The organism is Caldanaerobacter sp., from assembly GCF_049701115.1.
GTDB lineage: Bacteria > Bacillota > Thermoanaerobacteria > Thermoanaerobacterales > Thermoanaerobacteraceae > Thermoanaerobacter.
The window spans coordinates 172,821-229,098 of record NZ_JBNATX010000001.1 but is presented as its reverse complement, the minus strand read 5'-3'; the positions used below and the strand labels follow the sequence as shown (position 1 = coordinate 229,098).

The following is a 56,278-nucleotide window of genomic DNA, read 5'->3' as shown; positions in this document are numbered from 1 at the left end:
AAGAGACGGGAGCGGTAATAGCAGGTCCAGACATTATTTCTCGTGGATTTGTGTATGTTAGAGAATCCGAGGATTTGATGGAAGAGTCAAAGAATGTTGTGCGGGAAGTTTTGGCAAAATGCGAAAAAGAAGAGATAAACGAATGGGCTACTATAAAATCCATGATAAAGGATAATTTAAGCAATTTCCTGTATGAGAAAACTAAAAGAAATCCAATGATACTGCCTATTATAATGGAAATTTAACACAAAGAATGGAGAGAGGGAAATGGGTAAAATCGATGTAAGATACATTGTAAAGGCGGGGGTTATTGCAGCAATTTATTTTGCAGTGACTTTTTTGCTCGGCAGTGTCTCCTATGGCCCTATTCAGTTTAGGCTTTCAGAGGCTTTAGTGGTTTTGCCGATGATAGAACCGGCTGCCATCTGGGGGGTTTTCATTGGATGTCTTTTGGCGAATATAGGGAGTCCCTTTGGCATTATAGATATTTTAGGAGGGAGTTTTGTAACTCTTATAGCTGCGTACCTTACATCAAAAGCAAAAAAGTTTTATCAGGCTATTTTGCCCCCTATCATTTTGAATGCTTTGTTTGTTTCGATATGGGTGAGCTATTTTCTAAAAATGCCTTATTACATTGTTGCAATCGACATTGCATTGAGTGAGGCGATTGTGACGGGTGTATTTGGTTACGCTGTTCTAGTCGCTTATAAAAGGATAAAAGATAGATATTCTCTCTGACAAGTAAGCTTTTTAGGCTTACTTGTTTTTATTTTTGATTAATTATATAATTTATGTATACCCCTGTAAGGAGAGAAATAAGATGAATAAAGTCGAAACAAAAGGCAAAAGTAAATTTTTTATACTTATAGCTGCTTTAATTTTCCTTTTTGTTTCTGCTTCTTTTTATTATCAAAGCCTTTTTAAGCCAGTGTCTATAAGGGCATCAGAGGAAGTGGTTGTTAATATACCTAGTGGTTATTCTGCTCACCAGATAGCAAAGCTTTTAAAGGAAAAAAATTTGATTAAAAATGAGTGGTTTTTTGTTTGGAGGGCAAAAATATTAAAAGCAGATGGCAAGCTTAAGGCTGGGAAATATTTGTTAAGTCAGAATATGACGGTTGATCAGATTATTGAAAAAATAGCAGCAGGAAAATCCGAAATGGATGTTTTTAAAGTCACAATTCCCGAAGGGTATACTGTTAAAGATATAGCAAAAAAATTGGCTCAAACAGGGCTTGTCGATGAGAAAAAGTTTTTAGAAGTAGCGCAGAATGGAGATTTTGAGTATTCTTTCTTAAAAAATATCCCAAAGGATAGGCCAAATAGGTTAGAAGGATATCTTTTCCCTGACACTTATTTTATCCCTGTGAATTATAATGAAAAAGAGATAATAGATATGATGCTAAAAAGATTTAATGAGGTTTATGAGAGTGTGATTAAGGATAAAGCTCAAAAAGTTGGAATGACTCCCGATGAGGTTGTCATCGTGGCTTCTATCGTAGAGAAAGAGGCAGTGGTGGATAAGGAAAGGCCTATTATCGCAGGGGTTATTTATAACAGGTTGAAGAAAAAAATGAAACTGGAACTTTGTCCTACAGTTGAATATGCCCTGGGAACTCATAAGGAAGTGCTTTCATACCAAGATTTAAAAGTTGATTCTCCTTATAATACCTATGAACATTACGGACTTCCGATTGGGCCCATTTGTAATCCTGGTTTAAAATCCATTGAGGCTGCTTTAAACCCTTCTGAGCATGATTATTATTATTTTGTGGCCAAGGGAGATGGTACGCATATTTTTACTAAAACTTATGAAGACCATCTAAAAGCCCAAAGAGAAATTGAACAAGAGAAAAACAGGAAATGAAGGGTTGAGGCGATGGAGATAACCTATCATGATATACAGTTTATAAGGTCTTTTCACGAGGAGTTGTATGAAGACTTAAAGCCACTGAGAAAATTTGCAGAAGAAAATTACATTCCTATAGCAAAGCCTGAAGTGGCTGCTTTTTTGAGCTTTATGGTGAGGCTTAAAAAACCTCTTAATATACTGGAGATAGGAACAGCCATAGGATATTCCACCATAATAATGGCAAGGTCCTATCAAAAGTCTAAAATTGTTACAATTGAAAGGGATATAAACCTTGCTGAGATTGCAAAGAAAAACTTTAAAATAGCTGATCTAGAGGAAAGGATTGATTTAATCTGCGGACAAGCAGAAGAGGTACTGGAGAATCTGACAAAAAAATATGATTTTATTTTTGTAGATGCAGCAAAGGGCCAGTATTTTGAGTTTTACAAAAAGATAAGAGAATTTATTCCACAAGATGGGATTGTCCTCTGGGATAACATCCTTTATAAAGGGTATGTGGTTGGAGAAAAACACGTGAAGCACAAGAGAAGGACGATTGTGTACAGGATGAGAGAATTTATAGAAGTGTTAAAAAAAGATAAGCATTTTTACACGGTTATTTTGCCTTTAGGAGATGGATTGGCTTTAAGCATTAGGGAGGAGTGATTTATGTTAGAGCTTTTGGCGCCAGTTGGGGATTTGGAAAGGCTAAAGGTCGCCGTAAAATATGGGGCAGACGCTGTCTACTTTGGTGGTCAAAATTACAGTTTAAGGGCTTATGTGGGACTCACTCTTGATGAAATAAAGGAAGGAATAAAAATTCTTAAGAAAAGCAATAAAAAAGCTTATATAACCATAAATATATACCCTCGTAATGAGGATTTAGAAGAACTTCCAGATTATATAAAAAAGGTTGCAGACCTCGGAGTAGATGCTTTTATTGTCTCTGATTTAGGAGTTTTTTCTATAGTTAAAGAAATTGCTCCTGAGATAGATGTACACATAAGCACACAAGCTAATACTGTAAATTATTTGACTGCAAACTTCTGGCACAAATTAGGAGCAAAGAGGATAATCTTAGCAAGAGAGCTCTCTTTAAAGGAAATAAGAGAAATAAGGGATAAGACACCTCCTTCTTTAGAATTGGAGGCTTTTGTGCACGGTGCTATGTGCATATCCTATTCAGGGCGATGCCTTTTGAGCAATTACCTGACGGGAAGAGACGCTAATAAAGGGGAATGTGCGCAGCCCTGCCGGTGGAAATATTACCTGATGGAGGAAAAAAGGCCGGGCGAATATTTTCCTATTGAGGAGGACGGGCGAGGTACCTACATTTTGAATTCAAAAGACCTGTGCATGATAGAGTACATTCCTCAATTGGTAGAAGCTGGAGTTACAAGTTTTAAAATTGAGGGGAGAAACAAGAGTGCATATTATGTTGCGGTAGTTACACGGGCTTATAGGAAGGCAATTGACGATTACCTTGAAAAAGGGAAGGATTACGTTTTTGACAGGAGCCTTCTTGAGGAAGTGGGGAAGGCAAGCCACAGAGGATTTACCACAGGTTTTTATTTTGGCAGGCCAGGAGCGGATGCTCAAAATTATGAGTCTTCTAAATACATCCGCACCCATGACTTTGTGGGCATTGTCAAGAGATATGACCCTGAGGCGAGGATAGCGGTTGTAGAGCAGAGGAACAGGATGTTTGTTGGAGACGAAGTGGAAATTATAGGACCTAAAGTTCAATTTAAGCAGAAGATTGAAAAGATGTGGGATGAGGAAGGAAAAAAGATAGAGGTAGCTCCCCATCCGCAGATGATAGTGAAAATTCCGGTTATTAATCCTGTTGAAGAGCTTTATATTTTAAGAAGAGAAGCTAAAAGCAATGTTTAAAAAAGCTCCTTTTGGGAATAATGGTTCCTGAAAGGAGCTATTTTTATGGGGAAAAGGATAGTGTTTCTGCGAGCGGTTATGGCTTTTCTGATTTTTGCATTGGTTGCGAGACTTTTTTATATACAGATTATAAATTACAACTTTTACTCTTCAAAAGCTATGGAGCAAAGGATTAAGAGTTTCAAATTATTGAATAGAAGAGGAGAAATCTACGATAGACACATGATTCCCTTTACAGATAGGGACTACAGGAGATATGTATTTGCCATACCAAAGATGATGGAGGATAAAGGGAAAGCCATAGAGATTATCAGCAAAATTACAGAACTTCCTCTAGAAAAAATTAAAGAAGATTTTAAAAAAAATAAAGATTACCTTAAATATGAGGTTAAAAAGGATTTAAATTTGAACCTGCCTGTAGGGATTTTTACACTTGAACTTCCTCAAAGATATTCTTCAAATTCTCTCGCAAGACATGTCATAGGATACATTGGAGATAAAAAAATGGGGCTTGAGGAGACTTTCGATAAAGTTTTGACTACGGATGCCAGCGACAGCATCGCGGTTTTTACTGATGGCAGCAGAAGTGATTATATAAAAGGGTTGGGAGTGAAAATACAAACTGCTCAAGAGAAAGTTTTTGGCATAAAGACTACCCTTGACTACCATATACAGAAAGTAGTAGAAGACGTACTTGATAGGCATGGTATAGAAGGAGCGGCAGTTGTGTTAGAAGTGACGACAGGTGATATACTGGCAATGGCTAGTAGACCCAATTTTGATCAGAACAGGATAGAAGATTATCTGGAAAGCACTAATGAAGAGTTTATAAATAAAGCCGTATCTGGCTATCCTCCTGGATCTATTTTTAAAATCATAGTTGCTGCAGCAGCTTTAGAATCTGGGAAAGTCAGCTTAGAAGATACCTTTTACTGCAGTGGAAGCTATGATATAAATGGAGTTATTTTTCACGATTTTAGAGGAGAGAGTCATGGCTTTATAAACATAGTCAAAGGTTTTGCTGTGTCCTGCAATACAACTTTCATAAGGATAGGTGAGATAACAGGTGCAAATGCTATTTTGGAGATGGCAAGAAAGTTTGGTATAGAAAAAGATGATGGACTTCCAATACCCGAACATGTAGGAAGGCTTCCAAAGCTTTCTGACACGTACGGTGCTGGCATTGGAAATCTTTCGATAGGTCAGGGAGAGGTACTTATGACTCCGCTTCAGGCTGCCGATATAGTAGCTACTATTGCAAATGGGGGTGTAAGAAACATTCCCCGACTCGTGGAGGCAATAGTAGATGACGATGGAAAAGAAATCAAGAGATTTTTACCCCGTGAACCCTATAGGGTTTTGAAAAGCGATACGGCTCAAATTTTGAGGTATATGATGAGGCAAGTGGTGGTTGACCCGGAAGGGACAGGGAAAAGAGCAGAGACTTTTTGCAAAAGTGCTGGGAAAACAGGTTCTGCAGAGGTCAACAAAGAATTAAATATATATCATGCTTGGTTTGTGGGCTTTGTGCCTTATGAAAATCCAAAGTATTCTATTGCTGTATTTGTTAAAAACGGAGATACAGGAGGAGTAAAGGCTGCCCCTATTTTTAAAGAAATAGCCGAGGAAATAATTAAATACTGATGTACAGGCACCTTTTTCAGGCAAAACCATATAATAAAATGTGTAATTTATAAAAAAAGAGGTGGCGGCCATGTGGGAAGTCGTTGCTGCACTTTTAGGGGCAGTTGTAAGAGAGATAATAAATTTGGGTTACTTAAGCAATACAAATTCCTTTCCTAATCCTCTGACTCCAGAAGAAGAAAAAAAATATTTGGAAGCCTATAAGAACGGAGATGAAGAGGCAAGAAACGTGCTGATTGAAAGAAATTTGAGGCTTGTGGCACATGTAGTGAAAAAGTACAGTGGGACGGGGAGAGATTTAGATGACCTTATCTCTATAGGGACAATCGGACTAATTAAGGCCATAGATACTTACGACTTTGAAAAGGGTACTCACCTTGCCACATATGCTGCCAAGTGTATAGAAAATGAAATTCTCATGTCTATAAGGGCCGAAAAGAAGATGAGGGGAGAGGTTTTTCTTCAAGACCCAATAGGGGTAGATAAGGAAGGCAATGAGATTTCACTTATGGATGTACTTGGAACAGAAGAGGATGAAATATCTGATCAGGTGGAAAAAAAGATACAGATTAAAAAGCTTTACAATAAATTAAATAGCGTTTTGAAAAACAGAGAGCGCATTATAATAGAGATGAGGTACGGACTTTACAATGGTAAGGTAAGGACCCAGAGGGAAATTGCAAAAATGCTTGGGATTTCTCGTTCTTATGTCTCAAGGATTGAGAAGAAAGCGCTGACTAAACTTTATAAAGAGCTTTCAATGTGAACTGTCTTATTGACAGTCTATTTTTTTGTAGTATATAATTTTAACTAAATGAGGTGGGCTTATGTACAAAAAACTAATTCCTGACATGATTGTAGAAAGTGTACATAAAATCGACTTGAATTTTTTGAAAAATAAAGGCATTACAAGCCTTATATTGGATATAGACAACACCCTTTTGCCCAAAAAAGAAAAATTTCTTGATAAATACACTGTTGAATGGCTGGAAATAGCAAAGAAGGAAGGTTTTAAAATCTGTCTGGTTTCAAATAATACGAGAAAAAGGGTTAATCAACTTAAAGAAAAAACTGGTATACCAGGTATTGCCTGGGCAATCAAACCGAGAAAAGGTGCTTTTAAAAAGGCTTTAAAGCTTTTGGACGCAAAGCCCCACGAGACGGCTATTATTGGAGACCAGATATTCACAGATATTTTAGGTGGGAAAAGAGTAGGGCTTTTTACTATTTTAGTAAAGCCTTTGTCTGATGATGAGCTTGCCTGGACAAAAATCGTGAGAAGGGCGGAAAGAATCATTTTGAAAAGGATTGAGGAATATGAAAATTGATAGCACCACAGCGATTTTTGGACTAATTGGGCATCCAGTAAGACATAGCCTTTCTCCTTTGATACACAACTCCTCCTTTGAAAAGCTCAATTTCAATGGAGTGTACGTGGTTTTTGATGTAGCCCCTGAGTTATTAGAAAATGCTGTAAAAGGACTAAAAGCTTTAGGTATAAAAGGATTTAATGTGACTGTCCCTCATAAAGAGAGCGTAATGAATTATTTGGATTTTGTAACGGAAGAGGCAGAAAAAATTGGAGCTGTGAATACAGTTGTCAATGAAAATGGGATTTTAAAAGGCTACAATACAGACGTACAGGGATTTATAGATTCCTTAAAAGAGTTGAAAGAGGATGTGAGAGGAAGAAAAGCCTTTGTACTGGGAGCAGGAGGAGCATCAAAAGCTATATGTTTTGCCCTTGCAAGGGAAGGAGTAGAATCAATTGTAATAGCCAATAGGACTTTAAATAAAGCGAAAGCGCTGGCAGAATACATAAGGGAAGAATTTAAGGTGAAATGCGATTACTGCAGTATAGAAGAAGTAGAAAAATTTAACGAAATTGATATTCTCATAAACACAACTTCTGTGGGTATGCACCCTGAAGTGAATAACTCTCCAGTCTCTGAGGCGGTAGTGGCAAAGGCTAATTTTGTGTATGATTTAATATACAATCCCTCTGAGACGCTTTTTTTAAAGTACGCAAGAAAAAACGGTGTAAAAAGTGCAAATGGCCTCTCAATGCTTGTGAATCAGGCTAACTATGCCTTCTACCTCTGGACAGGAGAGTTTTTTGACAAAGACTTTGTGTATGAGAAAATAAGGGGAGAAATGTAGAGGGAAGAGGTTATTTTTATGGCCAAGAAAAAACTCGGGGAACTTCTAGTGGAAGTGGGGCTTATCACGGAACAACAACTGAAACATGCCATGGAAGTGCAGAGCAAAACAGGGGAAAAATTGGGGAAAGTCCTTACAAAGCTCGGGTATGTGACAGAAAATCAGATATTAGAAGCTCTTGAATTTCAGCTCGGAATACCCCATGTGGACCTTCATAAATACTACATTGACCCTGAGGTTGCAAAGCTTGTTCCTGAATCTGTGGCCAAAAGGCATATACTCATTCCTGTTAAAAAAGCCGAAGACGGCCTTTATGTAGCAATGGCAGACCCCCTCAATATTTTTGCCTTGGACGATGTGAGAATTATAACTAAACAAAATGTAAAACCTTTGATTGCATCTGAAAGCAGCATTCTAAAAGCTATAGATAGAATCTATGGCAAAGAACAGGCAGAAAAAGCAGCTCAGGAATTTAAAAAGGAATTTAAAGAAGAGGAAAGCCTACCTCAAGAAGTGCTGGAAGAAATCCAAAATGCTCCTGCTGTGCGATTTGTCAATTCTATAATTGAGCAGGCTGTGAAAAGCAGGGCCTCAGATATACACATTGAGCCGACAGAAAAGGACTTAAGGATTCGCTTCAGAGTAGATGGGCAACTTACAGAAGCCATGAGGACTATAAAAAGCACGCATGCTCCTGTTGTGACTAGAATAAAGATAATGGCCAATATGAATATCGCCGAAAGAAGGCTTCCACAAGACGGAAGATTTGATTTCACAGTGTCAGGCAGAACCGTAGATGTAAGGGTTTCTTCCCTTCCTACTGTGTTTGGCGAAAAGATAGTTTTAAGGCTTCTTGACAAGGAAAACTTTGTGATGACAAAAGAACAACTTGGATTTGATGAGGAGGATTTGCCTCTTTTTGATAAACTGATAAAAAGACCCAATGGAATCGTGCTTTTAACAGGTCCTACGGGAAGTGGTAAAACTACTACTCTTTATGCAATGCTAAGAGAGCTCAATAAGCCCAATGTGAACATAATAACAGTAGAAGATCCTGTTGAATATTCGCTGGAGGGCATAAATCAAGTGCAGGTGAATGAAAAAGCAGGGCTTACATTTGCTACTGCACTAAAGTCTATCTTAAGGCAGGATCCTGATATAATAATGATTGGGGAGATAAGAGATACAGAGACAGCTGAAATCGCCATAAGAGCAGCGATAACAGGCCATCTGGTGCTTTCGACGCTTCACACCAATAACGCTGCAGGTGCGATAACGAGACTGATAGATATGGGGATTGAGCCTTATTTGGTGGCTTCTTCTGTAGTGGGAGTAATAGCTCAAAGGCTTGCTAGAAAGGTGTGCGACAATTGCAAGGTTCCCTATAAGGCTTCAAAGGAAGAAAAGGAGATTTTGGGGATTCCGGAAGATGAAGAGGTCACACTTTTCAAGGGCAAAGGCTGTCCTGTCTGCAATAGAACAGGCTACAGGGGGCGTATCCCTATATACGAGATAATGCCCGTGACTTCTGACATAAGAGAACTCATAAATGCAAAGGTTTCCTCAGATGTGATTGAAGAAAAAGCTATAAAAAATGGCATGAAGACTTTGAGAGAAAGCGCGAAAAAACTTATTTTACAGGGCAAAACTACTATCGAAGAGATGGTGAGACTAACTTATGAGGAATGATGATGATGGAGACTATTGAACTTTTGAAATTGGTTGTGGAGAAAAAAGCTTCAGATTTGCATATCACAGTGGGAGTTCCGCCTGTTGTAAGAATTAACGGTTCTCTCCAGAAATTGGAAGGGGAGCCTTTTACACCTAAAGATACAGAGGAGATAGTGAAAGACCTGCTTACAAGCGAGCAGCTAAAAAAGCTGGAGGAAAATGGCGACATTGACCTTTCCTATTCTGTGACAGGTTTGGGAAGGTTTAGAATAAATGTGTACAAGCAGAGAGGAAGTTATAGCCTTGCCATCAGGTCTGTTGCCTTGAGAATACCTACTATAGAGGAGCTGGGACTTCCACTCATACTTAAAGATTTGGCTTTGAAAACAAGGGGATTGATACTTGTTACAGGACCTACAGGAAGTGGAAAGTCCACCACACTGGCGGCTATGGTGGACTGGATAAATTCTAAAAGGACTTGTCACATTCTTACATTGGAAGACCCCATAGAGTATTTGCACAAGCACAATAAAAGTATAGTAAATCAAAGAGAAATTGGGCACGATGCTACATCCTTTGCATCGGCTTTAAGGGCTGCATTAAGAGAAGACCCGGATGTGATACTTGTCGGTGAGATGAGGGATTTGGAGACTATACAGATCGCAATAACTGCTGCCGAGACAGGCCATCTTGTTCTTTCCACTCTTCACACGATAGGAGCTGTAAAGACGATTGATAGGATTATTGATGTGTTTCCACCTCATCAGCAACAGCAAATAAGGATACAGCTTTCCAACGTATTAGAAGGGATTATATCTCAGCAGCTTATTCCTAAAAAAGATGGAAGCGGAAGAGTTGTTGCCACGGAAGTTATGATTGCAACCCCTGCTATAAGAAATCTCATAAGGGAAGGGAAGACTTACCAAATACAGTCGGCAGTTCAAACAGGTAGTAAATTTGGAATGATTACTATGGACATGTCCATTTTGCACCTTTTAAAATCAGGGGTTATCTCTTTGGAAGACGCCTTAACTTACTGCGTTGACCAGGAGAGCTTTTCACGCATGATATAGGGGTGATTTTATGCCTTTGTACTTTTACAAAGCAAGGGACATGGGGGGCAACTTAATTACAGGGACTCTGGAGGTAGATTCAAAGTCCCAGTGCATAGACATATTGAAGGGGAGAAATTATTACATAATCGACATAAAAGAAGAAGTAGTGAAAAAAGACATCCTGGATTTTAGCTCTTTTAGAAGGGTGAAAGTCAAAGACATTGCAGTTTTTTGCCGCCAGTTTGCTACTTTGATAAATGCAGGAATTCCTATTCTGACTTCTCTTTCGACAGTGAAAGAACAGGTTAGTAATAAAAAGCTCAAAACGGCTTTATCAGAAGTGTACGAAGAAGTGCAGAAAGGACGTACCCTTTCTGATGCTATGAGGAAGAGAGAAGACGTCTTTCCAATGCTTTTGTATAACATGGTGGAGGCGGGAGAAGTCAGTGGTACTCTTGACAGGATAATGAATGAGATGGCAGACCACTATGAAAAGGAAAATGACCTCAATCAGAAAGTAAAATCGGCACTGACATATCCCGCAATTGTGAGCATTGTGGCAGTTTTTGTCGTAGTGTTTTTATTGACAAATGTGCTTCCAATATTTATAGCGATGTTTGAGAATGCAGGAGTCGAGCTACCTCTCCCTACGAGAATTTTGCTCTTAATTGCTAGTTCAATATCCAACTATTGGTATGTTTACATAGGATTTATCTTCATTTTAACTTATGTCCTATATAGATTTTCAAAGACTTCTCAGGGAAGGCGAATTTTTGACAGAATGCTTCTTGAAATGCCTATTTTTGGAGTACTTAATAGAAAGATAATAACATCAAGGTTTGCAAGGACTTTAGGGACTTTGATTGGAGCGGGCATCCCGCTTGTCAAAGCACTGGAGGTAGTAGAGAAGGTAGTGGGCAATGCAGTAGTCGCAGAGGGCATAAAAAGGGCACAGGAAGATGTGAAAAAGGGACTACCTTTATCTGAACCCTTGAGAAGAATTGGAATTTTCCCTCCCATGGTGATTCAGATGATAAGTGTTGGAGAAAGCTCTGGCGCTTTGGATACAATACTTGAGAAGACGGCAAATTTTTTTGACAGAGAAGTTGACACAGCAGTATCACAGATGACAACTTTGTTAGAGCCAATTATAATTCTAATGCTTGCAACAGTGGTAGGCTTCATAGTCGTCTCAATAATAATGCCACTGTTTGAGTTATACAATTTCATTGGAAGGTAAATTCAAGGGGAAAGGGGGTGAAAAAGGAGTATGGAATGGTTTGTAAAGGCACTCAATAAGGATGAAAGAGGTTTTACACTAATTGAGTTGATTGTTGTAATTGCAATATTAGGAATATTAGCAGCAATTGCTGTGCCGAGATTTGCGGGAACTCTCTCTTCTGCTAAAGAAAAAGCTGATAAAGCTTCAGCACAAATTATAGCTGAAGCAGCTGCAAGATATGTAATGGATAAAGGAAGTGTACCAACAAGTTTAGATGTTGGAACCCTGAAAAGTGAAGGTTATCTAGCTGATGAATATAAACCGCAATCTAAAGAGAATGCTTCTTTTAAAATTAAATTTGATACTACTAACAATAAAGTAGAAGTATATATTGATGAGGGCAGTGTATTAGCTACTGCTACATACGAAATAATCAAATAAAGGGCACATTTTTGTGCCCTCCTTAATATTTTTTAGGAGGAAGTTTTCATGAAAATGCTAATTTACATACTCATATTTTTATTCGGCACAGTTATAGGAAGTTTTTTAAATGTGGTCATATATAGAGTTCCCAGAAAAGAGTCCATAATATACCCTCCTTCCCATTGTCCCAGATGTGGCCATGAATTAAATGGTATTGATTTAATACCAATATTGAGTTATATTTTACTTAAAGGAAGATGCAGGTACTGTGGAGAAAAAATTTCAATAAGATACCCTGTTGTGGAGCTGCTTACAGGAATTGCATTTGTAATAATTTACTCTAAATTTGGGCTGGATGTAAAGGCTTTTTCTTACATGTTTCTTTCTTCTGTGCTGATTTCAGCAAGTTTTATAGATTCGGAACACAAAATCATACCCAATAGCATAATAATAACTGGATTTATAGGTGCTTTAATTTTTAGACTACTCATGTATAGTTATGGCTTTTTAGACTACATTCTGGGGCTTTTACTGGGTGGGGGCATACTCCTTCTCATCTCTTTTCTCTCAGGAGGGGAAATGGGGGGAGGAGATGTAAAATTAATGGCTCTTATAGGCTTTTTTATAGGATGGAAGCTTGTGCTTTTAAATTTGTTGCTGGGTGTTGTGTTGGGAGCTTTGGCAGGTGTTTTACTTGTACTTTTTAAGATAAAGAGCAGAAAGGACTACATACCTTTTGCACCTTATCTATCTTTAGGATGGCTTATTTCAATCTTATACGGATATGAGATTTTAAATTACTATTTAAAACTCATAAGGGGCTAAGCTTATGAAGGGGGAAGAGGGGTTAACTTTAATAGAGCTCATATCGACTTTAGCTATTTTGTTTTTAATTTTTTTACTAGTTATCCCTTCTACGAGTTTTCTTGACGCTTCTAAATCCAATTTAAGTCTTAAAGTGCTGGCAGAAGAAGTTGTAAAAGATTTAAGGTATATACAGCAGAAGAGCATTTTTGAAAGAGAGATTCTTTATTTTGATGTTGCGGAGGGTGGAAGGGGATATTATTTAATTGCTTATAATGACAATAGAATTATTAAGGAACGAAAATTTCCTCAGGGCGTGACAATAGAGAAAAATATATCAAAAGAGATAAGTTTCAAGGAAACAGGGGTACCTTCCAGCGGGGGTTGCACTATTACTTTAAAAAATGAAAATAAGAAAATAGAAATAACTATTCTTCCGGCGACAGGGCGTATTATGATGAAAGGAATTTACTGAGGGTGATATTATGGGGTGTTGAATAGCGAAAAAGGCATGACATTAATAGAAGTTTTGGTCTCTATTGCAATCTTTGCAGTAGTGGCGGTTCCTTTACTGGGGATTTTCAGTCAATCAGCTATAACTTCGGCAGATTCGAGGATAAAAACAAAGGAAGTAGCTATTGCTCGAACAGTGGCAGAAAATATAAAAGCAGGAAATGTAAAAAACGAGGCTGATTTAAAGAGAATACTGGAAGATTACGAAAAAGAGGGTTTTCTGCCTTATATTGAAAAGATAGAAAAGAATGGGATAACGCAATACAAAATATCGGTTGGGAAAATAGGTTCTGATTCTTTGTATTCTTTCTACATAGTAGGGCCTCAAACGAGTATTACTAATTACACTCCTGTTGTAGTACCTTCTACTCCTGGTGGAGGAGACAATCTATTTTATAAAATACTTAACTATGTTTTAAATCTTATAACCATAATACTTGTTGCTGTTTGGAGCGTGCTTTTTATCTTATTTGTTATCATTCCAGCTTTTGGATGGGAATCTATTGTAAAAGGGCCGCAATTTGTTACTTACGTTATTGAAGCCATAAATTCTGGTTACAGAAGATTAAAAGACATTGCTACAACGGCTGCCAATAGGATTGGACTTGCTATCCCAGGGTGGTTAAGATGGTGGTGAAAAAAGAAGGCGGTTTTACTCTGATAGAACTCATAGTTACTCTTGCCATACTGGGGATAGTGCTTTCTGTCTACTCTTCTCTCTATTATTCGGGTTATAAGTCTTTTGAAAGCACTGAAAGCAGTGTGGAAGTTGAACAGAACGTAAGATTTGCTATGAACTATATAATGTCTCAATTAAACAAAGGCCCAGATGAAGTTGTAATTTTAAACGGGGGAAAGGGTTTGCAGATAAACTGGAAGGATAGTAGTGCCAATACTGTAAAATCGGTTATTATAAAATTGGATGAGAAGAAACATACCCTTTATCTTGATGATAATAAAGGACATGAGCTGGCCACTAAAATTTACGATTTTAAAGTTACTCAAAAAGGACCTTCTATGATAAATATCTATATAAAAGGTCAGAGGAATGATAGGGGACTTAATGAGTTTTCTCTTTCTAACGATTTCTTTTTGAGAAAGAGTGATGTAAGTGTTAAATGAGAAGGGATCAGCCTTAATCTTTACATTGTTGGTCATTTTGGTACTCACTGTGCTGGCAACTGCTGTTTTGGAGGTTACAATTACAAATTATAGAGTTTCTAAAGCCTATGCTGATTCATCTTCTGCTGCATATGCTTCTGAAGCAGGTCTGGAGATTGCGAAGAGTGAATTTAACGAAGCTTTACTCTCAGATATAGCTCAAAGGGCTCAGTTGATCATATACAATGCTGATCCAAAAGTGCCTAAGGATTTTTTGTATAAAAGTGTTTACTATTTTGTTCAAAATTACCTCGATAATGCTGTTTTTAGTAAATATCCAAAAACCGGATACTTAGGAGATGTGGGACAGAAGTATACGGTAAACATGTATATGGACAGTGGGTATCAACGACTTATATATACCATTCACATTTATTCTGAAGGGGAGTATAAAAACATTAAAAGAGAAGGATATGCAAAGCTTATTCTAAATCTTGAATCAGCAAATCCTTTGACAGTTGCTGAGTGGGAAATAAAATGATGAGGAGAGGTTTTTATGCAACTTAAAAATTACATGGAAGATGCGGTTGAACAGATGATGGACAGGGTTTTGAAGGACATTGACGTTTGTAAATGCGAAAGGTGCAGGATGGACATAAAAGCTTTAGCTTTAAATAATTTGCCTCCTAAGTATGTCGTTACAGAGGAAGGAGAGCTTTATGTGAAGACTAATGAACTTGTGAGGCAGTTTGAAGTGGACATAATAAAAGCTATAACTATGGCTGCTATGAAAGTGAAAGAAAATCCTCGCCATTAGGGGTGCAAAGATGCTGGGAATTGAGATAGGGAATGCCAATATAAAGATAGTTTTAAAAGATAGGAAAAATAAACTTTTAGGAAGTACATATCTTGTGAAGACCCCTTCTAATGTTATAACCGATGGCAAAATAATGGACATAAACACGGTCGCTGAAGCAATCAGAGAGGTTTTAAGGGAAAACAATATAAGAGAAAAAAGGGTATGCTTTTCTATTTCAAGTTCACAGAACATTTTAAGAGAAATTACGCTGCCCAAGATGAAAGAAGAAGAAGTTGAAAAGGCACTGGAGTATGAAATAGAACAGTATATTCCTGATACGTATAATTATGTAATTGACTTTAAATTTTTACCCCCTTTAGAAGGCAATGGAGAAAAATTGAGAGTACTTGTAGCTTCTTCCCCAAAGGAAATAGTCGAAAAATATGTAAAGCTTTCAGAAGCTTTGAAGTTGTACTTGGAAGCCATTGATATTTACGCAAATTCTTTATACAAAGCTTTTAAAAAAATCGGAGAAAAAGATGGCACAGTTGCGATAATAGATTTTGGCTCTTCTATCACAAATGTGACTATTATATCTCATGGAAATTTTGTTCTCAATAAGCTTTTGGAGTTTGGTGGCAAAAAATTGACACGAGCAATCGCAGGTTCTTTTAATTTGGACTTTGATACAGCGGAAGAGTATAAAGAGACAAGGGAAATTGAAAATATTGAGGGGATTCTTAGGGAAAATTTTTCCGAAGAGTTTCAAATGGTAAGCCGAATATTTGACTTTTTCTATGCTACATACCACAAAACTGTAGATAAGATTTTATTGATAGGTGGAAATGCAAAATTGAAGGGTTTAAAAGAGTATGTGAAGGACTATTTTAAGGTTGAAGTTATTGTTCCAGAGGATGAAAGATATCTATACTTCTTGCCTGCCTATGGCTGCCTTTTAAGGGGGGAATAAGTTGAAGGACATAAACCTCATACCGCCAGAATTAAAAGAAGAAAGGCAAAAGAAGAAAAAAGTGGCTTTAAAACTTTTTTCCGCCGCCTTTCTTTTAGGCTTTATATCCCTCTTAATAGCTTTGCCTTTAGCCTATATGAACAGGCTTTATGGGGAGCTTAAAATTGTCAACGAAGAGCTCAATAAATACAGGAATGTATCAGAGCTTCAGCAGAATATAAAGGACATATCTTTATATTTAGAAAAGAAAAAAAGCATAATTGATAAGGTAAATAAGAAGAAAATTGATTTAGTCAAGCTTTCTGAAGATGTCGCTTCTAATCTTCCTCAAGATGTTTCGGTAACTCATTTGAAATATGACAACGAGGTGCTTGAAATTGAAGGGGAAGCCCTTCATGAAGGCGATATTGCAGTTTTTATGCTAAATTTAAGAAGCATAAATTATGTCGAAGATGTAAAAGTGCTTTCAGTAGAGCTTAATGAAAAAAATGTATATAAATATGTGGTTCAAGTAAAGGTCAGGGTGGTATCATAGATGAAACTTACAAAGAGAGAAAAATTTTTAATCTATTTTGCTCTGGTTTTTGCATTTTTTGCGATTTACTATCAGTTTTACCTGATTCCAAAGCTTTCAGAGATAGACAATTTATCACAAGAGATAAAGCTTAAAAGGCAAATTCTTTCACAGCTCTCTTCTTTAAAAGGAGAAAATTTACAAAAAAGTCTGGCGAAGTGGGAAAAAGAAGTCGAAGAATTGGACACAATACTTCCAGATGAAAAAGACGTTGAATTTGCAATTCTTGATTTACAAAGAATAGCAAATGATTCCGGCGTAAAAATAAGAAGTATTAATTTTGAAAATGCAAGTCAAGAGGAAAAAAATAAAGAACAGAAAGAAGAATTTACAGTGACTCCCATATCAGTTACAGCTTTTGGAACCTATGATGGTCTTATTTCCTTCATGAAATCTTTACAGGAGTCTAGGAGGCTTCTAACTATTCAGTCTTTTGAAATGCAGAAAGACCCGAATTCCGAAAATTTGTTTTTAAATGTATTGCTTTTTGCCTATTCCATGAAAGACAGCGGAGCAAAAAAGGCTGAGATAAATGCACCAAAAGGGAAAGCCAATCCTTTTCAACCATTGGAGGGAAAAGCTAGTGAGGAAAGTATCACTGAAAGTCCCCCTCCAGTAGATGTGAACAAGGTAATATCTGATACTTTAGAAAAAATTTTAAAAGAGGCTATACCTTCCAAACCATAAAAGGGGGATGGTGAATGAAAAACATAGTTTTGACAGGATTCATGGGAACAGGAAAAACTACTGTAGGGAAAAAAGTAGCAACTACTCTTCATTTTAGTTTTATTGACACTGACAAGCTGGTTGAGAAAATGGCAGGCATGAGTGTGGCGGAAATATTTGAAAAGCATGGGGAAGAATACTTTAGAAAGTTGGAAAAAGCGGCTGTCATAAAAGCCTCTCGCCTAAAAAATCACGTAATAGCTACAGGAGGCGGGGTTGTATTAAACCCTTCAAATATTGTACAATTAAGAAAAAATGGAGTGGTTATTCTCTTAAAAGCAAGGCCGGAAGTAATTTTAAGGAATATATCCAAAACAAAAGATAGGCCTCTTCTTGCGGTGGAAGACCCTGAAAAGAGGATAAGAGAACTTTTAGAGGAAAGAGAACCTTTTTACAGATTTGCAGATTATACCATAGACGTCTCTGACAAGACAATAGAGGAAGTTGCTGAAGAAGTCATAAGAGCATATATAAAGCTCAAGGGGAGATGATAAAAGTTGGGGATTAAGTTTGGACCCTCTGGGATCTCACAGAGCTTTTACGACGAGGGACATAAGTCTTCCGCTGAGATGCCAGAATGGCTTCATAAAATGGGACTTGAGGCTTATGAATACTCTTTTTCTAGAGGGGTGAGAATAAGCGAAAAATTGGCTTTGCAGCTCAAAGAGAATGCAGAAAAATTTAATATTACAATTACAATTCATGCTCCTTATTACATAAACCTTGCCGCAGAAGAAGAGGAAAAGATAAAAAACTCTAAAAGGTACATAATTGAAAGTTTGACCGCAGGAAATTTAATGGGGGCAAAAAGAGTTACGTTTCACCCCGGTTCTGCATCTTTAGACAGAAGAGAAGCACTTGATAGAGCAAAAAAGGTTTTGAAGGAGGTTATAAAAGAAGCTGATGACTTGGGACTGGGTCATATAACCTTGTGTCCCGAGACGATGGGCAAGAAAAATCAGCTGGGCACTTTGGAGGAAGTCTTGGAACTCTGTCAGCTAGATGAAAGACTTCTTCCTACCGTGGATTTTGCTCATTTGCATGCAAGAGACAATGGAAGGTTTAAATCTATGGAAGATTATGAAGAAGTTTTAAACACGATAGAAAAGTATCTAGGAAAAGATAGGGCAAAAATTATACACGTTCATTTTAGCAGAATTGAATTTACAGAGCAGGGGGAGAAGAGGCACTGGACATTGCTTGATAAAGAATACGGGCCCGAATTTGAGCCACTGGCTCAGCTTTTTTATGAAAGGAATATGGAGCCTATAGTTATCTGTGAATCTCGCGAGAGAATGGCGGAAGACGCATTGGAACTTAAGAGAATATATCAAGAGGTGGCAAAAAGGGTGTCAAAAACATGAGGATTGTGGTTAAGGTTGGGACTAGCACTTTGACTCATGAAAATGGGAAATTGAATTTAGAAATAATGGAGAAATTAGTAAGACAAATTGCAAATTTGTCAAATAAAGGCGAAGAAGTTATACTTGTGACGTCTGGGGCGATTGGAGCTGGAATGGGAAAATTAAACTTGACAGAAAAGCCCAAAAACCTTCCGCAAAAGCAAGCACTGGCAGCCATTGGGCAAGGTCTTCTTATAGAGATTTACGAGAAATTTTTCAACGAATACGGGAAAATAACTGCCCAGCTTCTTTTGACAAGGGAGGACTTTAGTGACAGAAAAAGGTATTTAAATATGAGTTACACCCTCTCTAACCTTCTTAATTGGGGGGTCATACCTATCATAAATGAAAATGACACTGTGGCAGTGGAGGAAATAAAAATTGGGGATAATGATACCTTAGCGGCTCTTGTGGCAAGCCTTGTTGAGGCAGACCTTTTGATTATTCTGACTGATATCGATGGTCTTTTTGACAAGGACCCGAGAATCCATAGGGATGCTAAAGTTATAGAAGTGGTTGAGGAGTTTTCTGATGACCTTTTTAAAATTGCTGGCGGGGCAGGTACAAAGAGAGGCACAGGGGGAATGTACACAAAGATCCAGGCTGCTAAGATATGTTATAATTCAGGAGTCAAGATGGTCATTGCAAATGGCAAAATTGACAATATATTAAATAGACTTGCCGCAGGAGAAAAGATTGGGACTACTTTTCTTCCAATGAAAAATCCCATAAGCAGTAGAAAAATCTGGATTGCCTTCAATGCGAAGGTGAATGGTTTTTTGTTTGTGGATGAGGGTGCGGCGAAGGCTTTAGTCAAACATGGAAAAAGCTTGCTGCCAAGTGGTGTTGTAAAGACAGAAGGCCAGTATGACGTGGGGGACTGCGTGGCGGTGGTGGACCACCAGGGCAGGGAAATAGCTAGAGGGCTTGTCAATTATTCTTCCGAAGAAGTCGAAAAAATAAAAGGCTGTAAGACCCATGACATAGAATCAATACTGGGATATAAATACTACGATGAGGTGATTCACAGGGACAACCTTGTAGTTCTTGAGAGGGGTGAAAAGTATGGAAGTTGAAGTAAAGGCTAAAAAGGCGAAAGAAGCGTCAAGAAAAATGGCTGTTATAGATACTGATACTAAAAATAGGGCTCTTATTAATATGGCAGAAGCTCTTTTGGGAAGTACGGATAAAATTTTGAAAGCCAATGAAAAAGACGTTTTAGAAGCAGAAAAGAGAAATTTAAAAGCCTCTCTTGTAGACAGGCTAAAATTGGATGAAAAAAGGATAAAGGCTATGGCAGAAGGATTAAAAGAAGTGGCTTCTTTGAAAGACCCTGTCGGAGATATAGAGGAAATGTGGATAAGGCCCAATGGACTTCAAATAGGAAAGATGCGCGTTCCCATAGGCGTCATAGGCATTATATACGAATCACGCCCCAATGTCACAGCTGATGCCGCAGGCCTTTGCCTTAAAGCAGGAAATGCTGTGATTTTAAGAGGAGGAAGTGATGCTATAAATTCTAATATCGCTATTGCTTCTATTCTGGCAGAAGCTGCTTACAAAAGTGGTATTCCGGAAGGAGCGATACAGCTTATTGAAAATACTGACAGGGAAGAAGTAAATAGGATGATGAAGTTAAACGGCTTGATTGACCTTATCATCCCAAGAGGTGGGGCAAGCCTTATCAAAAATGTTATTGAAAATTCTACTGTACCTGTTATAGAAACGGGAGTTGGAAATTGCCACATTTTTGTGGATGAGAGTGCAAATTTTGAAATGGCAAAGGACATAATTGTAAATGCGAAGGTTCAAAGGCCTGGGGTGTGCAATGCAGTAGAGACTGTTTTGGTGCATAAGAGCATAGCAGAAAAATTCCTGCCTGTTATGGTAAAAGAACTGTCATCTCATGGGGTAGAAATAAGAGGCTGTGAGCTTACAAAAAGGATATGCCCTGATGTAAAAGAAGCCACAGAAGAGGACTGGGCTACAGAGTACCTTGACCTCATATTAGCGGTAAAAGTTGTAGAGAATATAGATGAGGCATTGGAGCACATTTCTAAGTATTCTACAGGTCATTCTGAGAGCATTGTAACTGAAAATTACACTAATGCCATGAGATTTTTAAAATCTGTAGATTCTGCTGCAGTATATGTGAACGCTTCTACTAGGTTTACCGACGGAGGAGAATTTGGATTTGGGGCGGAAATAGGTATAAGCACTCAAAAAATGCACGCAAGAGGGCCTATGGGGCTTAAAGAGCTTACGACCTACAAATATGTGATTTTGGGCAGTGGACAAATAAGGAAGTAAGGTGTATTATAGTAACGTGAGGTGATATTATGAAAAGGGTGCTCGTAATTCATGGCCCCAATGTGAATCTCACTGGGAAGAGGGAAAAAGAAGTCTATGGAGAAATCACTTTTGAAGAGATAAACAACATGATAAAAAGAGAAGCTGCGAAACTCGACATTGCAGTAAAAATTCAGCAGTCCAACAGTGAAGGAGAGATAATAAACCTCATTCACTCTGCCGAAAACAATTTCGATGCCATAATAATAAATCCAGCAGCTTATACCCATTACAGCTTGGCTATAATGGATGCAATTGCCTCTGTTTCTGTCCCTGTGATTGAAGTGCACATATCTAATATTTTTGGAAGGGAGGAATTCAGAAGGGTATCTGTCACTGCTTCTCGCTGCAAGGGAGTGATTACGGGCTTTGGGCCATATAGCTACATACTGGCTCTTTACGCTGTAAAATTTTTAGAGGATTCAATTGGGGGGTAGAATAGTGAACACTAGGCTTAGCAATTTGCGTAAGTCAATGAGAGAAAAAAATATAGAAGCTTTTGTAATTTACAAATTTGTAAATGTTACCTACATAACAGGTTTTACTGGGGATGACAGCGTAGCCTTGATAACTGATGATGCCGCTATTTTTATCACCGATGGGAGGTATACGGAGCAGGCACAAAAGGAAGTCAAAGATTTTGAGATTGTGGAACACAAAACTGGAATAAAAGATGTCTTGAAAGAATACATTAAGAAATTGGGAATAAAGAGATTGGCTTTTGAAGAAAATGTGACATACGGGCAGTATAGAGAATTGAAAGAAGCTTTAGAAGGGGTAGAGCTTATACCTCAGGCAGGTTTAGTTGAGAATTTAAGGATGGTAAAAGATAAAGAAGAGATAAATCTCATAAAAAAGGCGCAGAGCATAACTGATAGAGCTTTTGAGCACATTTTGAATTTTATAAAACCTGGCATGACAGAAAAAGAAGTGGCACTAGAACTTGAATATTTCATGAAAAAGAATGGAGCGGAGGACCTAGCCTTTGAAACTATCGTGGCTTCCGGAAAGAGGTCTTCTCTCCCTCATGGAAAAGCTTCAGATAAAGTAATTGAAAAGGGAGATTTTGTCACAATCGACTTTGGATGCAAAGTCTCAGGCTACTGCTCTGACATGACGAGGACTATAGTAATTGGGAAAGCCAGTGAAAAGCAAAAAGAAATATACAATATAGTTTTAGAAGCTCAGGAAAATGCCATTAAAAATTTAAAAGCAGGGATTAGCTCCAAAGAGGCTGATTATTTAGCAAGGTCTGTGATAGAAGAAAAAGGTTATGGCCCGTATTTTAGCCATTCTTTGGGGCATGGTGTCGGACTCGAAGTACATGAGGCGCCAAGTCTGACTTTCAGAAAAGAAGAAATTTTAAAAGAAGGCGCGGTTGTTACAGTAGAACCGGGAATATATATTCCTGATTTCGGTGGCGTAAGAATCGAAGATATGGTATTATTAAAAGAAGATGGTGTTATAAATTTAACCAATTCACCTAAACAATTAATTGAAATAAACTAAAGTCATGGAGGGATTTTTTTGATAGCAGCAGGGGATTTCAGAAAAGGAGTAACTATTGAGGTTGACGGCCAGATTTTTACAGTTGTAGACTTTATGCATGTAAAGCCCGGAAAAGGTGCAGCATTTGTCAGAACAAAGCTCAAAAATATAATGACTGGTGCTGTTATAGAGAGGACTTTTAGCCCTACTGAAAAGTTTGAAGAAGCACAGATAGAGAGAAGGGAGATGCAGTATCTCTATAACGATGGAGAATTCTATTATTTTATGGACACGGAGACTTATGAACAGATTCCTTTAAGTTATGATAAAGTAGAAGAAGCGATGAAGTATGTAAAAGAGAATATGGTAGTTACTGTAAAATTTTATAAAGGCGAAGCTTTTTCAGTAGAGCCTCCAACCTTCGTGGAGCTTGAAGTAATAGACACGGAACCGGGCGTGAGAGGAGATACCGTTACAGGAGGTTCAAAGCCAGCAACTGTAGAAACTGGGGCTGTCATCCAGGTGCCACTTTTTATAAATGTAGGAGACAAAATAAAAATCGATACACGCACTGGGGAATACATAGAAAGAGTATAAACGCAGCAAAATTTCAAATACTATTTTGTGAAGGAGGGTAGTTTAAAATGGAGTACTTAAACGAGAGAGTTTCCTATTTAAGAGGGCTAGCAGACGGCTTAGGCATAGATGACAGCACTAAAGAAGGCAAGCTCATATTAGCTATTCTTGATGCTCTTGAAGACTTTGCTGATGCAATAAATGAATTAGAGGCTTCCCAATCCGAACTTAACAATTACGTAGAGGAACTGGATGAGGACCTTTCAGAGATTGAGGATACACTTTATGGCGATGAGGACGAGGAAGAGGACTATGAATATGACGAGGACGATGAGGATTATGACTATGATTACGATGAAGATGATGAAGAAGACGAAGACGAAGATTATGAAGAATATGTAGAAGTTGAATGTCCTAATTGCCATATGTTGATGAGTGTAGAAGAAGAACTTTTGGAAGATGAAGATGCGGAGCTGGTTTGTCCTCACTGCAATGCTACTATAAAAGTAAAAGATTTGAAAATTGTAGATGATGATGAAGACTGAAAAAAATCCTCGCTGATTTTAAATCAGCGGGGATTTTTTTATTCATAAATGGGAAGGTGCAAAAATATAATTGTTACAAAGAGGAGGGACATGTATATGAACGGAAGAGAAGGGATTAAAGGCTTACTCTACGCTTTCCCACCTTCGTTGAGAAATTTATTGATTAAATTGCCGGAGGGAACTCTTGAAAAGATAGAAGAAGTGAGATTGAGAGTCAACAGGCCTCTTGTAGTTTACTTAGATGGAGAAGAAAAATTTGTTTCTGCATCTGGTAAAATTTCAGGTTCTTTTTCTTCAGCCTATATTGTAACACCGGAGGATTGCGAAAAGGCTTTTCAGTTGGTATCCCAGTCTTCCTTGTATGCCTTTGAAGAGGAGATAAAAGGTGGTTATATAACCTTAAAAGGAGGATACAGGGTGGGGCTTGCGGGAGAATGCATAGTAGAAGATAAAGGGATAAAAATTATTAAAAATGTTTCAGGATTTAATTATCGTGTATCCAAAGAGGTAAAAGGAGTAGCAGAAGAAATAATAAAGTATTTAGTGGATAGCAGCAAAGAGGTGTACAATCTTTTGATAATTTCGCCTCCTCAGTGCGGCAAGACTACTCTATTGAGGGATGTAGCCAGAACTTTAAGCAATGGTTTCATGGGGGTTAGCGGGAAGAAGGTCTGCATCATAGATGAAAGGTCTGAAATTGCAGGTTGTTACAATGGAATACCTCAACTTGATGTAGGTATAAGGACGGACGTTTTAGATAGATGTCCTAAGGCGCATGGGATGATAATGGCGATAAGGTCTATGTCTCCACAGGTAGTTGTTACAGATGAAATTGGGAGGGAAGAAGATATAGAAGCTTTAAGGCATGTTTTGAATGCAGGAGTCAAAATAATTACAACAGTCCACGCTAAAAACATTGAGGACCTTAAGAAAAGACCTTATTTAAAAGATTTGGTGGAAGGTAAGTACTTTGAAAGGTATATAATATTGAGCAAGCGCTTTGGAGCAGGCACGATAGAAGAAATACTGGATGAGGAGATGAAGCCAATTTTTAAAGGGCCTTATAAAAAGGAGTTGAAGTTTAATTGAAGGTTATAGGAATGGTTCTTACCCTTATATCTACGACTTCTATAGGATATTTGATGGCAATGAAATTCAGAGCGAGAAGATGGATTATAAAAAGCTTTATAACCGCCCTCAATATTTTAAAAATAGAAATAACTTATTCAAGAACACCTCTTGAAAGAGCGTTTAAAAAAGTGGCTTCCTCCTCAGACAAGTTGGTATCAGAACTGTTTTATAAAGCTTCTTTCTATTTAGGGGAGCAGATTGGTTTGACTGCAGCAGAGGCCTGGGAAAAGGGGTTAAAAGAGTGGGATAGAGGTTACCTGACAAAGGAGGATAAAGAAATATTGATTGCCTTTGGGAATTCGTTAGGGAGTTCAGATGTTGAAAACCAAGAAAAGAACTTTAACATGACGTTGGACCTTTTAAAAAGACAGCTCGATTTCGCAGAAGAGGAGGGTAGGAGAAACGAGAAACTGTATAACAACCTGGGATTTTTATTAGGGCTTGCTATAGTCATATTGTTTTTATGAAGGAGGATTAGAATGAACATAGACATAATCTTCAAAATTGCGGCAATAGGTATTTTGGTGACGGTTCTAAATCAAATTCTCATACGTTCAGGTAGGGAGGAACAAGCCATGATGGTTACTCTTGCGGGAATAGTAGTAGTTCTCATGATGGTAATCCACCTTATCAATAATCTTTTTAATACCGTAAAAACCATATTTCATTTATATTAGGTGATAGAATGGAGATATTTCAAATTGTGATTTTAGGTATTGTGGTTTTGATCATACTGACAGTATTAAGAGAGACAAATCCAGAGGTTGCCGTTATTTTAAGCCTTGTTACGGGTATTATAATTTTTGTATCAATTTTACCAAAGTTGAGCAGTGTAGTAGAGGTTTTAAATAGTCTTGCGAGAAAGAGTGGCCTTGATACCATATATTTTGTTACAACTTTAAAAATCATAGGTATTGCGTACATAACTGAATTTGGTTCGCAGCTTTGTCAGGATGCAAATGAAAAAAATCTCGCCTCAAAAATTGAAATTGCAGGGAAGATAATGATAATTTTTTTATCCATTCCTATAATAATAGGGCTTGTAGAAGCCATACTTTCTATAATGCCGTGAGGTGGAAAAGTTGAAAAAAATACTTTTTGTTATAGTGATTGTCCTAAGTTTGTTTGGAACGGCAAAAGCCGATGTTATACAGGAAGAGATAGAAAAATTGAGTGAGGAGAATATTGTCCAAATTGATCGATTTGTAAAAGAAATTAACCAGAAGACGGGAAGTGATTTTCTAATTGTAGACCTTAAAACTTACTTGCTTCAAGTGCTAAAAGGACAACAGCCCTTTGATCTAAACAAAATTTTTGCCGGAATTTTAAAATTGTTTTTTAAGGAACTGTATTCTTCATTTAATCTTTTGATCCAGCTTCTTGTATTAGGTGTGATAGGTAGTATATTAATGAATTTGCATAGTTCCTTTGAAAAGGAAAGTATATCAGAGATTGCTTTTTTAGCTATTTATCTCATTTTTATAATAATTGCTGTAAAAAGTTTTAGTGAAGCGATGGGAATAGGAAGACAAGCTATTGACAGTATGGTAGATTTTATGCAGTCCATATTGCCTGTTTTGATAACTATGTTAGTATCCGTAGGTTCTTTCACTTCTGCTGCCTTTTTAAAGCCGCTTGTTATAGTAACAGTTCAGTTTACGGCTCACGTGATGAGGGATTTTATAATCCCGTTAATTCTTTTCATGACGGCTGTAAAGATAGTGGGGAATATTTCTGATAAATTCAGTTTAAACAAGATGGGAGATTTCTTAAAGACATTGTCAACGGCTTCAATTTCCGTTTTACTGAGCATATTTTTAGGAGTTATAACCGTACAAGGTTTCAGTTCTTCTATAGCTGATGGAGTAATCTCCAGAACTGCAAAATACACCGTAGGGACTTTTCTGCCAGTGGTAGGGGGCCTTTTAGCAGACAGTGTGGATGCAGTAATAGGAGCTTCTCTTTTGATAAAAGGCGCTATAGGAAGTTACGGTCTTCTGGTAATATTGGCAATTGCTGCTTTTCCATTAATAAAAATCTTTTCCTTAGTGATCATATATAGATTTGTTGCTGCGCTCATTGAACCGATTTCAGATAAGCGAATAGTTAATTCTCTATCAGAAGTAGCAAATTCTATGACTTACATTTTGGCGGTTTTAGCTTCCATAACCGTGATGATGTTTTTTACAATAACTGCCGTGATAGGAAGTGCCAATATAACTACCATGTTAAGGTAGGTGATGCCTTTGGATTTTTTTAAAAACTGGGTGATGCAGATAGTCAATATAGCAATTTTAGCATTGATTTTAGAAATGCTTATACCCTCTTCCAGTCTGAAAAAGTATGCAAAAGTAGCCATTGGACTTGTCATAATTACAGTGATTCTAAATCCTATTTTAAGCTTTTTGAAAGAAGCACCTTCGCTAGAGGCACAGATTTTCAAAAGCGATTATCTGCTAAGAAATCCCTCTATTGATACTCTTTCCGAAAAAGCAAAGGAAAATACGAAATATCTAGTAGCAAAAGAATATAAAAGAAGGGTTGCAAAAGAGATAGAAGAGAAGCTAAAAAGTCTATACGATTTAAAAGAGATCGAGGTAGAGACTGTAATAGAAGAAGACTTGGATAAAAAAGATTTTGGTAAAATCAAGTCTCTGGTTTTGCAAATAAAGGGCGGTAAAGACTTAAACAAAGAAGAAGTAAAAAAATTGATAAGTGCATTCTATAATGTCCCCTTAAAGAATATAACTATAAAAGAGGAGTAGAAAGGGGGTACTTGGGTGGACTTTAATAAACTCAAAGATAAATTCCTAAAAGACCATAAAAAGCTTTTAGAAAATTTGACAGTAATTTTTTTAATAGGTTTGATACTTTTGATAGGCGCGAGTACCTTTTCTAAGCCTCGCCCTTCTAATGAAAGCAATAATAAGGAGTTGGTATTAACCGATAAGCAGGAGGATTATGCAAAAAGGTTGGAAAGAGATTTAAAAAACATACTCTCAAAGATTGACGGGGTGGGGAATGTAGAAGTCTTAATAACCTTGGATTCCGATGAAGAAGTAGTAGCAGCTATGGATGTAGTAGAGTCCAGTACCACTACTAATGAAAAGGACAACAATGGAACGGTGAGGGAAGTAGTACAAAAAGAGTCTAACAATAAAATAGTTACTTCTCAGAACATGTCCGGTCAAAATACTCCCATTGTGTTAAAACGGATAATGCCTGAAATAAGAGGTGTGATTGTAGTAGCTGATGGAGCGAGAGATGCTAGATTAAGGTATGAAATTTCTTCAGCGGTACAGACAGCATTAGGGGTCCCTGCCTATAAAGTAAAAGTAATATCTTCTAAGTGAGGAGGGGTTTTATGGTTTATATGAGAAAAAAAATTATAGCCATTGTTTCCTTGATTTTACTTATTGCCATAGCTTTTGTATTGAATAATGGGTATATGGAGAAAAAAACAAATAATGCTCAAAAGACTTCTTCAACGGAAAATGTCGATTCAAAAGCTATTGAAACTTCTTCGTACAAGGGTAAGAGTTCTTTTGCTTCTGATATATTCACTGCCTATAGAGAGGAAAGAGAGGTAAATAGAAGCAGAAGCATAGATGCTTTAAAGGAAATAGTGGATAACAAGAATACCAGCAAAGAAACTAAAGAAGAAGCACAAAAGCAGATAATCAAACTAACTGAAATTACAAATAAGGAGATGGTAATAGAAAATCTGATAAAAGCGAAGGGATTTCAAGACGCTATCGTTATGATAGACAATGGGATTGTTAATGTTATAGTCCAAGCGGATAAGTTGTCGGAAGAAGAAGTTGCCCAGATTGTAGAAATTGTCTCAAGGCAAACAGGTGTATCTCTTGACAATATAAAAATTATGACCAGATTGGATTAGATTGTTTTCATACAACAGATTATGGTATAATGTACTTAAAAGCTTTTGCTTTTACTTTTAAGGGGGTGATTTTATGGAAGAAAATGTAAAGAATTTAGAAAATCAGGAGTTAGGTTCTGTAAAAATTTCTGAAGAGGTAGTTAGCATAATTGCCGGTCTTGCTGCTACAGAAGTGCCTGGTGTTGCTGGAATGAGCGGGGGAGTCGTGAATGGCATTTCAGAAATTTTGGGCAGAAAGAATCTGAGTAAAGGTGTGAAAGTGGAAGTAGGGGAAAAAGAAGCAACTATAGACTTGTACTTAATTGTGGACTATGGCGTTAGAATTCCTGAAGTTGCTTGGAATGTACAAGAAAATGTTAAAAATGCTGTAGAAAATATGACAGGGCTTAAAGTTGTAGAAGTCAATATACATGTGCAAGGGGTCAGCATGGAAAAGGAAAACAAAAAACAGCAAGAGACCGCAGAAAAAGAAGGAGAAAATTAAATCTTCTAAACTAACCCTCTGCTAGCCAGAGGGTTAGTTTAGGTAAAACTTTGGTACAATAAATAAAGAATTGGATTTGCAAGGAGTTGAGAAAGTGAACAGAACTGAAGCGAGAGAATGGGTTGTAAAAATTTTGTACCAGTATGACGTTTCGAAACTTCCTATTGAAAAAATTTTTGAGCATTTTTATGAAGAAAACGATCCGGGTGCTCAGAGAGATTATATTGAGGAAACTGTGAGAGGAGCGATTTCACATTTAGAAGAGATTGACCGTGAAATAGAAAAATATTCTAAAGATTGGCCTCTCTACAGAATGCCTAAAATAGATTTGGCTATTTTAAGATGCAGTATATACGAGATGCTGTATGGGAACATTCCTGTCAGTGTTTCTATAAACGAAGCAGTGGAAATAGCGAAAAAGTACAGTACTGACGATTCTCCTTCTTTTATAAATGGACTTTTAGGAGCATTCGTCAGAGAAAAAAGATTAGAGGAAGGTGAAGCAAATGATAATTGATGGAAAAGAAATTGCTAATAAGATAAAGGAAGAGGTAAAGAAAGAAGTAGAAAAGCTTCATGAAAAACCAAGATTGGCAATATTAATGGCGGGGGATGATGAATCTTCAAAGGTCTACGCCAACTCAAAAGTAAAGGCCTGTGAGAGTGTGGGAATGAAGGCAGAGGTCTATTATTTTTCAGAAGATGAAGAAGACAAATTTTTTGAAACGTTAAATAGGTTGAATGAAGATGAGAAGACCCACGGCATAATGATAGAAATGCCTCTTCCGAAAGGCTTTGATGTGGATAGGGTTTATGACATGATAAATCCGTATAAAGATGTAGATTGTATATCTAATTACAATATGGGAAGGCTTTTTGCGGGGAAGCCTCTTTTTGTTCCTTGCACTCCCAAGGCCATTATCCATATATTAGAAAATACAGGTGTTGACTTGGAAGGAAAACATGCTGTGGTGATAGGAAGGAGCAATATTTTAGGCAAACCTGTTGCCAAGCTTTTGCTTGACAAAAACTGCACTGTAACGGTGTGCCATTCCAAGACAAAAGATTTGGTTTATCACACAAAACAGGCAGATATTTTGGTGGTAGCAGCAGGAAAAATGAACTTGGTTAAAGGGGACATGGTTAAAGAGGGAGTAGTTTTAATAGATGCAGGTATAAACGTACATGAAGGGAAAATATATGGTGACGCTGACTTTGATTCGATTAAGGACAAGGCTTCTTACATAACCCCTGTTCCGGGAGGCGTTGGCCCTGTAACAACAGCGATGATCCTCAAAAACACTTTGGAGGCCTTTAAGTATGCAATTAAAAGCCTTTAGTGTTAGTGAAGTGACGGAATACATAAAGAAAGTAATGGACAATGACATAATATTGAGGAATGTAAGAGTAAGAGGAGAAATCTCTAATTTAAAATACCACTCTACAGCAGTGTACTTTACCCTAAAAGACGAAGGAGCAGCTTTAAAATGTGTAATGTTTAATGACTACAGCAGGTCCCTTGAATTTACTTTGCAGGATGGAATGTCCGTAATTGCTACGGGTAGGATAACAGTGTACGAAAAGGGCGGACTTTATCAACTGTACGTTCAGTCTGTGCAGATGGATGGAATAGGAGCATTGTACATTGCTTTTAACAAATTAAAAGAAAAGCTCCAAAAAGAAGGCCTATTTGATATTGATAAGAAAAAACCTATTCCAAAACATCCGAAGAAGATTGCCGTAGTTACATCCCCGACGGGTGCTGTGATACGCGATATAATAACGATTTCAAGGAGAAGGAATCCAACTGTTAACATAATGGTAGTACCTGTTTTAGTGCAGGGGAGCTCTGCTGCGGATGAAATTTCAAATGCTCTTCGCATTTTAAACAAGAGAAAGGATATAGATGTTATAATAGTGGCCAGAGGAGGCGGGTCTTTAGAGGAAATATGGCCTTTTAATGAAGAAAAAGTGGCTCGCAGCATTTTTGATTCTCGAATCCCTGTGGTTTCTGCTGTAGGGCATGAAACCGATTTTACTATTGCTGATTTTGTAGCAGATTTGAGAGCTCCCACTCCATCTGCTGCTGCGGAGTTGGTGGTTCCAGATATAAGAGTATACCAAAGAGAGCTGTTTTTATTAAAGACTAAGATAAAAAATATAATGAAGGCTCATTTACTTCAGACCAGGAAAGAATTTGAGGGGTTAAAAAGAGCCCTCTATCTAAATAACCCTATCAAGAAAAACGAAGTTTTAAAACACAGGGTCTTAAGCCTAAAAAAGTCCTTGATAAAAGAGGTCCTTTCTTTTTATAATCAAAAGAAAAGTGAGTTTTTGGTCCTTAAGGAAAAGTTGGATTCTCTAAGTCCTTTGAAGGTACTAACAAGAGGATATACCATTGTGCTCGATAAAGAAGGTAAGATAATAACCTCTGCCCAAAAAGTCGCAGTCTTTGAAGAGATAGATATCTTATTCAAAGACGGAAAAGCGGCAGCAGTAGTGAAAGAGGTGAAAGAAGATGGAGAAAGAATTTAATTTTGAAGAAGACTTAAAAAGATTAGAGGAAATTGTAAATACGTTAGAAAAAGGCAATTTAATGTTGGAAGAGTCTTTTAATTTGTTCAAAGAGGGCATAGAAATATCAAGAAGGCTAGAAAAGATGCTAAAAGAAGTCGAAGGGAAGATAACAATGCTGATAAGTGAAGATGAGGAAATTGAGTTTAAAGAGGAGGAAAATAATGTTTAAAGAAAAACTTAAACACTTTCAACAGATGATAGAAGAGGAACTTCATAGGATACTAGATGTACAGGAAAAGCCAGAGATAATATATGAGGCGATGAGATACAGTGTTTTTGCGGGAGGAAAAAGGTTAAGACCTATTTTATGCCTTTCTGCCTGTGAACTTTTGGGAGGGGGTTTAAAAAAAGCTTTGCCAGTAGCCTGCTCTATTGAACTCATACACACTTATTCTCTTATTCACGATGACCTTCCTGCTATGGACAATGACGACTTGAGAAGAGGTAAGCCTACAAATCACAAAGTATTTGGAGAGGCTATAGCCATTCTTGCCGGGGATGGACTTTTAAACCTGGGATATGAGGTTTTGATAAGGCATGCTCTGGAAAATCCCGAAGATTATGAAAAAATCTTGAAAGCTGCTAATGAAATAGCTACTGCTTCGGGCTGCAAAGGGATCATAGGAGGGCAGGTAGAAGACATACTTTCTCAAAACACAGAACTTACCTATGAAGACTTAAAATACATTCACGAGCACAAGACTGCGGCTTTGATAGAGGCTTCTGTCTGTGCAGGAGCCCATATGGCTGGGGCTAGTGAAAAAGAAGTGGAGCTTTTAAGAGAATATGCTAGTTTGATAGGATTAGCATTTCAAATAAAAGACGACATACTGGATGTAACAGGTAATGAAGAAACGCTTGGCAAAAAAGTAGGGAGCGACAGGGAAAAGGGCAAGTTCACTTTTGTCAATATTTTTGGCATCGAAAAATCTCAGGAAATGGTAAAGGAGCTTACAGAGGAAGCCATAAAGATTTTGGACACTTTTGGCGAAAGGGCGCAGTTTCTTAAAGATCTCTCTAATTATTTGATTGAGAGAGTAAACTGAAGATTGAAAGAGCATTGACAATGTACCGGGATAGAAACTGGTTTTTTTGGCCTTAAGAGACTGTAACAGGCTTTTACGGTTTTAAGCTGTGTTTGATATTACTGACTTTCTCTGTTATAATGTAATTACCTTGAAAAGATAGGCGAAGTGGTGCAGTATCCTAGTCGGAGGTGCCAATCCTGAAGACGGGCCTAAAAATCCGTCAAGGGCACATCGATGAAGTTCCTGGTGCTGGCTTCTGACGCCCAGTTGGGGGCTGGTGCTGGGAGTTAAGGAGGGGGGGCGATCCACAAGGGCATGTGGGCGTTGACCCTTCCTCCGCGGAGACCTACTGCTGTGGCTCTCTTCGAGAGCTATGGGGTAGGCTGAACCTGTCTCGTGGCCATCAAGCTGCGGACAGTGTAGCCCGCCTTGAGTGATCCGGGGGGAAATCAGCCTTTGGCTGATGAAACCCGGGTTGCAAAAGAGGCTAGGGATTGGGCCCTCTGGTGAGGAAAGCTCCTAGGCTGTGCCCGAAAGGGCGGCATGCTGGGGATTACAGTGCGGTCTAAGTGGCAGTCCAGTCCTGCCTATGGCGACAAGGCAGAAGCGGGCTTAAAGGGGAACCGCTGAACGGCGACGTTCAGTGCCTGCTTGGGAAATCCTACTGGACCTAAGCCGCAAGGTTTACCCAGCATGTTACCACTTCGCCTTTTTCTAGGAGGATTTTTTTATTATGAAGACAAGAAACATAAATACGGATTACAGGTGGATTTTACATATTACATTGATCACATTTTTTATGGCAACTTTTCTGAATTTTTTTTCTGATGTGTCTTTAAAGAAAAGTACAACTTTTGTTGCATTCTTTATTTTAGCGGGAATAGTAGCGATAGGTATAGTCTTTGAAATTATAGGAACTGCTGTTATGTCGGGTAAAGAAGAGCCATTTCATGCCATGGCGGCGAAAAAAGTGTACGGTGCAAAGCATGCCATAAAGCTTTTAAGAAATGCAAATCTGGTAGCCACCTTTTGTTATGACCTAATAGGTGACATTTCTGCTATAATTTCTGGTGCTGCCTTGATGTCCATAATCATGAAATTTCCCCTTTCAGGAACTAAAGCTTCAATATATACGGCTTTTTTCGCAGGAATTCTTTCCTCAGTCATAATAGGAGGTAAGGCTATTGCCAAAAGTATTGGTATGTTAAAGAGCCAAACTATAGTTTATTGGACAGGTGTTGTACTGGCCTGGATGGAAAAAAATTTAGGCATAAATATATTGCCTGACTATAAAAATAATAAAAAGAAAAAAAGAAAGTGAGGGTCTATTATATGCTTGAACAGATTAACAGCCCTTACGATTTAAAAAAACTTGATGCAAAAGAACTTCCAAAACTTTCAGAGGAGATAAGGAGTTTTTTGGTTGAAAAAGTTTCAAAAACTGGCGGGCACTTGGCTTCTAATTTGGGAATTGTGGAGCTTACACTTGCCCTTCACTATGTCTTTAATTCGCCTGTTGATAAAATAATTTGGGATGTCAGCCATCAATGCTATGTACATAAAATTATAACGGGAAGGAAGGATAGGTTTGATACTTTAAGACAGCTTGACGGTCTTTCTGGTTACGCTAAAAGGACAGAAAGCGTTCATGATATATTTGGGGCGGGTCATAGCAGTACATCTCTTTCTGCAGCATTGGGGATTGCAACTGCTAGAGATTTAAAGGGGGAAAAATACCATGTCATAGCAGTAATCGGTGATGGAGCCCTCACAGGTGGCATGGCTTTAGAAGCTTTGAACAATATTGGAAGGGCTCAAAAAGATATTATCGTTATTTTAAATCATAATGAAATGTCTATTTCTGAAAATGTGGGGAGTCTTTCTCTTTATTTGAGCAGATTGAGAACAGATCCCACTTATAATAAAGTGAAGCAAGAGATAGACAACCTGTTAAATATTATACCTCCAATAGGAAAAAGTCTTCACAAGTATATCGAAAAAGTTAAAGATTCTGTAAAGCAGTTAGTAGTTCCGGGCATGTTTTTTGAAGAGATGGGCTTTACCTATTTAGGACCTATTGATGGTCATAATGTAGAAGAACTCATTGAAGTTTTAGAAAGGTCTAAAAAAATGAAAGGGCCTTTGCTTATACATGTTGTTACAAAAAAAGGGAAAGGATATGTATTTGCGGAAAAAAGGCCGGATAAATTCCACTCTGCAGCTCCTTTTGATATAGAAACAGGTAAATTCGTAGGAGAAGGAAAAGACAGCTATTCTGACGTTTTTGGCAAAACACTTGCTGAAATGGCGTTAAAAGATGAGAAGATCGTTGCGATAACTGCAGCCATGCCAGAAGGTACCGGGCTTATTCATTTTGCGAAGTTAATACCGGATAGATTTTTTGACGTGGGGATAGCCGAACAACATGCTACTACTTTTGCTGCAGGGCTTGCTATTGAAGGATACAAGCCTTATTTTGCTGTATATTCTACTTTTTTGCAAAGAGCTTATGATCAAGTAATCCACGATGTGTGTATACAAAAAATCCCAGTAGTTTTTGCCGTTGACAGAGCAGGGATTGTAGGGGAAGACGGAGAAACCCATCAAGGGGTGTTTGATATATCTTTCTTAAGGGCAATTCCAAATATCGCTATAATGTCACCAAAAGATGCTAACGAATTAGTTGAAATGGTAAAGTTATCGAGAAATCTAGATTTCCCTGTAGCCATAAGGTATCCAAGAGGCAAAGCCGGTGAGTATGATATTTCAAGAAAGCCAAGTTTTCCATTTGGCAAAGGGGAAGTGCTTTTGGAAGGAGAAAAAATAGCTATTTTTGCTTTGGGTAGAATGGTGTCAAAGTCAATTGAAGCAGCACAAATTTTAAAAGGACATGGTATTAATCCTTTTGTTGTAAATTTGAGATTTGTTAAGCCTCTTGATGAAGAACTTATTTTAAAAATTTCTAACAAAGTAGACCTTGTCGTGACTGTGGAGGATAATGTCATAGCGGGAGGAGTAGGTAGCGCTATATTGGAATTTTTAAACGATAAAAAAATTTATAAGCCTATGGTCAGATTAGGATTTCCAGATAGGTTCATAGAGCACGGAGATGTAGAAAGCTTATTTAAAAGATATGGTTTAGATTCACAATCGATAGCTAATACTATTTTACAAAGATATAAGGAAATGAGGGAGTCATGAAGGAGAGAATAGATATACTTCTTGTAAAAAGAGGTTTTTTCTCTTCAAGAGAAAAGGCAAAAGCAGCTATAATGGCAGGAGAAGTTTACGTAGACGACAGAAGAGCCGAAAAAGCCGGTGAAATGGTAAGAGAAGATGTTAAGATAGAGATAAAAAGGGATTCTCTCCCATATGTGAGTAGAGGAGGACTAAAGCTGGAGAAAGCTCTCAAGTTTTTTCAGATTGACGTGAAGGAGAAAATTGCCTTAGATGTAGGAGCTTCTACCGGAGGCTTTACTGACTGTCTTTTGAAGCATGGTGCTAAAAAAGTTTATGCTGTGGATGTAGGCTATGGGCAACTCCACTGGAGTTTGAGAAATGATCCGAGAGTCTTTGTAATGGAAAAAACTAATATAAGATTTTTGAATACATTACCCGAAATAGTGGATATAGTTACTATAGATGTGTCGTTTATTTCTTTAGAGCTTGTGGTGCCATCAACTGACAAGTTCTTAAAAGTAGGTGGAGAAATTGTAGCCTTGATAAAACCCCAATTTGAAGCTGGAAGAGGAAAAGTAGGCAAAAAGGGGATTGTTAAGGATAAAGCCGTACACAAAGAAGTTCTTGAAAAAATAATAAAATTGTTTAAAAATATAAATTACGGGGTGTGTGGAATCACTTATTCTCCTATAAAAGGAGCGGAAGGAAATATAGAGTATCTTATTTATGGAATAAAGGGGAAATCTGACGAAATTGAAATAGAGGTTGAAAAAATAGTAGAAGAAGCTTTCAAAAATTTGTGGCAGGAAAAATAAATTTTATGTAGAATAAAATAAATGTGGTGGTATGATAATGAAAAAAGTTGGGGTAATTCCAAATATAAATAAAGATAAGGACTTGGAAGTAACCAAATCTGTAGTGGATTGGCTTATTGATCGAGGTTCTGAACCTTATTTGAATGAGATAGTAGCAGCTCGAATCGGTTATGAAAAACATGGCAAAAAAACAAATGAAATATATAGTAATTCGGATTTTATTGTCGCATTGGGAGGAGACGGAACAATACTCAATGTAGCCCGTTTGTGTGCTCCTTTTGGTACTCCTATTTTAGCGGTTAATTTGGGGCATTTGGGTTTTTTAACAGAAATAGATGTTTCTGAACTTTTCTCTTCCCTAGAAAAAATATACAAAGGCGAGTATACTATAGAGAAGAGAATGATGTTAGAAGCAAACGTAGTCAAAAACGACATGGAAGTCATAAATTTTAGAGCTTTAAATGACATAGTTATAACAAGAGGAGCTTTTTCAAGGATGGCTCGCATCAAAACCTTTGTAAATGATAATTATGTGGATACTTACTTAGCAGATGGAGTTATTGTAGCTACTCCTACTGGTTCTACTGCTTATTCACTTTCTGCTGGAGGACCGATAGTCTATCCTACAGTGGAAGTCATTATAATAACGCCCATATGTCCTCATACACTGTATTCTAGGTCCATAGTTGTTTCTCCAAATGATATAATACGCTTAGAGATAGCAGAAGAAAATCAAGACTTGATGATAACAACTGATGGACAGCAGGGGTATAAGATAGATTACAGAGACGTCATATATATAAAGAAGAGTCACGAATACACTAATCTTATTAAAGTGAAGAACAGCAATTTTTTTGACCTTTTGAGAGATAAACTTACAGAAAGGTGAAAAGAGGTGAGGTAAAGTGATGAAACTGGCAAGGCACGCCAAGATTTTAGAGATAATTTCTGAAAAAGAAATAGAGACACAGGAAGAACTGGCGGCGGAACTACAAAAAAGAGGAATAGATGTTACACAAGCCACGGTATCTAGAGATATAAAAGAACTTCGCCTCATAAAAGTTCTTACAGAAGACGGGAAACGATACAAGTATGCACCAATGACACGGGTAGATGCCAACATAAGTGAAAGACTCATGACCTTGCTTTCTGAATCGATAGTCAATGTAGATTATGCTGGAAACATCATAGTTATAAAAACGTTATCAGGGAGTGCTTCAGCAGCCGCCGAAGCAATCGATACTCTTAATTGGAAAAATATTGTAGGTACTATAGCTGGAGATAATACTATCTTTGTCCTTGTTAGGAACCAAGAAGATATTCAAGAACTGGTTGAAAAGTTTAGAAAATTGATGAAGTAACTATGGAGGTCTTGACATGCTTTTGAACATAAAGATAGAGAATGTGGCTATAATTGATAGACTTGAAGTAGAGTTCAAAGAAGGATTTAACGTTTTAACGGGGGAGACAGGAGCGGGGAAGTCCATAGTTATTGACTCTGTACTTCTTTTAATTGGTGCTCGTGCAAATAGGGATATAATAAGAACGGGAGAAGAAAAAGCTTTTGTAGAGGGAGTTTTTTTGCTTGACAGCAATAAAGAAAAAATTGTAAAACTCTTAGAAGAAATGGGAATTCAGCCAGAAAAGGACGATACTCTTATAGTAAGCAGGGAAATAACTAAAAGTGGCCGAAGTTATTCAAGAATAAATGGAAGAATAGTCCCTCTTTCTTTTTTAGAAAAAGTGGGGACATTTCTTGTAGATATTTTAGGACAGCATGAACATCAATTTCTTCTTGACCCTTCTCGACACCTCTCTATTTTAGACAATTTTGGAGGAGAAGATTTTAAGGGTTTAAAGGAAAAGTTTAAACAGTTGTTAGAAGAATATAGAACTGTCGTAAGAGAAAAGAATAGCCTTTTTAAAGATGATAGGGAAAAGGAACAAAAGATTGATTTGTTAAGGTATCAGATTGAAGAAATAGAAAAAGCTAATTTAAGTGAAGAAGAAGAGGAAGAACTTTTAGAGAGAAGAAATATTTTAATGAATTACGAAAGGCTGTTTAATGCTGTAAATTTATCTTACAAAATTCTTTATGAAGGAGATGGAGGATTTTCTGTACTGGACAACCTCCACAAGGTAGTAAAGAACTTGGACATAGCTTTTTCTATAGATGGAAAGCTTAAAAATTTAAAAGAAAAGCTTGAAAATATTTTATATGAAGCCGAAGATTTAGCATTGCAGTTAAGAGAATATTTGGGAAGCATTGATTTTAATCAAAAAGACCTTGATATGATAGAGGAAAGACTTAATTTGATAAATTTTTTAAAGAGAAAATATGGTCCTACAATTTCTCATATTTTACTTTTTAAAAAAGAAAAGAAAAAAGAACTCGAGGATATACTTCATTTTGAAGAGAGGCAGAAAGAATTAGAAAAAAAAGAAGCCTTATTATGGAAAGATATCAAGGAAATAGGAGATAAAATTCATAAAGAAAGAGAAAATTTGGCTTTGCACATTGAAGAGGAGGTAAATAAAGTTTTAAAAGAGCTTAATATGCCTAATGCTCTGTTCAAAGTAGATATAACAAAAGAAGAAATGCCAAATGAGAATGGGTTTGATAAGGTAGAATTTTTGATTTCTACTAATGTTGGGGAACCTTTAAAACCACTTGCTAAAATTGCTTCTGGTGGAGAATTATCTAGGATAATGCTGGCTTTGAAGAGTGTTTTGGCTTCGTCCGATGAGATTTCTACCTTAATCTTTGATGAAGTAGATACAGGAATAAGCGGTAAAACGGCTCAGCGGGTGGCAGAAAAAATGGCTTACCTTTCCAAAAGACATCAGCTTATTTGTGTGACTCATCTTCCACAGATAGCTTGTATGGCAGATGCGCACTACCTTATTTCAAAAATTTCCAATGAAAACAGGACCTATATTAAACTTACAGAGCTTGATTACGAAGGAAGAATAAGAGAATTAGCCAGAATTATGGGAGGGGAAAATATAACCTTCACGACTCTTGAGCATGCTAAAGAACTTTTAGAAATGGCCGCAAGGTTTAAAAAAACCCTTTAAAACTTTATACTCATCTCGCTTCCTTTTACTATTCCAATAATTTATTTACAGTATATAAGCGCTTTAAAAAGGTTAATTTAAATTTAGACTCAGCTTAAGTTTTGAAAAAGGAAGTGAGATGATGAACAACAAGCTAACTAAATTAGTTTTATTTTCTTTGCTAAGCTTTATTTTAGTATTTGTAAATTATTCTGCTCCTATTCAAGAAATAACAAAGATACCTTCTAATTTCAAAATTTTCCAAGGCGAAAAGTTAAACTATAGTTTTCCATTCCCTTTTAAAGTTACCTTTGAAACGGACAAAGAGGGACCTTTAAAAATAAGTGAAAAAGATGCGACTACCATCGAAGCAGTGACTACGGGCACAGCAAGTTTAAACTTAAAGCTTTTTGGACTCTTTCCTTTAAAGCACATAAGTGTGGATGTAGTGCCCACCATAAAAGTAGTGCCTGGAGGGCAGGCAATAGGAGTAAAGCTTAATACAAAGGGAGCCCTAGTAGTAGGATATTCAGATATAATAGGAGAAGATGGGAAAATCTACAGCCCTTATAAAGAAGGGAGAATTCAGATTGGAGACATAATTTTAGAAGTCAATGGGCTTGAGATAAAGCAGGCAGAAGACATAACAGAAATTGCTAATAAGTTAAAGGGAGACCCACTAAAGCTTAAAATTAATAGAAAAAATTCAATAGTTTATGCTGTGATTCATCCTGTAAAATCTAAAGAAGACAAACAGTACAGAATTGGGCTTTGGGTGAGGGACCACACTGCAGGTATTGGTACCTTAACATTTTATTATCCTTCTAAAAAGGTATATGCTGCGCTGGGACACGCTATAACAGATATCGATACAGGTCATGTCTTATCTGTAGAGAATGGAGAAATAATGAACACTCGAATAACATCTATAGACCAAGGGCGTAGAAGCAAACCTGGCGAATTGAAGGGGGTGTTTTTTGAGGAAGTAGATGCCATAGGAAATATTCTAAAAAATACTCCATTTGGAATATACGGATATATATACAGAGATTTCGAAAATGGATTTTACGGAGAGGTTCCTATAGCATATCAAAGTCAGATAAAAGAAGGACCCGCTAAGATACTTGCTACCATTGACAATAAAGGAGTACAGGAGTTTGATGTAGAGATCGTAAAAAAAGCTTATCAAGAATCTCCGACTCCCAAGGGGATGATAGTGAAAATCACTGACAGAAGGCTTTTAGAAAAAACTGGCGGAATTATTCAAGGCATGAGTGGAAGCCCTATAATTCAAGATGGGAAACTTGTAGGAGCCATAACCCACGTTTTTGTAAACGACCCTTCAAAAGGATATGCTGTTTATGCAGAATGGATGGTAAACGAAGTTAACAGTCTGCTTGATGATAAGCAGGTTTTCACAAATGAATAAATTTTTTACCAAAAAGGAGGAAATTCAACTATTATGTAGAATAAATATTATATACTAATATTAGCAACGGGAGGTAAGAGTAATTGATTAAGAAGATTAGAATAGCCATTGCAGACGACAATAAAGAGTTTGCTAACATTTTAGCTGAGTATTTGTCGGCTCAGCAGAATTTCGAAGTAGTAGGTGTTGCCAATGATGGCAATCAAGCTATCGAAATCATAAAAAATCAATCGCTGGACCTTTTGATTCTAGACATCATAATGCCCTATTTAGATGGGATAGGTGTGCTGGAAAGAATAAATGAAGAACAGCTTAAAAAGCCCAAAATTCTCATTCTGTCTGCAGTAGGACAGGAAAAAATTACACAAAGGGCCATAGCATTAGGTGCAGATTATTACGTGCTCAAGCCTTTTGACCTTGCAATGCTTTCAAAAAGAATTACAGAGCTAATGGAACCCGATTTAGACATCGTATCAAGAACAGTTTTTCCTGTTGTAAAGGCAAAAAAGGACTACGATTTAGAAGCTATGATTACAGAGATAATCCATGAAGTCGGAGTACCAGCTCATATAAAAGGGTATATGTATCTACGGGATGCAATTTCTCTTGTTATAAGCAATATGGATTACTTGAATTCCGTGACAAAAATGCTATACCCCAAAATAGCTGAAAAGTATAACACTACACCCAGCAGAGTAGAAAGAGCCATAAGACATGCGATAGAAGTGGCGTGGAGCAGGGGAAGGACGGAGGTACTGAATGAACTTTTCGGATATACAATAAACGATGAAAAAGGGAAACCTACCAACTCAGAGTTCATCGCGCTTATTGCTGACAAACTGAGGTTAGGAATGAAAGCAGGATGATTTTCTATTTCCTGCTTTTTATTTTTTGTTTATTTTATGTAAATTTTTTTTGTGTTATAATAGACAGGGAAGCGAAAGTTGGTGGGTGAGCTTTTATGGAAATAACAGGATTTGTAAAATTGGATAAAAGAACTAAAAACCTGGTAAAAAGATTGAAGCCGGGCGATATAGCAGTGATAGACCATAGAGATTTGGATGAGGTGGCTGCTGAATCTCTTGTTGAAAAAAAGGTACTGGCCGTGATAAACGCAGATAGGTCCATAAGCGGAAGGTACCCCAATATGGGACCTTATATTCTGTGTGAGGCGGGAATTCCGATAATAGATGATGTAGGGAAAGATATATTCGACTTACTTAAGGAAAATGATAAAATTACTATAGTAGATAATGAGATATACAAAGATGGGATTTTGTTAAAAAGAGGGAAGTTACTTACCAAAGAAGTAGTCGAATACAAACTTCAAGAGAGCAGAGAAAATATAGGAGAAGAGCTGGATAAATTTATTGAAAACACCTTAGAATACGCCAAGAAAGAAAAGTATTTCATTCTAGGGGGAGTTGAACTTCCTCCTACAAAGGTCCGCTTTAAAGGAAGACATGCTCTTGTAGTGGTGCGCGGGAAGGACTACAAGGAGGACCTTTTTACTATAAAACAGTATATAACTGACGTAAAACCGATTCTAATAGGAGTAGACGGGGGAGCGGACGCTCTTTTAGAATTCGGGTTAGTTCCTGACATAGTGATAGGAGACATGGACAGTGTTAGTGATGAAGCTTTAAAAAAAGCAAAAGAGATCATAGTGCACGCTTATCCGGATGGAAGGGCGCCAGGGCTTGAAAGGGTGCAGAAATTGGGGCTTAATGCAGAAGTTTTTAAAGCACCAGGTACCAGCGAAGACATAGCAATGCTTTTAGCTTTTGAAAAAGGAGCGGACCTTATTGTAGCTGTAGGGACTCATTCTAGTATGATCGATTTTTTAGAAAAAGGAAGAAAAGGGATGGCAAGCACATTTTTAGTTCGATTAAAAGTAGGGGAAAAACTGATCGATGCCAAAGGGGTTAACAAACTCTATAGGGAAAATTTTAAACTTTCATATATTTTTAGCATAATAATTGCAGCATTAGTTCCATTGGGAGTGCTAGCTTACTTTTCACCTCCAATGCAGCAGCTTCTTAGACTCCTGCAATTAAGGATTAGGCTTTTAATTGGTTTTTAGGGAGATGATTTTCTATGAATATAAACATAAAGTACTATGTTCTCACAATTGCCTCTATATTTGTAGCATTAGGGGTAGGAATTTTTATTGGGTTTATGCTAGATGGGCAAAAAATTTTTTCTGAGCAGCAAACTGCCATAATAAACGAGCTGGAACAAAAATTTAAAGATTTACAGGCTGAAAATGCCAATTTGAAAAATACCATACAAGACCTAAATAAAGAGATAAATTATTATAATCAGTATCATCAAATAATCTTTCCTGAACTTATAGCCAATAGACTCGCTGGTGTGAAGGTAGCCATAATTGAGACGACTAATGAGTTTATATTTTCTGGCATGAGAAATGCACTTTTAAAGGCGGGAGCCACAATTCAATCTATAACCATAATAAAAGAAAGTTTTGATTCAGGAAGTGACATACAGGTAGAAAATTTAACGAGTTTTCTATCTTCAAAATATGGGGTTTCGGTTGACTTAAAAAGGTTGAATGAATTTGTAGCTCAGAAATTATCTCATGCCATTGTCACAGGAGAAGATGTGGATCTCATAAATTATTTAAAGTCAAATGGCTATATAGATTTTACAGGAGTGCCTGGAAATGTAGATTTTGTAATTATAGCCGGAGGTAGTAACAATAAGGACAACAACGCAAATACTATAGATGTTCCTATCATAAAAGAAGTCAAGCTTTTGAATATTCCTATAGTTGGGGTTGAACAAAGCGATGCTAAGTATTCTTACATCGATGTGTACAAAAAACAGCATATCTCTACAGTAGACGATGTAGATAGCATAATAGGACAAACTGCTCTTATAATGGTGATGGAAGGAAAAGAAGGCAATTATGGCATTAAACAAGGAGCCATGAGCCTCATGCCAGATTCTTTTGGAAATGCTCCTTCCAACATAACTCAGAAAAGGTGAGATTACAGATGGATGAAAAAGTGAGTGTGTTGATACCAGCTTATAACGAACAAGATAGGATAATTGATACGATAAGGGGCTTGGAGGCTGTAGAACAAGTAGAAGAGATAATCGTAATAAATGATGGTTCTACAGATCAAACAGCCGAGAGAGCGAAAAAAGCGGGCGCAAAATTGGTGAACATGAAAAAAAACATGGGGAAGGCAGCGGCTTTGAAAGAAGGTCTCAAATATGCAAAAAATAATATTATAGTATTTCTTGATGCAGATGTGGGGCTTTCTTCAAAGGAAGTCGAAAAATTGATAAGCCCTATAATTTTAAATGAAGCTGATGTAGTTATTGCAAAATTTCCAAAAGCCCCAGTAAAAGGGGGATTTGGCATTGTAAAGAGATTGGCAAGAAAAGGGGTAAAATATTTTACAGGAAAGGAACTTGAGTCTGTCCTCTCTGGACAAAGGGCTTTTAAAAGGGAGGTTTTAGAAAGCTTAGATACTTTCTATAGTGGTTTTGGAATAGAAGTAGGGATGACCATAGATATTTTGCAAAAAGGTTATCGGGTAAAAGAAGTAGAAGTCAATATGACTCATTCCTTTACAAGCAGGGATTTAAAGGGGTTTCTGCATAGGGGGAGGCAGTTTTTAGATATATTAAAGGTATTGACATATAAATTTTTTAAAAGCAGGTGGAAGAAGTGAAATGGCTTATTTATTTGTTAGTGCCCTTTGTTGTAACGGTTATTGTAAAGAAATTTCTTACGGAGATTTTTAAGCACCCCTATTGTTTAAGGGAAAACTACAGGAAAAAAATAATTCCGGTCTGTGGAGGTATAGTTTTCGTTCCCAGTTTTTTAACCTCGATTTTCTTGATTAATTTTTTAGGTTACACGGTAGAGTACCAAGAAATTATCTTAGTTGCTTTTTCGCTTATTTCATTTTTAGGTTTTATAGACGACATTATAGGTGATACTAAGGTAAAGGGCTTAAAAGGCCATCTTTCAAGTCTTTTGAAGATGAAACCCACTACTGGAAGTCTTAAGGCTTTGGGAGGGCTTTTGATTGCTGCCTTTGTCAGTTGTGAAATTGCAGGGATTGGTTTGATTGAATTGGTGATAGATTCACTTATAATAGCGCTTTTTACCAATCTTTTGAATCTTTTTGATTTGAGGCCTGGAAGATGTGCTAAAGTTTTTTTGTTGCTTTCTGTCTTATTTTTATTGGTTGGCAGGGGAAAGCCTGAGTTCTTATTTATCCTTTTCGTGATTGTCCTTGTGTATATGCCAGAAGATTTGAAGGCCCGTGTCATGATGGGAGATACAGGTTCCAATGTCTTGGGCATGGCTTTAGGTATTTCATCGATTTTACTGTTTGATTTTTATGGCAAACTGGCTATACTGCTTCTTCTTATAATGTTTCATCTTTTTACCGAGAGATATTCTTTGACGGCTTTAATCGAGAAAAACAAATTTTTAAATTATTTAGATATGCTGGGGAGAAGAGGAGAAGAGGAATGATAAGTATATACCTTGGGCAAATAAGCAAAATAATTTCGAAAAGAGGCAAAATTTCTATAGTAGAAATAGAGGCTGAAGGTGAAAAGGCTGCAGCTATAAATTACAATGAAATAACGGGAGAGGTTGAAGAGGGAGATCTAGTGTATGTTAACAGGACTGCTAGACTTTTGAATTTAGGGACGGGTGGGTATGACTTTATTATCGCAAATTTGAAATATAATAAGTTTGATAACATTGGGAAAGGTCATATAATGAAACTAAGGTATACTCCTCTTCAGGTGAATTTGCTGACCATGGAAGAAGAAACAAGTCCATATCACCAAGAGTTTGATAAATTTAAGAATTTAAACGGGTTTCCTGTAATAATAGGAGAACTTCACAGCATGGTAACTCCCTCGGCACTGGTGTTAAAAAAACTTCTGCCAGACATTAAGATTACTTATATAATGACGGATGGAGGAGCATTACCTCTTCCTATTAGCAATACAGTGTATAAACTTAAAGGCATGGGAGTTCTTGATGCTACAATAACTATTGGCCATGCCTTTGGCGGAGACTATGAGTGTGTCAATATCTACACCGCTCTTATAGCTTCTAAGGAAATTTTGAAGTCAGATGTGGCAATAGTTTCTATGGGGCCAGGAATAGTGGGAACGGGTACAAAGTATGGTTTTTCGGGCGTTGAGCAGGCTTACATAATAGATGCTGTCAATAAAATGGGAGGGAAGCCTGTCCTTATTCCAAGGATAAGTTTTAAAGATGCGAGAGGAAGGCATCAAGGGATAAGCCATCATACCATAACTGTTTTAGAACTCTGCTATTCTTCCTCTGTCATAACTTTTCCCAACATGGAAGAAGAAAAGGAAAGACTGGTAAGGAATCAGATAGCTTCAAATCCAGTTTTTTCAAGGTTTGATGTACGCTTTATAGATTCAGAGTTAACCGGTGATTGTTTGCGAGAAATGGACTTTGATGTGACTACTATGGGAAGAGGCTACGAGGAAGAAAAAGAGTTTTTTAATGCTTGTGGTGCAGCTTCTATTTATGTAGCTACTGAACTATTAGGAATTTAATAGATCTTTTAAGGTTAATTTTTGTTTTGCGAGCTTATTTAAAAGGGATATAAGAGTTGAAAATTTTCCTACATATAGAAACACTAGCATTTTCCTCACCTCATTTTTATAATATGTATTTAGAGTAAAATTTATACATAGAAAGGAAGATATAAATGATGGATGTAAAAGAGGAAACAGTAAGCAGTAAAAGGATATTTGAAGGAAAAATCATAAATTTGAGAGTTGATGAAGTAAAACTACCTAATGGTAAAGTAACTACAAGAGAGGTAGTCGAACATCCCGGTGGAGTGTCAATAGTCGCAGTTACAAATGAAGGGAAACTGCTTCTGGTAAAACAGTACAGAAAACCCGCAGAAGAAATTCTATTAGAAATACCTGCTGGCAAGTTGGAGAAGGGAGAAGATCCAAAAGAGTGTGCAAAAAGAGAGCTCTCAGAAGAGACGGGATATGAAGCAGGTTATTTGAAGCATTTACTGACTTTTTATACCACTCCAGGCTTTTCAAACGAAAAAATGTATCTTTACTTTGCAAAAGACTTGAAAAAGGTTAAAGTTCATCCTGATGAAGATGAATTTTTAGAGGTGGTAGAGTATTCTCCTGAGGAACTTTGGCAAATGATTCTAAAAAACATGATAAAAGATTCCAAGACGGTAATAGGTGTTCTTTATTACTTGAAATTGGGGAAGGAAGGCTTGTTATGAAGGTTTATGCAGACCTTCACATTCACGTAGGGCGTACTGAGGGAGGAGTTTTTATAAAAGTATCTGCTTCAAGAGATTTGACACTTCTTAACATCCTGGAAAAAAGCATTTTCAAAGGTATAGACATCGTTGGTGTAGTGGATTGTGCATCTCCTCATCTCATATATGAGATAAAAAAATATCAGGAAGAAGGAATTTTATCTCCGCTTGAAGGCGGTGGAATGCGCTATAAAGATAGAGTGACTCTGATTTTAGGAAGTGAAATCGAAATTGGGGGTGAAAAAAAGGGTTCACCCCATTTAATTGCCTATTTTAAGACCTTAGAAGATATTTCCTTGTTTTCTGAAAAAATAAGTAAGTATATGAAAAATGTTAGTTTAAGTTCTCAAAGAGTCAACCTAAATAGTAAAGAAGCGGTTGAGGTTATAAAAAGCTGTAATGGAATACCAGTGCCTGCCCACGTTTTTACTCCTTTTAAAAGCTATTATGGAAGTTCTACAGATAGGCTGAGTAAAATCTTTAATAACTTCTGCAATGAAATTGATGCAATAGAACTGGGATTGAGTGCCGACTCAGATATGGCAGATCAAATAGCAGAGCTTTCTTCAAAAACTTTTCTTTCTAATTCTGATGCGCATTCTTTAGGGAAAATTGCGAGAGAGTTTAATGTCTTAGAGGTGGAAGAACCAAATTTAGAGGAAATTTTGTTAGCTTTAAAAAGAGTGAGGGGTAGAAGAATTTTAAAAAATTATGGATTAGACCCGAAATTGGGAAAGTATCACAGAACTTTTTGTCTTGAATGTGGCTATATTGCTAAAGAATCTCCCCCTGTTACAAGGTGCCCGAAATGTGGTAGTGATAAGATCGTTATGGGAGTGAAGGACAGAATAGAGCAAATAAAAGACCATGATACAGTGCACCCTTTTTTTAGGCCCCCTTATATATATCAAATTCCACTAGAATTTATTCCCAATATAGGTAAAAAAACTATTAAAAAACTTGTAGATTATTTTGGAAGCGAAATATACGCGCTTCATGAAGCACCTTATGAGGAATTGAAAAAAGCTGTTGGGGAAAAAATTGCTCTTAATATTTTGAAAGCGAGAAATGGAGAAATATCTATTGCCTCAGGGGGAGGCGGAATATATGGAAAGGTGTTTTTGGAAAACTAAAAAGGAATATTGTCCCCTTTTAATTCATAAATTTAAATTAGCAAGGATTGAATAGGGGGCAATAGCCTTGAAATTTATAAAAGCAGGATTTTCTTCTCATGTAAAAGGAAATTTTTCTCTATATATTCTGGTTTTAACTGCTCTGATGATTGGCATTGTTGTAGGAACTTTTACCGTAAATAATATCACCGAGGTTCAGAGGGAACAGATAAAAGAATATATAGACAAGTTCTACCAGATTGCAAAGTCCGTAGAATTAAATCCTGTCCAGATTTTCAAACAGTCCCTTTTAAATAATTTTGTTACAGTTTTTTTGCTGTGGATTTTGGGAGCTACCATAGTTGGAATTCCTTTTATCTTCCTTATTGTTGGAGTTAGAGGGTTTACTCTTGGATTCTCAATAGGAATAATGATAAAAGAGATGCAGCTTAAAGGAGTACTGTTGACTATTTTAGGGTTGCTTCCTCAGAATATTTTCATACTTTTAGGAATACTTTTTACTTCTGTAACAGCAATCAATTTTTCTTTATACCTTCTTAAAAACAAAAAATTTTTTTTCGAAGAGCTCATTTCACAATTCATTTCTTACAGTTTTGCGGTATATGCGGGTTTTCTTTTTATAATGCTGGGTTGTTTAATAGAATCCTATGTTACTCCCCATGTACTATTTCTTCCTATTTTTTCGTCGTAAAAAAGAAGGAAATTGACGATTTATGTTGAATATTTATAATTAATGGACTTATACATAAAATTAGAAAATTGTAGGGGTAAAAAGGGTATGGCTGAAAATGTGGTTGGGGAGTTTCTGGAATTTTTGAATAGAAATAAAAGGCTATCTCATAATACTCTTGAGTCCTATTCTCGTGATATAGAGCAGTTTTTATCCTATATGAAGGAACAGCAAATAAACTTTTATTCTGTTAAGAAATCTACCATTTTGAATTACCTCTATTATTTAAAACAACAGGGTAAGTCTCAGGCTACTATATCCAGGGCTCTTTCTTCTATAAAGGCGTTTTATCATTATTTGTTTGCAAAGAAAAAAATTGAAGAAGATCCCTCATATGGTATTAATGCTCCAAAAGTGGAGAAAAGAAGCCCTATTACTCTTACTATGGAACAAATAGATATGCTTTTGTCTTTTGATTTCGGCAAGGATGAAAAAGGTTTAAGAGATAAAGCCCTGATAGAACTCATGTACGCTTCTGGTCTTAAAGTATCTGAGGTTATATCGTTAAAGATAGAGGATGTAAACCTAGCCAGTGGCTATGTGGTTGTACATTCTAGGAAAGAGAGAGTAATTCCAATAGGAAGTCATGCAATTGAAGCTTTAAAGGAATATATTGAAAAAGGAAGGAAGCCTGCTAAAGAAGAAAGTACTCTTTTTCTCAATCTAAGAGGTAAAAGGCTAACAAGGCAGGGTTGCTGGAAAATAATAAAAGAGTATGCTGACAAGATAAGCCCTGGGTTACCATTAACTCCTAATATATTGAGAAGGTCTTTTGCACAGCATATGATTCAAAATGGTGCGGATATAAAAACTGTACAAGAAATGCTGGGTTATGAGACGGATTTTGGGAATAATCTATTTTCCTTTATATCTCGCTCAAAAATAAAAGAAGTTTATAATAAATTTCATCCGAGAGCTTAAAAAGCATAAAATTTACCCTCCTGTGCAAAATATAAATAGCAGCAAAGGAGGGTGAATTTTTTATGTCAAAAAAACTATTAGTGACAGCGCTTGTTGTAATATCCTTATTGATCAATACTGCATACGCAGATGGGTTGAATTTAAAGGCAAAATCTGCAATACTGATGGAGGCAGAAACTGGAGAAATTTTATATGAAAAAGACATTCACAAACCTTTACCTCCTGCCAGCGTTACTAAGGTAATGACTCTCCTTTTAGCAATTGAAGCGATAGATTCCGGCAAGATTAAGGTTACAGATAAGGTTGTGACTAGTAAACATGCCTTTGATATGGGAGGTACCCAGATTTATCTAGAAGTAGGAGAAGAGATGACAGTAGATGATTTAATGAAAGCAATCGCAATGAATTCAGCTAATGATGCTTCTGTGGCTTTAGCCGAGTATATAGCCGGTACAGAGGAAAATTTTGTAGAAATGATGAATAAAAGGGCAAAAGAGCTGGGCGCCAAGAACACAACCTTTAAAAATGCTACAGGTTTACCTGAAGAAGGTCATCTGACTACAGTATACGATATAGCAATGATTTCAAGAGAACTTGTGAAACACCCCTCTATTTTTAACTACCTGACTAATAAAATTGACTCTTTAAGAGGTGGGAAATTCAGCCTTATAAATACAAATAAATTGCTATGGAGATACAAAGGAGCAGATGGCATAAAGACAGGCTCCACTTCTGAAGCCCTGTACTGCATGGCGGCTACTGCCAAAAGAGGAGATACAAGACTCATTGCTGTGGTATTTGGGGCACCAGATTCAGAAACCCGGTTTAACGAAACTGCAAAGCTTTTGGATTATGGATTTGCAAATTTTGAATCTATAAAAGTCGCCTCAAAAGGGGAAGTCCTAGGGAAAATAAAAGTTTTAAAAGGGAAAAAGGACATGGTAGAAGCCATTTCACCAAAAGATGAATATGTGGTTGTGAAAAAGGGTGAGGGGAAAAATATTAAAAAAGAACTCGAACTTAAAGACTATGTAAAGGCTCCTGTGAATAAAAGTTCTTCTATCGGAATAGTAAAGATTCTGCTTGAAGGAAAAGTGATAAAAAAATTTGATATTTACCCGGCCGAAGAGGTCAAAAAAGCCAATCTTTTCGAGAATTTTAGTAAAGTAATAAACTACTGGCTTAAAAATAAGTGAGCGGAATTTGATACCGCTCACTTATTTTTAGAAAAATATCCTAAAAAAGGAGGATTTTTTAAATTTATATCGAATATAATAAGGGGAGGCTGATGTAAATGGGAGTAAAAATTTCCAAAAAAGATTATACTTTGATTGTAAAAATCGATGGTGAATTGGATCATCATCAAGCAGAAAGCGTAAAAAAAACTATTGATGAAGAGTATGAAAAGAAAGATTGTAAAAATATAATTTTTGACTTAAAGAACCTTACTTTTATGGATAGTTCAGGAATTGGAGTTATAATTGGAAGATATAAAAAGGTTAAAAATAATGGAGGAAAAGTTGCAATAGCGAACACGGGTCAGCATTTAAAAAAGTTAATAGAAGTTTCAGGGTTATTGAGAATAATTAAGTGCTATAATAGCCTTGAAGAAGCTATAAAAGACATGTAAGGGGGATAATAAGATGGAATATTCTAATATGATGGAACTGAAATTTTTAAGCAAATCTCAAAACGAATCTTTTGCAAGGACTGTAGTAGCTGCTTTTGCCGCTCAGTTAGACCCAACAATTGAGGAAATTGCCGACATAAAGACGGCAGTTTCTGAAGCCGTTACAAATTGTATAATTCATGCTTATGAAAATAAGATAGGAATTATAACTATAAAGGCCTATATATTGAATAACAAAATTACAATAGAAGTCATAGATGAAGGAAAAGGCATTGAAGATGTAAAAAAAGCCATGGAACCTCTTTTTACAACCAGATTAGAAGAAGAAAGGGCGGGCATGGGGTTTACTGTAATGCAAACTTTTATGGATGAATTAGAGGTCGAGTCTGCTCCGGGAAAAGGAACGCTGGTGAGAATGACAAAATATATAGGACGGAACAGATGAGGTGACATAGAGAATGAAGGAGGAAGAAAATCTTGAACTAATAAAAAAGGCTAAAAATGGCGATAAAGAAAGCCTTGAAAAATTGATTTTAGAAAACAGTGGACTTATTTGGAGTATTGTAAAAAAGTTTTCAAATAGGGGATACGAACTGGAGGATTTGTATCAAATAGGATGTATAGGTTTTGTAAAAGCAGTGCAGAAGTTTGACGAATCTTATAACGTAAGGTTTTCTACATATGCTGTTCCTATAATAATGGGAGAAATAAAGCGTTTTTTAAGGGATGATGGGCTAATAAAAGTAAGCAGGTCCTTGAAAGAACTCTCTTCGAAAGCTTTTTACATAAAAGAAGTGCTTAGCAGTGAGCTAAACAGAGAGCCCACTATAAATGAGATAGCAGAAAGGCTCAATGTCAGTCCAGAAGAAATTGCAATGGCTTTTGAATCAGCTTTTGTAGCAGAGTCCCTTTACGATAGCGTAAGTCATGAGGAGGAAGATAGGCAACTCATTGAAATATTAGGCGATAAAGAAGAAAGCATAGACTTGGAAGAAAAATTAACTCTTCACATGATAATAGACAAGCTTACGCCAAGGGAAAAACAGGTAATATTTTTAAGATATTTTAAGGATATGACTCAAATGGAAGTAGCAAGTATCCTGGGGGTTTCTCAGGTTCAAGTTTCAAGGATAGAAAAAAAAGTCTTAGAAAAAATAAGGAATGAATTGGAAAAAGTGTAGCATCTGGAATGAATGCTACACTTTTTCTGCATTAATTGATTATCTTCCTCACATACTAATAATGGTTGGTGAAGTGATATGAGAAAATTATTGATTGCAGTTGTAGTGCTACTTCTAATTGTAGCTATTTTTTATCTAAAAAATGTTCCTAAGAAAATTCCTGATAGTGCAAATTTAGTCTATGAAGGAGGAAGTAGTATGGCGGTTGTAAAAGTTTTGAATGTAGTGGGGGATTCTACAATAAGCTGGGAGGACGCTATTCACAAAGCTGTAGAAGAAGCTTCTAAAAGTGTTCCAAATATTTCAGGAATAGAAGTTGTAAATCAGACGGCAAATGTGAAAAATGGCAAGATAGTAGAATATAAGGCCAATATACAAATAGCTTACAGAGCGGATGGCCAATTAGATTAATTTTAGAGCACCTCTCAGCCTGCTGACAAAATAAAGAAGTGGCATTTTGTGTGTAAATGCGACTTACAAGCATTAACACAAAATGCCACTAAATAAGAAGAAGTTTGTCAACAAACTAAAAGTATTTTTTACAGTGCTCTTTCCCTGTTAATAAGATAAAAATAAACGATAGATAAGCCGCATTTCATGTTCGCATGTAAGTTGTTAAAAATTGTACAGGGGTTTTTAGCAGAAAGGAGAAAAAGGATGGAGAGAGATGTAAAGAAAGAACAGGAGTATAAAAATATTGCACAAAAGTATGAACCTAAACCGACCCTTTTAAAAAACGTGATTATGGCCTTTGTAGTAGGAGGATTGATAAGCGACATAGGCCAATTTTTCTTGAATTTTTATCTTTCAAAAGGATTTTCTATGGAAGATGCAAATACATTGGTAGCTATAACGATGGTTTTTATTGGAGCATTCTTAACCGGGATAGGAATATACGATGACATTGGAAAATTTGCGGGGGCTGGTAGTATAGTTCCTATAACCGGATTTGCCAATTCCATAGTATCACCTGCCATGGAGTTTAAGAAGGAGGGCTTTGTATTTGGGGTAGGTGCGAGAATGTTCACTATTGCAGGCCCTGTAATAGTATATGGAGTAAGCACTTCAATACTAATAGGAATAATTTACTATATAATTAAGTAAAGGGGTAAGAAGATGGCAGAGAAAAAACTAGGAGCTCAGACGGTAAAGTTTAGAAATCCTCCCTCTATAATTGCAGGAGGGACAATAGTAGGGCCCAAAGAAGGAGAAGGTCCCTTGAAGGATTATTTTGACATGATATTAGTGGATGATACCTATGGGGAAAAAAGCTGGGAAAAAGCCGAATCAAAAATGTTTCAAGATGCAGTAAATTTAGCGTTAAAAAAGGTTAATTTAAAAATATCGGATATTGATTATCTCTTAGGTGGAGACCTTTTAAACCAAATAATAAGCGCAAATTTTGCCGCAAGGCAGCTAAATGTACCTCATTTTGGGCTCTATGGCGCCTGCTCTACAATGACAGAAGGACTGACATTAGGAGCAATGTTAATAGATGGGGGTTATGCTGATTACGTCATAGCAGCTACTTCCAGTCACTTTGCTACTGCTGAAAGGCAATACAGGTACCCATTAGAACAAGGCATCCAAAGACCTTTTACTTCTCAGTGGACTGTGACAGGTGCGGGAGCTACCATTTTAGCTTCAACCGGTGAAGGACCTTATATAACTCATGCCACCACTGGAAAAGTTGTGGACCTTGGAATGAAAGATCCAAACAATATGGGGGCTGCGATGGCACCCGCTGCAGCAGATACCATAATAACTCATTTTAAAGATACAGGATTTACAATTGAAGATTATGACCTTATCATGACGGGAGATCTAGGAAGGGTAGGGAGAGACATACTTTTAGAACTGCTTTATAAAGAAGGGTTTGATATTTCTGATAAGTATAAAGACTGTGGAATAGAAATTTTCTATGAATCACAAGATGTTCACTCAGGAGGAAGTGGAGCAGCCTGTTCGGCCGTTGTATTAAATGGATGGTTGATCTCTCAGATAAAAAATGGCGTATATAAAAGGGTGCTTTTTATGGCTACAGGAGCATTATTATCTCCTACCAGTACCTATCAGGGTGAATCTATTCCGGGGATTGCCCATGCAATAACAATATCTACAACACTTTCTTAGGAGGTATTTTATGGATTATATTAGAGCTTTTTTGATGGGCGGTTTAATTTGTGCCATCGCACAGATTTTGATAGATAAGACAAAATTGACTCCTGCGAGGATACTTGTAACATATGTTACACTTGGAGCTATTCTCGGAGGGATAGGAGTCTATAAAAAATTGATTGACATAGGAGGAGCAGGAGCTACCATTCCACTTATGGGTTTTGGCAATTCTCTTGCTCAAGGTGTTATTAAAGCAGTGGAAAAGGATGGATTAATTGGGGCTTTTACTGGTGGCCTTACAGCTACGGCGGGAGGAATCGCTGCAGCTGTATTTTTTGGATACATTTTTGCTTTGATCTTTAATCCTAAAACTAAGAAATAGGAGCTTAGTTTTAGCTTTTTTTTATTTTAGGGTGATGATATAATATAAAAGTAAGAGAAAATTTAGGTAAAAAGGGTGGTTTTTTGAGGATTAAAATTAATGGTGAGGATTTGATCGATCACTTAAAACAAGTTTCATGGCAAAAAGGTGTGAAGTCTTATGTAGTAGGAGGCGTAGTAAGGGATTTTTTGCTTGGCGTAGAAAATTGGGACATAGATGTTGTGGTAGAGGGAAATGGGATAGATTTTGCTTATGCCCTTAATCAATACATAAAGGGAGAAATCCTGACTCACGAGCCATTTAAGACAGCCACTATAAGAAAGGGAAATATTTCGATTGATGTGATATCTGCGAGAAAGGAATATTACGATTATCCAGCGGCTTTACCCAGAATTGAGTTTGCCGATATATACGAAGATATGAAAAGAAGAGATTTTACAATAAATACCCTGGCCTATGATGTATTGCAGGAGAGGAT

70 protein-coding genes (2 of these 70 only partly in view) are annotated in these 56,278 nt (G+C 36.9%); all 70 read left to right on the top strand.

The genetic code is table 11. The annotated features are described in order from the left end of the window. Positions 1 to 245, top strand: the 3' portion of a protein-coding gene (locus tag ACPLVE_RS01315; protein ID WP_424609126.1) for a ribonuclease J. 1,420 nt of this gene lie to the left of the window's left edge; the window shows 245 of its 1,665 coding nt (coding positions 1,421-1,665); the start codon falls outside the window, past its left edge; its stop codon occupies positions 243 to 245. A gap of 22 nt (positions 246 to 267) precedes the next feature. Beyond that, on the top strand, positions 268 to 738 hold the full coding sequence (locus ACPLVE_RS01310; protein WP_424609125.1) for a QueT transporter family protein: 471 nt from the start codon (positions 268 to 270) through the stop codon (positions 736 to 738). An 82-nt stretch (positions 739 to 820) separates the two neighbouring features. Next, positions 821 to 1,867: an endolytic transglycosylase MltG gene (gene mltG, locus ACPLVE_RS01305; protein ID WP_424609123.1), complete on the top strand. Its 1,047-nt coding sequence runs from the start codon at positions 821 to 823 to the stop codon at positions 1,865 to 1,867. Between the two features lie 12 nt (positions 1,868 to 1,879). Beyond that, entirely contained in the window at positions 1,880 to 2,518 is a 639-nt protein-coding gene (locus ACPLVE_RS01300; protein WP_424609121.1) for an O-methyltransferase, read from the top strand. A 3-nt stretch (positions 2,519 to 2,521) separates the two neighbouring features. Further along, positions 2,522 to 3,745 (top strand): peptidase U32 family protein, encoded by a 1,224-nt coding sequence (locus tag ACPLVE_RS01295; protein WP_424609119.1) that lies wholly within the window; start codon positions 2,522 to 2,524, stop codon positions 3,743 to 3,745. 45 nt (positions 3,746 to 3,790) lie between these two features. Next, positions 3,791 to 5,389, top strand: a complete 1,599-nt coding sequence (locus ACPLVE_RS01290; RefSeq protein WP_424609117.1) for a peptidoglycan D,D-transpeptidase FtsI family protein — start codon at positions 3,791 to 3,793, stop codon at positions 5,387 to 5,389. A 70-nt stretch (positions 5,390 to 5,459) separates the two neighbouring features. Further along, positions 5,460 to 6,155: an RNA polymerase sporulation sigma factor SigK gene (sigK, locus tag ACPLVE_RS01285; protein WP_424609115.1), complete on the top strand. Its 696-nt coding sequence runs from the start codon at positions 5,460 to 5,462 to the stop codon at positions 6,153 to 6,155. Between the two features lie 61 nt (positions 6,156 to 6,216). After that, positions 6,217 to 6,717, top strand: a complete 501-nt coding sequence (locus ACPLVE_RS01280; RefSeq protein WP_424609113.1) for a YqeG family HAD IIIA-type phosphatase — start codon at positions 6,217 to 6,219, stop codon at positions 6,715 to 6,717. Further along, positions 6,707 to 7,549: a shikimate dehydrogenase gene (aroE, locus tag ACPLVE_RS01275; protein WP_424609111.1), complete on the top strand. Its 843-nt coding sequence runs from the start codon at positions 6,707 to 6,709 to the stop codon at positions 7,547 to 7,549. The genes ACPLVE_RS01280 and aroE overlap by 11 nt, the downstream gene beginning before the upstream one ends. A gap of 18 nt (positions 7,550 to 7,567) precedes the next feature. Further along, on the top strand, positions 7,568 to 9,238 hold the full coding sequence (gene gspE, locus ACPLVE_RS01270) for a type II secretion system ATPase GspE (RefSeq protein ID WP_424609109.1): 1,671 nt from the start codon (positions 7,568 to 7,570) through the stop codon (positions 9,236 to 9,238). Between the two features lie 5 nt (positions 9,239 to 9,243). Continuing rightward, positions 9,244 to 10,293, top strand: coding sequence for a type IV pilus twitching motility protein PilT (locus tag ACPLVE_RS01265; protein WP_424609166.1), 1,050 nt, complete (start codon positions 9,244 to 9,246; stop codon positions 10,291 to 10,293). 10 nt (positions 10,294 to 10,303) lie between these two features. Further along, complete coding sequence (locus ACPLVE_RS01260; protein ID WP_424609107.1) at positions 10,304 to 11,515, top strand: type II secretion system F family protein; 1,212 nt, start codon at positions 10,304 to 10,306, stop codon at positions 11,513 to 11,515. 30 nt (positions 11,516 to 11,545) lie between these two features. After that, positions 11,546 to 11,938, top strand: coding sequence for a type II secretion system protein (locus tag ACPLVE_RS01255; RefSeq protein ID WP_424609105.1), 393 nt, complete (start codon positions 11,546 to 11,548; stop codon positions 11,936 to 11,938). Positions 11,939 to 11,986: 48 nt separating this feature from the next. Continuing rightward, positions 11,987 to 12,745: a prepilin peptidase gene (locus tag ACPLVE_RS01250; protein WP_424609103.1), complete on the top strand. Its 759-nt coding sequence runs from the start codon at positions 11,987 to 11,989 to the stop codon at positions 12,743 to 12,745. A 4-nt stretch (positions 12,746 to 12,749) separates the two neighbouring features. After that, positions 12,750 to 13,199, top strand: a complete 450-nt coding sequence (locus tag ACPLVE_RS01245; RefSeq protein WP_424609101.1) for a prepilin-type cleavage/methylation domain-containing protein — start codon at positions 12,750 to 12,752, stop codon at positions 13,197 to 13,199. Positions 13,200 to 13,214: 15 nt separating this feature from the next. After that, entirely contained in the window at positions 13,215 to 13,874 is a 660-nt protein-coding gene (locus ACPLVE_RS01240) for a type IV pilus modification PilV family protein (RefSeq protein WP_424609099.1), read from the top strand. Further along, positions 13,865 to 14,359, top strand: a complete 495-nt coding sequence (locus tag ACPLVE_RS01235) for a PilW family protein (protein WP_424609097.1) — start codon at positions 13,865 to 13,867, stop codon at positions 14,357 to 14,359. The genes ACPLVE_RS01240 and ACPLVE_RS01235 overlap by 10 nt, the downstream gene beginning before the upstream one ends. Then, positions 14,349 to 14,879, top strand: a complete 531-nt coding sequence (locus tag ACPLVE_RS01230; RefSeq protein ID WP_424609095.1) for a PilX N-terminal domain-containing pilus assembly protein — start codon at positions 14,349 to 14,351, stop codon at positions 14,877 to 14,879. Before ACPLVE_RS01235 ends, ACPLVE_RS01230 begins: the two co-directional genes overlap by 11 nt. 15 nt (positions 14,880 to 14,894) lie before the next feature. After that, positions 14,895 to 15,155, top strand: a complete 261-nt coding sequence (locus tag ACPLVE_RS01225) for a late competence development ComFB family protein (RefSeq protein WP_011025589.1) — start codon at positions 14,895 to 14,897, stop codon at positions 15,153 to 15,155. Between the two features lie 10 nt (positions 15,156 to 15,165). After that, on the top strand, positions 15,166 to 16,107 hold the full coding sequence (gene pilM, locus ACPLVE_RS01220; RefSeq protein WP_424609093.1) for a type IV pilus assembly protein PilM: 942 nt from the start codon (positions 15,166 to 15,168) through the stop codon (positions 16,105 to 16,107). Between the two features lies 1 nt (position 16,108). Then, positions 16,109 to 16,642 (top strand): PilN domain-containing protein, encoded by a 534-nt coding sequence (locus tag ACPLVE_RS01215; RefSeq protein WP_424609091.1) that lies wholly within the window; start codon positions 16,109 to 16,111, stop codon positions 16,640 to 16,642. After that, entirely contained in the window at positions 16,643 to 17,368 is a 726-nt protein-coding gene (locus ACPLVE_RS01210) for a type 4a pilus biogenesis protein PilO (protein WP_424609089.1), read from the top strand. It abuts the gene before it with no gap. Positions 17,369 to 17,382: 14 nt separating this feature from the next. Further along, on the top strand, positions 17,383 to 17,898 hold the full coding sequence (locus ACPLVE_RS01205; protein ID WP_424609087.1) for a shikimate kinase: 516 nt from the start codon (positions 17,383 to 17,385) through the stop codon (positions 17,896 to 17,898). Between the two features lie 6 nt (positions 17,899 to 17,904). Further along, positions 17,905 to 18,771: a TIM barrel protein gene (locus ACPLVE_RS01200; RefSeq protein ID WP_424609085.1), complete on the top strand. Its 867-nt coding sequence runs from the start codon at positions 17,905 to 17,907 to the stop codon at positions 18,769 to 18,771. After that, complete coding sequence (proB, locus tag ACPLVE_RS01195; RefSeq protein ID WP_424609083.1) at positions 18,768 to 19,886, top strand: glutamate 5-kinase; 1,119 nt, start codon at positions 18,768 to 18,770, stop codon at positions 19,884 to 19,886. Before ACPLVE_RS01200 ends, proB begins: the two co-directional genes overlap by 4 nt. After that, complete coding sequence (locus ACPLVE_RS01190; RefSeq protein ID WP_424609081.1) at positions 19,876 to 21,120, top strand: glutamate-5-semialdehyde dehydrogenase; 1,245 nt, start codon at positions 19,876 to 19,878, stop codon at positions 21,118 to 21,120. The genes proB and ACPLVE_RS01190 overlap by 11 nt, the downstream gene beginning before the upstream one ends. A gap of 29 nt (positions 21,121 to 21,149) precedes the next feature. Then, a complete protein-coding gene (aroQ, locus tag ACPLVE_RS01185) occupies positions 21,150 to 21,596 on the top strand; it encodes a type II 3-dehydroquinate dehydratase (RefSeq protein WP_022588237.1) in 447 nt (148 codons plus the stop codon). 4 nt (positions 21,597 to 21,600) lie between these two features. Continuing rightward, positions 21,601 to 22,668, top strand: a complete 1,068-nt coding sequence (locus ACPLVE_RS01180) for a M24 family metallopeptidase (protein ID WP_424609079.1) — start codon at positions 21,601 to 21,603, stop codon at positions 22,666 to 22,668. 18 nt (positions 22,669 to 22,686) lie between these two features. Then, positions 22,687 to 23,244: an elongation factor P gene (gene efp, locus ACPLVE_RS01175; RefSeq protein ID WP_424609077.1), complete on the top strand. Its 558-nt coding sequence runs from the start codon at positions 22,687 to 22,689 to the stop codon at positions 23,242 to 23,244. Positions 23,245 to 23,291: 47 nt separating this feature from the next. Continuing rightward, positions 23,292 to 23,768 carry a CD1247 N-terminal domain-containing protein gene (locus ACPLVE_RS01170; RefSeq protein WP_424609075.1) on the top strand — a complete coding sequence of 159 codons (477 nt, stop codon included), beginning with the start codon at positions 23,292 to 23,294 and terminating at the stop codon, positions 23,766 to 23,768. 96 nt (positions 23,769 to 23,864) lie between these two features. Next, the gene (gene spoIIIAA / locus ACPLVE_RS01165) at positions 23,865 to 24,857 is read left to right on the top strand and encodes a stage III sporulation protein AA (RefSeq protein ID WP_424609074.1); all 993 of its coding nucleotides are present in this window, start codon (positions 23,865 to 23,867) and stop codon (positions 24,855 to 24,857) included. Next, positions 24,854 to 25,366, top strand: coding sequence for a stage III sporulation protein SpoIIIAB (spoIIIAB, locus tag ACPLVE_RS01160; RefSeq protein ID WP_424609073.1), 513 nt, complete (start codon positions 24,854 to 24,856; stop codon positions 25,364 to 25,366). Before spoIIIAA ends, spoIIIAB begins: the two co-directional genes overlap by 4 nt. A 12-nt stretch (positions 25,367 to 25,378) precedes the next feature. Further along, complete coding sequence (gene spoIIIAC, locus ACPLVE_RS01155) at positions 25,379 to 25,576, top strand: stage III sporulation protein AC (RefSeq protein WP_011025599.1); 198 nt, start codon at positions 25,379 to 25,381, stop codon at positions 25,574 to 25,576. Between the two features lie 8 nt (positions 25,577 to 25,584). Next, positions 25,585 to 25,971 carry a stage III sporulation protein AD gene (gene spoIIIAD / locus ACPLVE_RS01150; protein ID WP_424609070.1) on the top strand — a complete coding sequence of 129 codons (387 nt, stop codon included), beginning with the start codon at positions 25,585 to 25,587 and terminating at the stop codon, positions 25,969 to 25,971. Positions 25,972 to 25,981: 10 nt separating this feature from the next. After that, the gene (gene spoIIIAE, locus ACPLVE_RS01145; RefSeq protein WP_424609069.1) at positions 25,982 to 27,136 is read left to right on the top strand and encodes a stage III sporulation protein AE; all 1,155 of its coding nucleotides are present in this window, start codon (positions 25,982 to 25,984) and stop codon (positions 27,134 to 27,136) included. Positions 27,137 to 27,139: 3 nt separating this feature from the next. After that, positions 27,140 to 27,664, top strand: a complete 525-nt coding sequence (spoIIIAF, locus tag ACPLVE_RS01140; RefSeq protein ID WP_424609067.1) for a stage III sporulation protein AF — start codon at positions 27,140 to 27,142, stop codon at positions 27,662 to 27,664. A gap of 15 nt (positions 27,665 to 27,679) precedes the next feature. Continuing rightward, on the top strand, positions 27,680 to 28,252 hold the full coding sequence (gene spoIIIAG, locus ACPLVE_RS01135; RefSeq protein WP_424609065.1) for a stage III sporulation protein AG: 573 nt from the start codon (positions 27,680 to 27,682) through the stop codon (positions 28,250 to 28,252). Positions 28,253 to 28,263: 11 nt separating this feature from the next. Continuing rightward, positions 28,264 to 28,800 carry a SpoIIIAH-like family protein gene (locus ACPLVE_RS01130; protein WP_424609064.1) on the top strand — a complete coding sequence of 179 codons (537 nt, stop codon included), beginning with the start codon at positions 28,264 to 28,266 and terminating at the stop codon, positions 28,798 to 28,800. A 73-nt stretch (positions 28,801 to 28,873) separates the two neighbouring features. Continuing rightward, entirely contained in the window at positions 28,874 to 29,284 is a 411-nt protein-coding gene (locus ACPLVE_RS01125) for an Asp23/Gls24 family envelope stress response protein (protein WP_424609062.1), read from the top strand. A gap of 94 nt (positions 29,285 to 29,378) precedes the next feature. After that, positions 29,379 to 29,801 (top strand): transcription antitermination factor NusB, encoded by a 423-nt coding sequence (gene nusB, locus ACPLVE_RS01120; RefSeq protein ID WP_424609061.1) that lies wholly within the window; start codon positions 29,379 to 29,381, stop codon positions 29,799 to 29,801. Continuing rightward, positions 29,791 to 30,624, top strand: a complete 834-nt coding sequence (locus tag ACPLVE_RS01115) for a bifunctional 5,10-methylenetetrahydrofolate dehydrogenase/5,10-methenyltetrahydrofolate cyclohydrolase (protein ID WP_424609060.1) — start codon at positions 29,791 to 29,793, stop codon at positions 30,622 to 30,624. The genes nusB and ACPLVE_RS01115 overlap by 11 nt, the downstream gene beginning before the upstream one ends. Next, complete coding sequence (gene xseA / locus ACPLVE_RS01110; protein ID WP_424609058.1) at positions 30,605 to 31,819, top strand: exodeoxyribonuclease VII large subunit; 1,215 nt, start codon at positions 30,605 to 30,607, stop codon at positions 31,817 to 31,819. The genes ACPLVE_RS01115 and xseA overlap by 20 nt, the downstream gene beginning before the upstream one ends. Further along, entirely contained in the window at positions 31,803 to 32,030 is a 228-nt protein-coding gene (gene xseB, locus ACPLVE_RS01105; RefSeq protein ID WP_424609056.1) for an exodeoxyribonuclease VII small subunit, read from the top strand. The genes xseA and xseB overlap by 17 nt, the downstream gene beginning before the upstream one ends. Beyond that, a complete protein-coding gene (locus ACPLVE_RS01100; protein ID WP_424609055.1) occupies positions 32,023 to 32,907 on the top strand; it encodes a polyprenyl synthetase family protein in 885 nt (294 codons plus the stop codon). The genes xseB and ACPLVE_RS01100 overlap by 8 nt, the downstream gene beginning before the upstream one ends. Positions 32,908 to 33,622: 715 nt before the next feature. Continuing rightward, the gene (locus ACPLVE_RS01095) at positions 33,623 to 34,210 is read left to right on the top strand and encodes a hypothetical protein (protein WP_424609053.1); all 588 of its coding nucleotides are present in this window, start codon (positions 33,623 to 33,625) and stop codon (positions 34,208 to 34,210) included. Between the two features lie 11 nt (positions 34,211 to 34,221). Further along, positions 34,222 to 36,090, top strand: a complete 1,869-nt coding sequence (dxs, locus tag ACPLVE_RS01090; RefSeq protein ID WP_424609051.1) for a 1-deoxy-D-xylulose-5-phosphate synthase — start codon at positions 34,222 to 34,224, stop codon at positions 36,088 to 36,090. Further along, on the top strand, positions 36,087 to 36,884 hold the full coding sequence (locus tag ACPLVE_RS01085) for a TlyA family RNA methyltransferase (RefSeq protein ID WP_424609049.1): 798 nt from the start codon (positions 36,087 to 36,089) through the stop codon (positions 36,882 to 36,884). The genes dxs and ACPLVE_RS01085 overlap by 4 nt, the downstream gene beginning before the upstream one ends. 37 nt (positions 36,885 to 36,921) lie before the next feature. Continuing rightward, the gene (locus tag ACPLVE_RS01080; protein ID WP_424609047.1) at positions 36,922 to 37,773 is read left to right on the top strand and encodes an NAD(+)/NADH kinase; all 852 of its coding nucleotides are present in this window, start codon (positions 36,922 to 36,924) and stop codon (positions 37,771 to 37,773) included. A gap of 16 nt (positions 37,774 to 37,789) precedes the next feature. Further along, entirely contained in the window at positions 37,790 to 38,245 is a 456-nt protein-coding gene (locus ACPLVE_RS01075) for an arginine repressor (protein WP_424609045.1), read from the top strand. Between the two features lie 16 nt (positions 38,246 to 38,261). Further along, positions 38,262 to 39,962 carry a DNA repair protein RecN gene (gene recN / locus ACPLVE_RS01070; RefSeq protein ID WP_424609044.1) on the top strand — a complete coding sequence of 567 codons (1,701 nt, stop codon included), beginning with the start codon at positions 38,262 to 38,264 and terminating at the stop codon, positions 39,960 to 39,962. A 121-nt stretch (positions 39,963 to 40,083) separates the two neighbouring features. Continuing rightward, a complete protein-coding gene (gene spoIVB / locus ACPLVE_RS01065) occupies positions 40,084 to 41,370 on the top strand; it encodes a SpoIVB peptidase (protein ID WP_424609043.1) in 1,287 nt (428 codons plus the stop codon). Between the two features lie 83 nt (positions 41,371 to 41,453). Beyond that, positions 41,454 to 42,236, top strand: coding sequence for a sporulation transcription factor Spo0A (spo0A, locus tag ACPLVE_RS01060; RefSeq protein ID WP_424609041.1), 783 nt, complete (start codon positions 41,454 to 41,456; stop codon positions 42,234 to 42,236). A gap of 95 nt (positions 42,237 to 42,331) precedes the next feature. Beyond that, positions 42,332 to 43,453, top strand: a complete 1,122-nt coding sequence (gene steA / locus ACPLVE_RS01055) for a putative cytokinetic ring protein SteA (RefSeq protein ID WP_424609039.1) — start codon at positions 42,332 to 42,334, stop codon at positions 43,451 to 43,453. 14 nt (positions 43,454 to 43,467) lie between these two features. Next, positions 43,468 to 44,379: a copper transporter gene (locus ACPLVE_RS01050; protein WP_424609037.1), complete on the top strand. Its 912-nt coding sequence runs from the start codon at positions 43,468 to 43,470 to the stop codon at positions 44,377 to 44,379. Between the two features lie 8 nt (positions 44,380 to 44,387). After that, positions 44,388 to 45,074: a glycosyltransferase family 2 protein gene (locus ACPLVE_RS01045; protein WP_424609035.1), complete on the top strand. Its 687-nt coding sequence runs from the start codon at positions 44,388 to 44,390 to the stop codon at positions 45,072 to 45,074. Further along, positions 45,071 to 45,889: a UDP-N-acetylmuramyl pentapeptide phosphotransferase gene (locus ACPLVE_RS01040; protein ID WP_424609034.1), complete on the top strand. Its 819-nt coding sequence runs from the start codon at positions 45,071 to 45,073 to the stop codon at positions 45,887 to 45,889. Before ACPLVE_RS01045 ends, ACPLVE_RS01040 begins: the two co-directional genes overlap by 4 nt. After that, complete coding sequence (locus ACPLVE_RS01035; protein WP_424609032.1) at positions 45,886 to 46,962, top strand: DUF3866 family protein; 1,077 nt, start codon at positions 45,886 to 45,888, stop codon at positions 46,960 to 46,962. Before ACPLVE_RS01040 ends, ACPLVE_RS01035 begins: the two co-directional genes overlap by 4 nt. 158 nt (positions 46,963 to 47,120) lie before the next feature. After that, on the top strand, positions 47,121 to 47,666 hold the full coding sequence (locus tag ACPLVE_RS01030; RefSeq protein WP_424609031.1) for an NUDIX hydrolase: 546 nt from the start codon (positions 47,121 to 47,123) through the stop codon (positions 47,664 to 47,666). Further along, on the top strand, positions 47,663 to 48,838 hold the full coding sequence (locus tag ACPLVE_RS01025) for an endonuclease Q family protein (protein WP_424609030.1): 1,176 nt from the start codon (positions 47,663 to 47,665) through the stop codon (positions 48,836 to 48,838). The genes ACPLVE_RS01030 and ACPLVE_RS01025 overlap by 4 nt, the downstream gene beginning before the upstream one ends. Positions 48,839 to 48,905: 67 nt before the next feature. Continuing rightward, entirely contained in the window at positions 48,906 to 49,529 is a 624-nt protein-coding gene (gene spoIIM, locus ACPLVE_RS01020; RefSeq protein ID WP_424609028.1) for a stage II sporulation protein M, read from the top strand. A gap of 87 nt (positions 49,530 to 49,616) precedes the next feature. Further along, the gene (locus ACPLVE_RS01015; protein WP_424609026.1) at positions 49,617 to 50,489 is read left to right on the top strand and encodes a site-specific tyrosine recombinase; all 873 of its coding nucleotides are present in this window, start codon (positions 49,617 to 49,619) and stop codon (positions 50,487 to 50,489) included. A gap of 62 nt (positions 50,490 to 50,551) precedes the next feature. Beyond that, positions 50,552 to 51,685 carry a D-alanyl-D-alanine carboxypeptidase family protein gene (locus ACPLVE_RS01010; RefSeq protein ID WP_424609024.1) on the top strand — a complete coding sequence of 378 codons (1,134 nt, stop codon included), beginning with the start codon at positions 50,552 to 50,554 and terminating at the stop codon, positions 51,683 to 51,685. Between the two features lie 98 nt (positions 51,686 to 51,783). After that, on the top strand, positions 51,784 to 52,119 hold the full coding sequence (gene spoIIAA / locus ACPLVE_RS01005; protein WP_424609022.1) for an anti-sigma F factor antagonist: 336 nt from the start codon (positions 51,784 to 51,786) through the stop codon (positions 52,117 to 52,119). A 13-nt stretch (positions 52,120 to 52,132) separates the two neighbouring features. Then, positions 52,133 to 52,564, top strand: a complete 432-nt coding sequence (spoIIAB, locus tag ACPLVE_RS01000) for an anti-sigma F factor (protein WP_424609021.1) — start codon at positions 52,133 to 52,135, stop codon at positions 52,562 to 52,564. Positions 52,565 to 52,577: 13 nt separating this feature from the next. Next, the gene (sigF, locus tag ACPLVE_RS00995; protein ID WP_424609019.1) at positions 52,578 to 53,300 is read left to right on the top strand and encodes an RNA polymerase sporulation sigma factor SigF; all 723 of its coding nucleotides are present in this window, start codon (positions 52,578 to 52,580) and stop codon (positions 53,298 to 53,300) included. Between the two features lie 78 nt (positions 53,301 to 53,378). Then, positions 53,379 to 53,711 (top strand): dodecin family protein, encoded by a 333-nt coding sequence (locus tag ACPLVE_RS00990; RefSeq protein ID WP_424609017.1) that lies wholly within the window; start codon positions 53,379 to 53,381, stop codon positions 53,709 to 53,711. A gap of 246 nt (positions 53,712 to 53,957) precedes the next feature. Further along, positions 53,958 to 54,404 (top strand): stage V sporulation protein AC, encoded by a 447-nt coding sequence (spoVAC, locus tag ACPLVE_RS00985; protein ID WP_424609015.1) that lies wholly within the window; start codon positions 53,958 to 53,960, stop codon positions 54,402 to 54,404. Positions 54,405 to 54,416: 12 nt separating this feature from the next. After that, a complete protein-coding gene (gene spoVAD, locus ACPLVE_RS00980) occupies positions 54,417 to 55,433 on the top strand; it encodes a stage V sporulation protein AD (RefSeq protein ID WP_424609013.1) in 1,017 nt (338 codons plus the stop codon). A 10-nt stretch (positions 55,434 to 55,443) separates the two neighbouring features. Then, positions 55,444 to 55,800 carry a stage V sporulation protein AE gene (spoVAE, locus tag ACPLVE_RS00975; protein WP_424609011.1) on the top strand — a complete coding sequence of 119 codons (357 nt, stop codon included), beginning with the start codon at positions 55,444 to 55,446 and terminating at the stop codon, positions 55,798 to 55,800. 83 nt (positions 55,801 to 55,883) lie between these two features. Continuing rightward, positions 55,884 to 56,278: the 5' end (the start) of a CCA tRNA nucleotidyltransferase gene (locus tag ACPLVE_RS00970; protein ID WP_424609009.1), read on the top strand. The gene runs 778 nt beyond the window's last position; 395 of the gene's 1,173 nt are visible here — the first part of the coding sequence; the start codon lies at positions 55,884 to 55,886; its stop codon lies beyond the right edge, outside the window.

Bases quoted from the DNA above. Each gene is read 5' to 3' on its own strand.
- ACPLVE_RS00990 (WP_424609017.1), top strand. From the start codon at position 53,379: ATGAGAAAATTATTGATTGCAGTTGTAGTGCTACTTCTAATTGTAGCT.
- ACPLVE_RS01050 (WP_424609037.1), top strand. From the start codon at position 43,468: ATGAATATAAACATAAAGTACTATGTTCTCACAATTGCCTCTATATTT.
- mltG (WP_424609123.1), top strand. From the start codon at position 821: ATGAATAAAGTCGAAACAAAAGGCAAAAGTAAATTTTTTATACTTATA.
- ACPLVE_RS01295 (WP_424609119.1), top strand. From the start codon at position 2,522: ATGTTAGAGCTTTTGGCGCCAGTTGGGGATTTGGAAAGGCTAAAGGTC.
- ACPLVE_RS01025 (WP_424609030.1), top strand. From the start codon at position 47,663: ATGAAGGTTTATGCAGACCTTCACATTCACGTAGGGCGTACTGAGGGA.
- aroE (WP_424609111.1), top strand. From the start codon at position 6,707: ATGAAAATTGATAGCACCACAGCGATTTTTGGACTAATTGGGCATCCA.
- ACPLVE_RS01080 (WP_424609047.1), top strand. From the start codon at position 36,922: ATGAAAAAAGTTGGGGTAATTCCAAATATAAATAAAGATAAGGACTTG.
- ACPLVE_RS01235 (WP_424609097.1), top strand. From the start codon at position 13,865: ATGGTGGTGAAAAAAGAAGGCGGTTTTACTCTGATAGAACTCATAGTT.
- sigK (WP_424609115.1), top strand. From the start codon at position 5,460: ATGTGGGAAGTCGTTGCTGCACTTTTAGGGGCAGTTGTAAGAGAGATA.
- spoVAC (WP_424609015.1), top strand. From the start codon at position 53,958: ATGGAGAGAGATGTAAAGAAAGAACAGGAGTATAAAAATATTGCACAA.
- ACPLVE_RS01300 (WP_424609121.1), top strand. From the start codon at position 1,880: ATGGAGATAACCTATCATGATATACAGTTTATAAGGTCTTTTCACGAG.
- ACPLVE_RS01095 (WP_424609053.1), top strand. From the start codon at position 33,623: ATGAAGACAAGAAACATAAATACGGATTACAGGTGGATTTTACATATT.
- spoIIIAD (WP_424609070.1), top strand. From the start codon at position 25,585: ATGGAGATATTTCAAATTGTGATTTTAGGTATTGTGGTTTTGATCATA.
- spoIVB (WP_424609043.1), top strand. From the start codon at position 40,084: ATGAACAACAAGCTAACTAAATTAGTTTTATTTTCTTTGCTAAGCTTT.
- ACPLVE_RS01250 (WP_424609103.1), top strand. From the start codon at position 11,987: ATGAAAATGCTAATTTACATACTCATATTTTTATTCGGCACAGTTATA.
- ACPLVE_RS01130 (WP_424609064.1), top strand. From the start codon at position 28,264: ATGGTTTATATGAGAAAAAAAATTATAGCCATTGTTTCCTTGATTTTA.
- ACPLVE_RS01125 (WP_424609062.1), top strand. From the start codon at position 28,874: ATGGAAGAAAATGTAAAGAATTTAGAAAATCAGGAGTTAGGTTCTGTA.
- spoVAE (WP_424609011.1), top strand. From the start codon at position 55,444: ATGGATTATATTAGAGCTTTTTTGATGGGCGGTTTAATTTGTGCCATC.
- ACPLVE_RS01265 (WP_424609166.1), top strand. From the start codon at position 9,244: ATGGAGACTATTGAACTTTTGAAATTGGTTGTGGAGAAAAAAGCTTCA.
- ACPLVE_RS01205 (WP_424609087.1), top strand. From the start codon at position 17,383: ATGAAAAACATAGTTTTGACAGGATTCATGGGAACAGGAAAAACTACT.
- xseB (WP_424609056.1), top strand. From the start codon at position 31,803: ATGGAGAAAGAATTTAATTTTGAAGAAGACTTAAAAAGATTAGAGGAA.
- ACPLVE_RS01010 (WP_424609024.1), top strand. From the start codon at position 50,552: ATGTCAAAAAAACTATTAGTGACAGCGCTTGTTGTAATATCCTTATTG.
- ACPLVE_RS01170 (WP_424609075.1), top strand. From the start codon at position 23,292: ATGGAGTACTTAAACGAGAGAGTTTCCTATTTAAGAGGGCTAGCAGAC.
- ACPLVE_RS01225 (WP_011025589.1), top strand. From the start codon at position 14,895: ATGCAACTTAAAAATTACATGGAAGATGCGGTTGAACAGATGATGGAC.
- gspE (WP_424609109.1), top strand. From the start codon at position 7,568: ATGGCCAAGAAAAAACTCGGGGAACTTCTAGTGGAAGTGGGGCTTATC.
- ACPLVE_RS01190 (WP_424609081.1), top strand. From the start codon at position 19,876: ATGGAAGTTGAAGTAAAGGCTAAAAAGGCGAAAGAAGCGTCAAGAAAA.
- ACPLVE_RS01100 (WP_424609055.1), top strand. From the start codon at position 32,023: ATGTTTAAAGAAAAACTTAAACACTTTCAACAGATGATAGAAGAGGAA.
- ACPLVE_RS01255 (WP_424609105.1), top strand. From the start codon at position 11,546: ATGGAATGGTTTGTAAAGGCACTCAATAAGGATGAAAGAGGTTTTACA.
- spoIIAB (WP_424609021.1), top strand. From the start codon at position 52,133: ATGGAATATTCTAATATGATGGAACTGAAATTTTTAAGCAAATCTCAA.
- spoVAD (WP_424609013.1), top strand. From the start codon at position 54,417: ATGGCAGAGAAAAAACTAGGAGCTCAGACGGTAAAGTTTAGAAATCCT.
- recN (WP_424609044.1), top strand. From the start codon at position 38,262: ATGCTTTTGAACATAAAGATAGAGAATGTGGCTATAATTGATAGACTT.
- spoIIAA (WP_424609022.1), top strand. From the start codon at position 51,784: ATGGGAGTAAAAATTTCCAAAAAAGATTATACTTTGATTGTAAAAATC.
- steA (WP_424609039.1), top strand. From the start codon at position 42,332: ATGGAAATAACAGGATTTGTAAAATTGGATAAAAGAACTAAAAACCTG.
- ACPLVE_RS01290 (WP_424609117.1), top strand. From the start codon at position 3,791: ATGGGGAAAAGGATAGTGTTTCTGCGAGCGGTTATGGCTTTTCTGATT.
- aroQ (WP_022588237.1), top strand. From the start codon at position 21,150: ATGAAAAGGGTGCTCGTAATTCATGGCCCCAATGTGAATCTCACTGGG.
- ACPLVE_RS01045 (WP_424609035.1), top strand. From the start codon at position 44,388: ATGGATGAAAAAGTGAGTGTGTTGATACCAGCTTATAACGAACAAGAT.
- dxs (WP_424609051.1), top strand. From the start codon at position 34,222: ATGCTTGAACAGATTAACAGCCCTTACGATTTAAAAAAACTTGATGCA.
- ACPLVE_RS01115 (WP_424609060.1), top strand. From the start codon at position 29,791: ATGATAATTGATGGAAAAGAAATTGCTAATAAGATAAAGGAAGAGGTA.
- pilM (WP_424609093.1), top strand. From the start codon at position 15,166: ATGCTGGGAATTGAGATAGGGAATGCCAATATAAAGATAGTTTTAAAA.
- ACPLVE_RS01015 (WP_424609026.1), top strand. From the start codon at position 49,617: ATGGCTGAAAATGTGGTTGGGGAGTTTCTGGAATTTTTGAATAGAAAT.
- spoIIIAC (WP_011025599.1), top strand. From the start codon at position 25,379: ATGAACATAGACATAATCTTCAAAATTGCGGCAATAGGTATTTTGGTG.
- ACPLVE_RS01210 (WP_424609089.1), top strand. From the start codon at position 16,643: ATGAAACTTACAAAGAGAGAAAAATTTTTAATCTATTTTGCTCTGGTT.
- spoIIIAF (WP_424609067.1), top strand. From the start codon at position 27,140: ATGCCTTTGGATTTTTTTAAAAACTGGGTGATGCAGATAGTCAATATA.
- ACPLVE_RS01030 (WP_424609031.1), top strand. From the start codon at position 47,121: ATGGATGTAAAAGAGGAAACAGTAAGCAGTAAAAGGATATTTGAAGGA.
- ACPLVE_RS01035 (WP_424609032.1), top strand. From the start codon at position 45,886: ATGATAAGTATATACCTTGGGCAAATAAGCAAAATAATTTCGAAAAGA.
- proB (WP_424609083.1), top strand. From the start codon at position 18,768: ATGAGGATTGTGGTTAAGGTTGGGACTAGCACTTTGACTCATGAAAAT.
- sigF (WP_424609019.1), top strand. From the start codon at position 52,578: ATGAAGGAGGAAGAAAATCTTGAACTAATAAAAAAGGCTAAAAATGGC.
- ACPLVE_RS01245 (WP_424609101.1), top strand. From the start codon at position 12,750: ATGAAGGGGGAAGAGGGGTTAACTTTAATAGAGCTCATATCGACTTTA.
- ACPLVE_RS01280 (WP_424609113.1), top strand. From the start codon at position 6,217: ATGTACAAAAAACTAATTCCTGACATGATTGTAGAAAGTGTACATAAA.
- xseA (WP_424609058.1), top strand. From the start codon at position 30,605: ATGCAATTAAAAGCCTTTAGTGTTAGTGAAGTGACGGAATACATAAAG.
- spoIIIAA (WP_424609074.1), top strand. From the start codon at position 23,865: ATGAACGGAAGAGAAGGGATTAAAGGCTTACTCTACGCTTTCCCACCT.
- ACPLVE_RS01085 (WP_424609049.1), top strand. From the start codon at position 36,087: ATGAAGGAGAGAATAGATATACTTCTTGTAAAAAGAGGTTTTTTCTCT.
- ACPLVE_RS01310 (WP_424609125.1), top strand. From the start codon at position 268: ATGGGTAAAATCGATGTAAGATACATTGTAAAGGCGGGGGTTATTGCA.
- ACPLVE_RS01260 (WP_424609107.1), top strand. From the start codon at position 10,304: ATGCCTTTGTACTTTTACAAAGCAAGGGACATGGGGGGCAACTTAATT.